The organism is Agaribacterium haliotis (assembly GCF_002312815.1).
GTDB classification, from domain to species: Bacteria; Pseudomonadota; Gammaproteobacteria; order Pseudomonadales; family Cellvibrionaceae; genus Agaribacterium; species Agaribacterium haliotis.
In genome coordinates, this window is sequence record NZ_NKQJ01000014.1 from 1 (window position 1) to 57,671 (window position 57,671).

General features: G+C 50.4%; 45 protein-coding genes and 1 pseudogene (1 of these 46 running past the window's edge). 19 read left to right on the plus strand and 27 right to left on the minus strand.

Going from position 1 to position 57,671, the window contains the following annotated elements; genetic code table 11:
• Positions 1–982: 982 nt before the first annotated feature.
• Entirely contained in the window at positions 983–1,897 is a 915-nt protein-coding gene (gene dmeF / locus CFK45_RS15495; RefSeq protein WP_096087449.1) for a CDF family Co(II)/Ni(II) efflux transporter DmeF, read from the minus strand.
• A 304-nt stretch (positions 1,898–2,201) separates the two neighbouring features.
• Here dmeF and CFK45_RS15500 point away from each other — a divergent pair, with 304 nt between their 5' ends.
• The 4 genes from CFK45_RS15500 (at position 2,202) to CFK45_RS15515 (ending at position 7,033) form a co-directional block, all read left to right on the plus strand.
• Positions 2,202–2,891: a response regulator transcription factor gene (locus CFK45_RS15500; RefSeq protein ID WP_096087360.1), complete on the plus strand. Its 690-nt coding sequence runs from the start codon at positions 2,202–2,204 to the stop codon at positions 2,889–2,891.
• A complete protein-coding gene (locus tag CFK45_RS15505) occupies positions 2,888–4,252 on the plus strand; it encodes a sensor histidine kinase (protein WP_192870769.1) in 1,365 nt (454 codons plus the stop codon). Before CFK45_RS15500 ends, CFK45_RS15505 begins: the two co-directional genes overlap by 4 nt.
• A 126-nt stretch (positions 4,253–4,378) precedes the next feature.
• Complete coding sequence (locus CFK45_RS15510) at positions 4,379–6,403, plus strand: TonB-dependent receptor domain-containing protein (protein ID WP_096087362.1); 2,025 nt, start codon at positions 4,379–4,381, stop codon at positions 6,401–6,403.
• A 63-nt stretch (positions 6,404–6,466) separates the two neighbouring features.
• Positions 6,467–7,033 carry a hypothetical protein gene (locus CFK45_RS15515; RefSeq protein ID WP_096087363.1) on the plus strand — a complete coding sequence of 189 codons (567 nt, stop codon included), beginning with the start codon at positions 6,467–6,469 and terminating at the stop codon, positions 7,031–7,033.
• 164 nt (positions 7,034–7,197) lie between these two features.
• On the opposite strand, the gene CFK45_RS15520 is transcribed toward CFK45_RS15515, so the two are convergent.
• The 7 genes from CFK45_RS15520 to bfr (CFK45_RS15555) all read right to left on the minus strand — a co-directional run bounded on the left by CFK45_RS15520 (position 7,198) and on the right by bfr (CFK45_RS15555) (position 12,969).
• Positions 7,198–7,998 carry an SDR family NAD(P)-dependent oxidoreductase gene (locus CFK45_RS15520; RefSeq protein WP_158224728.1) on the minus strand — a complete coding sequence of 267 codons (801 nt, stop codon included), beginning with the start codon at positions 7,996–7,998 and terminating at the stop codon, positions 7,198–7,200.
• A gap of 62 nt (positions 7,999–8,060) precedes the next feature.
• Entirely contained in the window at positions 8,061–8,954 is an 894-nt protein-coding gene (locus CFK45_RS15525) for a MerR family transcriptional regulator (RefSeq protein ID WP_143247616.1), read from the minus strand.
• 1,118 nt (positions 8,955–10,072) lie between these two features.
• Positions 10,073–10,789, minus strand: coding sequence for a class I SAM-dependent methyltransferase (locus tag CFK45_RS15535; protein ID WP_096087367.1), 717 nt, complete (start codon positions 10,787–10,789; stop codon positions 10,073–10,075).
• A 36-nt stretch (positions 10,790–10,825) separates the two neighbouring features.
• On the minus strand, positions 10,826–11,188 hold the full coding sequence (locus CFK45_RS15540) for a nuclear transport factor 2 family protein (protein WP_096087368.1): 363 nt from the start codon (positions 11,186–11,188) through the stop codon (positions 10,826–10,828).
• 229 nt (positions 11,189–11,417) lie between these two features.
• A complete protein-coding gene (locus CFK45_RS15545) occupies positions 11,418–11,798 on the minus strand; it encodes a GFA family protein (protein ID WP_096087369.1) in 381 nt (126 codons plus the stop codon).
• A 227-nt stretch (positions 11,799–12,025) separates the two neighbouring features.
• Complete coding sequence (gene bfr, locus CFK45_RS15550; RefSeq protein WP_096087370.1) at positions 12,026–12,493, minus strand: bacterioferritin; 468 nt, start codon at positions 12,491–12,493, stop codon at positions 12,026–12,028.
• Positions 12,493–12,969, minus strand: coding sequence for a bacterioferritin (gene bfr, locus CFK45_RS15555; protein ID WP_096087371.1), 477 nt, complete (start codon positions 12,967–12,969; stop codon positions 12,493–12,495). Before bfr (CFK45_RS15555) ends, bfr (CFK45_RS15550) begins: the two co-directional genes overlap by 1 nt.
• Before the next feature lie 419 nt (positions 12,970–13,388).
• Between bfr (CFK45_RS15555) and CFK45_RS15560 the strand changes: the two genes are divergently transcribed.
• Positions 13,389–14,390: a peptidylprolyl isomerase gene (locus CFK45_RS15560; RefSeq protein ID WP_096087372.1), complete on the plus strand. Its 1,002-nt coding sequence runs from the start codon at positions 13,389–13,391 to the stop codon at positions 14,388–14,390.
• Between the two features lie 73 nt (positions 14,391–14,463).
• Here CFK45_RS15560 and CFK45_RS15565 read toward each other — a convergent pair whose 3' ends face one another.
• The gene (locus CFK45_RS15565) at positions 14,464–14,997 is read right to left on the minus strand and encodes a HugZ family pyridoxamine 5'-phosphate oxidase (RefSeq protein ID WP_096087373.1); all 534 of its coding nucleotides are present in this window, start codon (positions 14,995–14,997) and stop codon (positions 14,464–14,466) included.
• 14 nt (positions 14,998–15,011) lie between these two features.
• Positions 15,012–15,404, minus strand: coding sequence for a heme utilization cystosolic carrier protein HutX (gene hutX, locus CFK45_RS15570; RefSeq protein WP_096087374.1), 393 nt, complete (start codon positions 15,402–15,404; stop codon positions 15,012–15,014).
• A gap of 110 nt (positions 15,405–15,514) precedes the next feature.
• Here hutX and CFK45_RS15575 point away from each other — a divergent pair, with 110 nt between their 5' ends.
• From CFK45_RS15575 to CFK45_RS15625, 11 genes are all read left to right on the plus strand, one after another.
• Complete coding sequence (locus CFK45_RS15575) at positions 15,515–17,491, plus strand: TonB-dependent receptor plug domain-containing protein (RefSeq protein ID WP_096087375.1); 1,977 nt, start codon at positions 15,515–15,517, stop codon at positions 17,489–17,491.
• Positions 17,492–17,501: 10 nt separating this feature from the next.
• Positions 17,502–18,611: an HmuY family protein gene (locus CFK45_RS15580; RefSeq protein ID WP_096087376.1), complete on the plus strand. Its 1,110-nt coding sequence runs from the start codon at positions 17,502–17,504 to the stop codon at positions 18,609–18,611.
• Between the two features lie 80 nt (positions 18,612–18,691).
• A complete protein-coding gene (locus CFK45_RS15585) occupies positions 18,692–19,525 on the plus strand; it encodes a heme/hemin ABC transporter substrate-binding protein (protein WP_096087377.1) in 834 nt (277 codons plus the stop codon).
• A 29-nt stretch (positions 19,526–19,554) separates the two neighbouring features.
• Positions 19,555–20,616: a FecCD family ABC transporter permease gene (locus CFK45_RS15590; protein WP_096087378.1), complete on the plus strand. Its 1,062-nt coding sequence runs from the start codon at positions 19,555–19,557 to the stop codon at positions 20,614–20,616.
• A gap of 36 nt (positions 20,617–20,652) precedes the next feature.
• Positions 20,653–21,426 carry an ATP-binding cassette domain-containing protein gene (locus CFK45_RS15595; protein WP_158224730.1) on the plus strand — a complete coding sequence of 258 codons (774 nt, stop codon included), beginning with the start codon at positions 20,653–20,655 and terminating at the stop codon, positions 21,424–21,426.
• A 231-nt stretch (positions 21,427–21,657) separates the two neighbouring features.
• Positions 21,658–22,575 (plus strand): DegV family protein, encoded by a 918-nt coding sequence (locus CFK45_RS15600; RefSeq protein WP_096087380.1) that lies wholly within the window; start codon positions 21,658–21,660, stop codon positions 22,573–22,575.
• Positions 22,576–22,727: 152 nt separating this feature from the next.
• A complete protein-coding gene (locus CFK45_RS15605; protein ID WP_158224731.1) occupies positions 22,728–23,255 on the plus strand; it encodes a GNAT family N-acetyltransferase in 528 nt (175 codons plus the stop codon).
• Positions 23,256–23,495: 240 nt separating this feature from the next.
• Positions 23,496–25,226 (plus strand): amidohydrolase, encoded by a 1,731-nt coding sequence (locus CFK45_RS15610; RefSeq protein WP_096087382.1) that lies wholly within the window; start codon positions 23,496–23,498, stop codon positions 25,224–25,226.
• Positions 25,227–25,310: 84 nt separating this feature from the next.
• Positions 25,311–25,637, plus strand: a complete 327-nt coding sequence (locus CFK45_RS15615; protein ID WP_096087383.1) for a hypothetical protein — start codon at positions 25,311–25,313, stop codon at positions 25,635–25,637.
• A 166-nt stretch (positions 25,638–25,803) separates the two neighbouring features.
• On the plus strand, positions 25,804–27,180 hold the full coding sequence (rimO, locus tag CFK45_RS15620; protein ID WP_096087450.1) for a 30S ribosomal protein S12 methylthiotransferase RimO: 1,377 nt from the start codon (positions 25,804–25,806) through the stop codon (positions 27,178–27,180).
• Between the two features lie 196 nt (positions 27,181–27,376).
• Positions 27,377–29,185 (plus strand): putative bifunctional diguanylate cyclase/phosphodiesterase, encoded by a 1,809-nt coding sequence (locus CFK45_RS15625; RefSeq protein ID WP_096087384.1) that lies wholly within the window; start codon positions 27,377–27,379, stop codon positions 29,183–29,185.
• 124 nt (positions 29,186–29,309) lie between these two features.
• Here the strand turns inward: CFK45_RS15625 and CFK45_RS18765 are convergent.
• From CFK45_RS18765 to CFK45_RS15660, 7 genes and pseudogenes are all read right to left on the minus strand, one after another.
• Positions 29,310–29,771, minus strand: a pseudogene (locus CFK45_RS18765) (NAD(P)H-dependent oxidoreductase); the annotation flags it as partial.
• Between the two features lie 108 nt (positions 29,772–29,879).
• The gene (locus tag CFK45_RS15635) at positions 29,880–30,374 is read right to left on the minus strand and encodes a GNAT family N-acetyltransferase (protein ID WP_204378494.1); all 495 of its coding nucleotides are present in this window, start codon (positions 30,372–30,374) and stop codon (positions 29,880–29,882) included.
• Between the two features lie 151 nt (positions 30,375–30,525).
• On the minus strand, positions 30,526–31,350 hold the full coding sequence (locus tag CFK45_RS15640; RefSeq protein ID WP_096087387.1) for a LytR/AlgR family response regulator transcription factor: 825 nt from the start codon (positions 31,348–31,350) through the stop codon (positions 30,526–30,528).
• Positions 31,337–32,407 (minus strand): sensor histidine kinase, encoded by a 1,071-nt coding sequence (locus CFK45_RS15645; protein ID WP_096087388.1) that lies wholly within the window; start codon positions 32,405–32,407, stop codon positions 31,337–31,339. Before CFK45_RS15645 ends, CFK45_RS15640 begins: the two co-directional genes overlap by 14 nt.
• 238 nt (positions 32,408–32,645) lie before the next feature.
• Complete coding sequence (locus tag CFK45_RS15650) at positions 32,646–34,517, minus strand: hypothetical protein (RefSeq protein WP_096087389.1); 1,872 nt, start codon at positions 34,515–34,517, stop codon at positions 32,646–32,648.
• Positions 34,518–34,782: 265 nt separating this feature from the next.
• The gene (locus CFK45_RS15655; protein WP_158224732.1) at positions 34,783–36,186 is read right to left on the minus strand and encodes a DUF1552 domain-containing protein; all 1,404 of its coding nucleotides are present in this window, start codon (positions 36,184–36,186) and stop codon (positions 34,783–34,785) included.
• Positions 36,187–36,197: 11 nt separating this feature from the next.
• Positions 36,198–41,033 (minus strand): malectin domain-containing carbohydrate-binding protein, encoded by a 4,836-nt coding sequence (locus CFK45_RS15660; protein ID WP_096087391.1) that lies wholly within the window; start codon positions 41,031–41,033, stop codon positions 36,198–36,200.
• Between the two features lie 572 nt (positions 41,034–41,605).
• On the opposite strand from CFK45_RS15660, the gene CFK45_RS15665 reads away from it, so the two are divergent.
• On the plus strand, positions 41,606–44,551 hold the full coding sequence (locus tag CFK45_RS15665; RefSeq protein ID WP_096087392.1) for a CHASE3 domain-containing protein: 2,946 nt from the start codon (positions 41,606–41,608) through the stop codon (positions 44,549–44,551).
• Between the two features lie 39 nt (positions 44,552–44,590).
• Here the strand turns inward: CFK45_RS15665 and CFK45_RS15670 are convergent, their stop codons facing one another.
• Genes CFK45_RS15670 through leuS form a run of 4 tightly spaced genes read right to left on the minus strand, consistent with a single transcriptional unit; the run spans position 44,591 to position 49,259 of the window.
• Positions 44,591–45,037 carry a GNAT family N-acetyltransferase gene (locus tag CFK45_RS15670; RefSeq protein WP_096087393.1) on the minus strand — a complete coding sequence of 149 codons (447 nt, stop codon included), beginning with the start codon at positions 45,035–45,037 and terminating at the stop codon, positions 44,591–44,593.
• A 42-nt stretch (positions 45,038–45,079) separates the two neighbouring features.
• The gene (gene holA, locus CFK45_RS15675) at positions 45,080–46,129 is read right to left on the minus strand and encodes a DNA polymerase III subunit delta (RefSeq protein WP_096087394.1); all 1,050 of its coding nucleotides are present in this window, start codon (positions 46,127–46,129) and stop codon (positions 45,080–45,082) included.
• Positions 46,129–46,605: an LPS-assembly lipoprotein LptE gene (locus CFK45_RS15680; protein ID WP_158224733.1), complete on the minus strand. Its 477-nt coding sequence runs from the start codon at positions 46,603–46,605 to the stop codon at positions 46,129–46,131. Before CFK45_RS15680 ends, holA begins: the two co-directional genes overlap by 1 nt.
• Positions 46,606–46,652: 47 nt before the next feature.
• Positions 46,653–49,259: a leucine--tRNA ligase gene (leuS, locus tag CFK45_RS15685; protein ID WP_096087396.1), complete on the minus strand. Its 2,607-nt coding sequence runs from the start codon at positions 49,257–49,259 to the stop codon at positions 46,653–46,655.
• A gap of 470 nt (positions 49,260–49,729) precedes the next feature.
• On the opposite strand from leuS, the gene CFK45_RS15695 reads away from it, so the two are divergent.
• Positions 49,730–50,668: a lytic murein transglycosylase gene (locus CFK45_RS15695; protein ID WP_096087398.1), complete on the plus strand. Its 939-nt coding sequence runs from the start codon at positions 49,730–49,732 to the stop codon at positions 50,666–50,668.
• A gap of 58 nt (positions 50,669–50,726) precedes the next feature.
• Here CFK45_RS15695 and CFK45_RS15700 read toward each other — a convergent pair whose 3' ends face one another.
• From CFK45_RS15700 to CFK45_RS15725, 6 genes are read right to left on the minus strand one after another with little or no spacing between them, the layout of a single operon-like run.
• A complete protein-coding gene (locus CFK45_RS15700; RefSeq protein ID WP_096087451.1) occupies positions 50,727–52,346 on the minus strand; it encodes a M14 family metallopeptidase in 1,620 nt (539 codons plus the stop codon).
• Positions 52,347–52,367: 21 nt separating this feature from the next.
• On the minus strand, positions 52,368–53,210 hold the full coding sequence (locus CFK45_RS15705; RefSeq protein ID WP_096087399.1) for a DUF6279 family lipoprotein: 843 nt from the start codon (positions 53,208–53,210) through the stop codon (positions 52,368–52,370).
• Positions 53,200–54,813 carry an apolipoprotein N-acyltransferase gene (gene lnt / locus CFK45_RS15710; protein WP_096087400.1) on the minus strand — a complete coding sequence of 538 codons (1,614 nt, stop codon included), beginning with the start codon at positions 54,811–54,813 and terminating at the stop codon, positions 53,200–53,202. The genes CFK45_RS15705 and lnt overlap by 11 nt, the downstream gene beginning before the upstream one ends.
• 1 nt (position 54,814) lies before the next feature.
• Positions 54,815–55,672: an HlyC/CorC family transporter gene (locus CFK45_RS15715; RefSeq protein ID WP_096087401.1), complete on the minus strand. Its 858-nt coding sequence runs from the start codon at positions 55,670–55,672 to the stop codon at positions 54,815–54,817.
• A 17-nt stretch (positions 55,673–55,689) separates the two neighbouring features.
• Positions 55,690–56,160, minus strand: a complete 471-nt coding sequence (gene ybeY / locus CFK45_RS15720; RefSeq protein WP_096087402.1) for an rRNA maturation RNase YbeY — start codon at positions 56,158–56,160, stop codon at positions 55,690–55,692.
• Positions 56,160–57,167, minus strand: coding sequence for a PhoH family protein (locus CFK45_RS15725; RefSeq protein ID WP_096087403.1), 1,008 nt, complete (start codon positions 57,165–57,167; stop codon positions 56,160–56,162). The genes ybeY and CFK45_RS15725 overlap by 1 nt, the downstream gene beginning before the upstream one ends.
• Before the next feature lie 254 nt (positions 57,168–57,421).
• Here CFK45_RS15725 and CFK45_RS15730 point away from each other — a divergent pair, with 254 nt between their 5' ends.
• Positions 57,422–57,671, plus strand: the start of a protein-coding gene (locus CFK45_RS15730) for a hypothetical protein (RefSeq protein WP_143247617.1). It continues 599 nt past the right edge of the window; the window shows 250 of its 849 coding nt (coding positions 1–250); the start codon lies at positions 57,422–57,424; its stop codon lies beyond the right edge, outside the window.

The following is a 57,671-nucleotide window of genomic DNA, read 5'->3' on the forward strand; positions in this document are numbered from 1 at the left end:
TGCTCCTGCATACGCACTACTGTACACATCCATGTGTAAATGCATTAACTGCATTTTTGTCATCCCTTGCGGTTGTTACGATCTGAAAGTTGTACCTGGTCGCAAAACTGTGAACAATGTCTGTATATACAACGGCAAATTGTCGCCTTAGTTAACAAAAAATATTTTTTTGAAAAAAATTAAATTTCTTTTGAACTATTTGCGCGCAGCTTCGTCTTATTAAGTAAGACATCTTGCTTCCCCAAAGCATTGTTCTTCCCCCAAAGTAAGCACTTAGCCCGCGACAAGCTCGCGGGCTTTTTTTTGCCTACAGGATGTAGGTATGCCGCGGTAGCATGGATGCTAATGAGCGGCGGCTTTAGGATGAACGGCATTAATTGCTCCTCGACGTTTTGCTCCTGCATACGCACTACTGTACACATCCATGTGTAAATGCATTAACTGCATTCCCGCCATCCCTGGCGGTCGTATGCCGCGGTAGCATGGATGCTAATGAGCGGCGGCTTTAGGGTGAACGGCAGTTAATGGCTCTATGATTACGCCTGCTCTCGCCTTTTGAGGTGCCTGAATGATCTAAAGGCTAGCGACAAAATTATTTATCCAAATCCTGAATTTGCGTGGCGCTGTCACCTATTGCCTTTGTTTTTCCTCAGTCTGAGATAAAACGCACAAAAACTGGCGCCTGACTAATCTTGAATAAAAAAATTAAAATTATTTGAACTTATTCGTTGTAGAGTACTCTTAACAAGTAAGACATCATGTTTCTCCCAAACATTGTTCTTCCCCCCAAAGTAAGCACTTAGCCCGCGACCAACCTCGCGGGCTTTTTTTATGTTCAGGATGAACGGTATAGCGCGGGTTCAAGGATGAACAGGAGCGCATATGTTCAGGATGAACGGTATAGCGCGGGTTCATCGGCACACAGATGTGGCTTATTAGAACAACACTGGGTCAGTTGTCGATACTTGCTTATAAACAGCGACTAATCCATGTCACTGATATTGATTTCAACGGTAATGTGCTTAAGCTGCTCTATGTTGGCAAGCTGCTGTTTGTAGAAGCCTGCGGTTTTTTCAGGCTTATTGCTTGTGATTGCAATAATGGCGGCGTAATCACTGCCGCTTATACGCCAGAGGTGGAGATCGCTAATATAGCTATCCGGCGCTAGTTCTAAGCGCTTGACGATGCTGTTTTTGATGTTTTTATTGTCAGTGGCATCTAATAAAATCGGCGCGCTTTGCAGCATAAGTTTATATGCCCAGCGGCTGATGATAAGCGCGCCGACTATGCCTACGACAGGATCTAGCCAGAGCCAGCCGGCCAGTTTGGCGGCAACTAAAGCTGCAATCGCAAACAGTGATGTCAGTGCATCTGCGAGTACGTGCATATACGCTGCGTGACGGTTGTGGTCGTGCTCGTGCTCGTGGTGATGCTCATCTTTTAATAAAACGGCGCTTATAAGGTTGATCAGCAGGCCGAGCACGGCGACGGCGATGGCTTCGCTAAAGTGAATGTCGTGTGGCACAAACAGCCTTTGAATAGATTCCATGCCCATCATCAGCGCGACAACAGCCAGGGCTACGGCACTGGCAAATCCCCCCAGCACATTCACTTTACCTGTGCCAAAGCTATAGCGCGGGTTGTCTTGATTTAAGCGCGCGTAGCGGTAGGCAAAAAGAGTAATGGCAAAAGCGGCGACATGCGTGGCCATGTGCCAGCCGTCGGCGAGCAGGGCCATCGACCCTGTGATTTGGCCCGCAGCAATTTCTACGATCATCGTAACCGCGGTTAGCAGCAAGACATATAAAGTGCGGCGCTCGCCTTGTTGGCTTTGATGATTAAAGTGGTGGCTGTGAGTTTCTGAGTGTTGCTGTGTGTGTGGCTGCTTGGATTCCATGGCGCGCTGCTGTTGGTTAAGGTCGGGCCTTGATGCCCGGCTGAGATTGCTTGTGCAGGCTTGCAATCATTTTTTGCCTTACCTGCTCAGCTTAATATAACTGAGGCTCAATTCCATGATGTAAGTCAAAGTTATTGCTAATGAGATTGATTCGTGTTTTTGTTGTCGTATAGAATGTGGCTCAGGCCTTATCGCGTATTGCACGCTTTTGAGGTGAGATCAGGTTTTTGCCTCGCTGGTGTTTTCTTATGTGCGCGTGCTGTGAATTCTGGTGTAGAAATGAGTTTTCTTCAGAGCTTATGTTATGGCCTTAGCCCCAGGGAATATTCTTGTAGTCGAGGACGACGCTGAGTTAAATCAGCAAATATCCCAGCTTGTCAGTGCGGCTGGTTATCGTGCAGACGCTTGTTTTGATGGGCAAAGTGCGCTGCTTTTGGCCGCTAAAAACAACTACGATCTGGTTCTGCTTGATTTAATGCTGCCCGAGTTAGACGGCCTAACATTACTGAGCATGCTGCGTACCAGTAGTCAGGTACCGGTGATGGTTGTCAGTGCCAAAGGCGCTGAACAAGAGCGCATTATTGGCCTGCGCCAGGGCGCCGATGACTATATAAGTAAACCTTTTAATGCTACAGAACTATTACTGCGCGTCGAAGCCATACTTCGCCGAAGTCAAACTCAGCAAAGCATCGGCCTTATGCGCCAGAGTATTTGCGGTTTGAATTTACAGCTTGATACAAAAAAAGTTTTTTTTGAGCAGCTTGAGCTTAATTTTACGCCTATTCAGTTTAAGCTTTTGTGGGAGCTGGCCTTGCATCGCGGCAAGGTACTTAGCAAGGCTTATTTGTATCAACAGGTATTAAGCCGCAGCCTTGAAGCTCACGATAGAAGCCTGGATATGCACTTTAGCCGCATTCGGCGCAAGTTAAAGCAAGCTGGCTGGCGCGATGATCAGTTGCAGACGGTGCACGGCAAAGGCTATTGCCTGAAATGAGCCGCAAGCTTTTCTGGAAGCTGTGCTTGTTATTTGCAGCGGGCATTGTTGCGCTTTTTTATTGTATTCATCAGCTCGCTATTGATACGGAAGAGGGCATGAGTTTATTGGCCGAGGCGCACCGGCAAGAACTTTTGCAGTGGGGGCGCCAAGCCGAAACTTTTTATCGCGCATCTGAGTTTGATCAACTGAAAACTTGGCTGCAGGCTTTGCAAATACATGAACAAAGCGAGGCGGCTGTTGTAGAGCATAAAATTCGCTTGGTTCAGGGGCGGCAGCTCGATCCAGATCGATATACGGGGTTTAATCTGGGTAGAAGCATTGACTGGAAAATACACCTGTATTTTGATCGCAATCCGGTGATGGAGCTGCCGTTTCAGGGGGGCGGTGCGAGTTTGCTGATCGTTTTACCCGATAGAATGCGCCCGGGCAGGCACTGGCAAACAACGCGTATTTTTTTGTTAATTATTTTACCAATGCTGATGTTGGCAGTCTTGGCGATACGTTTATATTGCTACATTATGCAACCGCTGCGGCAATTGCAGCAGGCAACTCGAGCCTTCGCTCGCGGTGATTATTCTGTGCGGATTTCACCCGAGCTTAGTCGGCGCAAAGATGAGTTTTCTGAGCTCAGTAAGACTTTTGATCAAATGGCCGAACGTATCGGCAAACAGCTTGTTGCCCAGCGGCAGTTAATTGCTGATTTGAGCCACGAACTGCGTACACCGCTGACTCGCTTAGATATTGCCCTTGAATTTGTAAAAAAAGAAAACGAAAGGGCGCTGCAGCCTTGCGATACAACAATAATTTTGCGGGTAGAGCGCGAATCAAAAAATATTCGCCGCCTGGTTGATGATGCGCTGAGTTTGGCTTGGCTTGAAAATGAAAACCCGGTGAGTCGCGACGAGCAGATCGACTTGGTTGATCTGTGTGATGTTATTGTTGAGGATGCGCGCTTTGAATTCACCGGCAAGCAGGTTCTCTGTAGACTTCCCGCAAATGCACCGCTTAAAAACAGCAATCACCGCGCTGTTGGTCAGGCGCTGGAAAATATTTTGCGCAACGCCCTTCGTTATACCGCAAAAGGCGGCTCGGTCGAACTTGATTTAAGCCTCAATAAACAACAGGCAGTTTATATATTAAAGGTGAAAGACCGCGGCCCGGGTGTCGATGCTGCGCTTTTAGAAACAATATTTCAGCCTTTTTTTCGTATCGATAAGTCGCGCTCGAGCCAGAACGATAGTTTTGGTTTGGGCCTGGCCCTGGCTAGGCGCCAGCTGGCAGTGGTGGGAGCGTCAGTTTACGCTGAAAACCGCGACGGCGGAGGTTTATCTATGACGCTGGTTTTGCCGGTGTCGTAAGCGGGTAAGGGCTATTTGCCGTTGTTACGCCTGTTACGTTTGTAACAAATGCAACAGAGGTTTACGTGCCACCCTTATATGGGAATAATTCTTATTTGAGTTTGTTTCCTATATAAAGAGTCTCTGATGTCTAAGTCACTTGCTTTAAAAGCACTTGCACCGTTGAGCGCGGCTATTTCTGCGTCAATTTATGCAGCGCCTGCGCTTGCCAATGAAGATAGCGAAGTTGAACAAGTTGTTGTTGTCGGCCGTTTGACTAATACCGAAGTAAGCCCCGAAGAGCTTGAAAAACAGCAAGCTGCGGACCTATCTGATGTATTTCGCTACATCCCCTCGGTTTCTGTGGGTGGCTCTATTGGTGTTGCGCAAAAGATTTATGTGCGCGGTATGGAAGATACCTATTTGAATGTAACCGTTGATGGTGCGCCGCAAACCGGAACACTCTTTCACCATATCGGCCGAGTAAATATCGAACCTGAATTACTGCAACAGGTTGAAGTGCAAGCCGGTGCCGGTGAAGCGACCAGCGGCGCAGGTGCTATTGGTGGTGCAATTCGTTTTCGCACTAAAAGTGCGTCGGATTTGCTCGCCGACAAAAATTATGGCGGTACCGTTAAGGCTAGCTATTTTGACAACAACAGCGCCAAAAAAGGTGTTGTTTCAGGTTATGGTCGCATAGGTGACAGCTGGGGAGTGCTCGCTTCGTATGTATCTGTCGATAGTGACGTTATGGTCGACGGTGATGGCGATGACATAGTCGGTACTGGCGCCGAGCAAAAGCTTGGTTTCGTCAAAGCTGATGGCGCTTTAGGTGAGAGCCAGCACCTAAGTGTGAGTTATGAAAATCGCGATGAAAGTGGTGAATTTCCTCGCCGCCCAAACTGGGCGGGTGCTGACCCTGAACAGCAAGACTACTTTCAAACAGAAGTTGCGCGTGAAACGACCGTCGCAAATTACAAGCTGAATCCCAATGAGCTTATTAACCTGGAAGGTACCCTGTATTACACCGAGCAAAGCCTGGATCAGGATACCGGGCCGAACAATTGGGGCCTATATACCGCTGAAGTTCAGTCCATTGGTACGGACATACGCAATACATCAAATTTTGCCGGGCACAGCCTTATCTACGGCGTTGATTACCGCCAAGATAAGGTAACAGCTTATGGCGACGGCTCTATTTACCCTGTAAACAAGGTGAGTGAAGAGGGCACGGTGCTCGGAGTTTATATTCAGGATCACTGGCGTTTTGCTGACGTGTTTTTACTGAGTGCGGGTTTGCGTTACGACAATTACGCGCTTGAAAAGGGTTTTGATCAAGAAGAGCTTGCCGGCTTTGAAACCGAGCCTGAAACATCCAGTGATGGCCTTAGCCCCAATATCGGTTTGAGTTATGAGGCCAGTGAATACGTAACCATGAATATTGGTTATGCCGAGGCGATGCGTGGCAAGGAAGTTGGCGACGGTTTTACACTTGAATCGACCTACATTGAAAAAGACTTGCAGCCAGAAAAGGTAAACAATACGGAATTTGGGATTGAGTATGCAGACGAAAGCTTATTTTTAAGCGCAGCTTTTTACCAAAGCAAAATTACCGACGTGATTATGGATCGGATTGGCCGCCCAGCCCTTTACCAAAATATCGGTGAGTTTAAGACTAAAGGTTTGGAGCTAGGCGCTGCATATCAGTGGAACGCACTGCGTTTGAGCCTAAATTACAGCAAAGAAGAGCCCGAGCTTAACGGTCGTGATGTTGAAGGTTATGAAGAAATTGGTCTGGCCAACGCTAGAGGAGATACCTGGAACTTCGCTGCGTCTTATATTTTCTCTGATGCATTTGAGCTTGAATACAACTATACAGCGGTAAATGGGCTCGACGTGAATACGCTCTATTGGGCCAAAGAACTGGGTTGGGTAGATCAGACTTATGTTTTAGAAAAACCAGGCTATGAAGTGCATGATGTTTTTCTTCGCTGGAAACCGATGAAAAACGATACGCTCAGTGTCGACCTGGCGGTACTAAATGCATTTAATGAGTTGTACCGAGATCACAGCAGTGTTGGAGATTACAGTGCGGTTCCTGACTGGGAGATTGTCTCCGGTGCGTACGAGCCGGGTCGCGATGTTCGAGCGACGCTTACCTATAATTTTTAATAGCTTGTAGTTTACCCTTGATGGAGGCGCGGTGCTGTTTAATGGCATCGTGCATTTTTATATATGAAATCTAAAACACGTATTTTGTGGATGCAGTTACACAGTTATGTTGCCTGCTTTTTTTTCCCGCTGGCTTTGCTGTACTTGTTGACGGGCTTGGTTTATATGCTCGGTTATGAAGGGGAGGAGACCGAACTTCTGCACGAGCCTTTTGTTTTAGACTCAAAGGATTGGCCTAGCTCGGAAGCTGAGCTAAAAAAATTGCTTGAACCTTTGATTGCCGAGCGCGGGCTTGGGCCATTTCCTCCTGACTTTTACAATGAAGAAGGAAAGTGGTTGAGCTGGTATGGTTACAAAAGAGCAATTACGCTACTGCCAACAGAAAACGCTGGAGAGTATGAATTAGAAGTAATTAAACACAGCTTCTGGAAGCAGCTATTGTTGATTCACAAAAGTTATGCCGGGCCTTTATTTTGGGTGTTCAGTTTTTCCTTTGGTCTAAGTTTGTTGTTCAGCCATGTTAGTGGCTTGGTGATTGCGCTCAGTAGCAATAAATTTAGGCGCTCGTCTCTTATTTCTTTAGGGGCGGGAGCACTGTTGTTTGCCTTACTCTTTATATTTGCTAGCTAAGTATTGGCAGGTGTGATAGACATACCTGCCCAAGCTGGCTTTTCCCGTCTCTCTTTCCTCTTAGGTGGGGCATGCGCCTAAGAGTAGGCGTGAAATAATGAATATTCCTCTCGAAAATGTAAGCATTTTTGTATTCCATTGAAGTTTTTATTTTATCGTTGCTTCTATAGAATTGAGTTAGGCATCGCTGGTTTCATCATCGAACCAAACATTTTCTGCGCAAATGATCTCGGCATTATCTTTGCCATCATAAACTTCATTATCTTATTAATTAGGCCCGGTACCGTTACAGGTTTTTTCCCCAGGTTTTTTATTGCAAGCTTTGCAACGTCTTCAGCTTTCATCCAATGCATTGGGATTTTACTGAAATCAATATTGTCTATGCCAAACATGCCCGTTTTGGTTGGCCCCGGCGCTAGTACTAGTACATCAGAACCTTCTTCTTTTAGTTCATGGTACAAGGATACTCCGAAATTGAGTGTCCACGCTTTACACGCCGAGTAATTAGCCAGATAAGGTGACCCCATGTAAGCTGCAATACTCGACAAAAATATTAGCCCCTTTCTTTCACTGTTATTGTCAATAAACCATTTTGTCAGTGTCAACGGGGTATTGATATTAAGTTGTGTTTCTCTCAGGCAATTATCTAGAGTATGCTTTTTAAATACCCCAGGTTGCCCCCAGCCTGCGTTATTCACAAGCAAAGCAATATTCAACTGTGTAAACACATGCTCTAATGGGCTCAGCGCCTTAGCATCAGACAAATCAACCCCAATGACCTTGGTATCAACCTTATACTTGCCCATTAATTCACTAGCTTCTTTCTCCATTTTCTCAACCGACCGAGCTACCATGACAAGGTTGTAGCCTTTCTCTGCAAGCTGCTTACAAAATGCTAGACCAATGCCGGATGAAGCACCCGTTACCATTGCCCAGTTACCGTATTTCTCATTTTTTTTAGACATGCGTGTACCTTCCATTAAATTTATTTCTGAAATAGGGATTGAAAAAATTTGAAATTATAAGTTTAGGGTTTAGCTTTGGGTCGCAAAGGATATTGCAGTTCTATAGCCGTTTCTGTTAGTTTTCCTGGCGTAGGCAGTGATAAAAATACTTCGCGACTAGAACCAAGGAATTCGTATTCACTTTGCTCCACCCACGAAGCAATGGCGCTCCTCGATACAAATGTTTCCCCAGGCGGGCCGATGTGCACAAGTGTAGCGGCGAGGTTTACCGGGGGCAGTTCTGCCAACCTAAGATCCAAGTCAGCTAAGCGGGGTAAAGTTTTCATATTGACCCCTTCGACGGTATAACCTAAACGGAGCTCAAGGTCTTCATGTTCGTAGCAATCCTGCATAAGTATTGCCGTCAAACGCCCCAAATTTTTAGCAGCGATACTCTGAGACAGACAAATTGTTAACCGCTCGATTAAGGACTGAGCTTCATTAAAGTTTTTAACTGTAGCGTCCAAACAAAGATAGTCTGCTCTTGGTAGTGACCTAATTTCCATATTATCTGGAGGGCTTGAACTTTCAATGTCTATGTGCGCCAAACGAGCCGCTACCAGCTGTAAACGCATTTCATCCAATTTGATTTTCTGCTCCAGTTCAGCTTGTTTGAGCAACAACATGCCCCGAAAAGCTTCTTCATCAAGCTGTTGGTCTAATATGTGGCGAATTTGATCAAGCTGCAAACCGAGCTCTTTTAGCGCTACGATTCTGTTTATAAGCGGAATTTGACTGGTTCGGTAGTAGCGATAGCCACTTTCGCTATCAGTATGTAAGGGCTTAAAAAGACCGATATCATCGTAATAGCGCAAAGCTGACGCTGGCACTTGTATTAACTTAGAAAACTCACCAATTTTAAACATTTGTTTACCTATGACTGCGAGAGTTGCCGTTTCATTAGGGCCTGTTAACACAAATTAAATGCACTCTGTTGCGCCCCTCATTCCGCTATCAAGGCGTTTGGAGCGCAGTTTGGTTGCTCCAAATAAGCGACAAACAACACAGAGAGCGGGATGAGGGGCGCAACCCGAAGGGCTGGGCCTGAATATCCGCCCCGATGCGTTACTTATCGCTTATTTAGCTTGCTAAACTGCGCTCAAAGTGCCTTTCTGGTCGAATACTCAGGCCCAGCAGAGCGTATTTAATTTGTGTTAACAGGCCCTAGAACGACACCAAGATAAAGCTTCAAGTAGCTTGAAGGTCAAGCATTTATATATTTTTTTTCATAGCGCTCGACAACAGTAAACTTTCGCATAGATATCATGACCCCAGCACCAAACGAAGATTAGCGCCAACGACAATGACGACAATGTTATTATTTAGTGGCCCTAGCAAGCACCTGCACTAAAGCGCCTGACAAGCCCCCCAGTTTACGCCATGGGGATTCGCCACTGCCAACTCTATTCCGTCATTTATACATCGGTAGAAAAATACCGACTGTTCTAAATATTTAGATGGATTAAAAGAACTAAGAGCAACTTATTCTCTTGGAAATTGTTTGTTTGCATGAAAGTCGGGGTTTGATGTTTCTAAACAAGCTGAGCTTCAAAGCTTTAAACTGTGGTGGGGAAAGACATTGCAGGTCTTGTCGCTCCATCACTTTGATGTTTTTTGTGTTATTGCCAAATACAAGGCGAGTTTGTAGTGTTTATATAACTCGCTATTTATTTTCCTGAGTGTTTGAGCACTGGCTTGATTGAGTATTGCTTAAAGTAAAAAGCATAAAGAAAAATACGAGACCTAAGCTCAGTGCGTTAAATACGATGTTGGGCTGGTTGCTCTCTTGTTGCATATACGCATTGCATAGCTGTAAGAGGCCTAAGACCGCGAACAATAAACTAAAAATAAAGCTTTTCATATATCCCTAATTCCTGTGGGGTGATACGCCGTGTGACGATCTTTGTGTTGATATGTCACTTGATCAATACCGTGCGAGGTCATTTCGCTTTAATGCTTCAAGTCCAGGCGATTTAGCTGGTGCTGCCGATGCGGTCATCCATTTGCATAGCTATGTAAGTGATAATGATTTACATTACTGTTTGGTGTTTTTACTGTCAAGGCCCGGCGCGCTGTTATGTGAACAGCTTTTTTTTATAAACGTGCTCACAAAGCGCCCGAGTTTGCCAAAAGCGGGCGCACTGCTGTCATCGTTTTCTATCTGTTGGGAGCTTAAACTCAGGCCGTTTTTTTCAAATGCCTGGACGTGCCCCGGTGTTAATAACCACGGTGGGCCCTTATCAAAGTGGCGCGCTTCATCGCAAACTTCTGCAATAACCAAAAGCTGACCGCCGGGTTTTACAAAACTGGCAATGCTGCTGATCAGTTGTTGCTCATATTTAGGCGGTAGCGCTTGAATTGTGTAAATCTCCAAAACAAAATCAAATTGTTCACGCCACTGCGCTTGCGCTTTAAGCAAGTCCGCTTGTAAAAATTGCACAGAGCTTTGAGCAAAGCGCTGTTTGCAGTAGTCGATGGCAGTTTGAGAAATATCAAAAGCAGTGACGTCAAAGCCGCGCGCCTCAAGCTCTATGGCATCGTCGCCCATGCCACAACCGACAACCAGGGCCCGTTCTACATTGTTGGCTGAAAGTGGCTGTTGTTTTAGCCAGCGCTTAAAGCTCGGGTGGGTGTCCATCTCGGCCCAGGGCACACCTGCGCCGTCGCTGTTGGCTTCGGCGTACAGTTTTTCAAACCAGTCCGATGGTCTGTGTTCGTCGATACCGAATTGCTCTTTTATATCCTTGCTCATGCTGGCCTTTACCTGAGTTATTATTAACAGTAAGTATCAGCTGTTGTGAAGCTTGGATGTGTCGACATAAATAAGGTACTTATAAATTAGCTCGCCTTTTAGGATGAGCACGTTGGCAAAAGGAACTTCAAGTGTTGTGTCGTCGTGGCGTAAATACTTTACGTGGCCGTTGCATATAACGTCGCCGCCGCCATCCCAGATTTGGTCTATCTGGTGTTCGATGGCTTTGATGCTGGAGAAAAATCCGGCAACGGCGCTTTTGATATTGGCTTTGCCATTGACGGCTTCGGCATTGCCAAAAATAAAGCTGGCGTCGTCGGCCAAAAACTCTGCAAAACTGTCTGCATTCATTTGATCAACGCTGGCAAAAAGCGCCTGTGTCCACTGCTCGAGGTCCAAGTTCGGCTCCTTTTATCTGAAAGTAAATGTAGTTACAGCGATCAATAGCAACGCTGTAAACTTATCTGTACCATCTTATCGCTAAATGCGCCCGGCTTGTTGTTTTGAGGCAAATAAGTGGAATCGTGCGAACGATGTATTCCCGCTAAGCAATAGACGTCGTTTTTACAGCTTAAATATATGTGGCTCTAAGCTAGTGCTTACTCTTATTGCTGGGGACTTGTATTTATTAGAGCTTGTTTTTTCCGTCAAACAGGCTCGGTTTTAGTGAATAGAAATCGATGCCTTCAAGGCAAGCGGCATTAACAATAACCGCCTCGGCGCCTTGTCGGGTGATTTCAGTAAAACACTGTATGCCGCAGTTGTTACAGAAATAATGCCGCGAAAAGCCGCTGTTACCGTAGGCACTAAGTTTGTTTTTATCCGATTGAAGCTCAAAACCTTCAGGGTCAAGTTTTAACAGTGTAGTGGCGCGGCGTACACAAAAGCTGCAATTGCAGGTAAAAGCGCCACTTAGGTCGGTTTGGGCTTTGAATGTCACGTTTTTACAGTGGCACGATGCCGGGTACCATCTGGCTGTTTGCTTTTGTTGTGATTTCATTTCTGGCATAAGCTTTTTTGCTTTTAGGTAGATGAATAATTATCTATAGCTTGTGTGAAAACTGTTTGCATAAAACAGGCAGTACACAACAAAAACGATTCAGTACCAAGCATACAGTTCAAGCCAAGCAACATTATGTACAAAAAAGCCCTCGCTGCAGCTTGCTTCTAAAGCATTCGGCATTGAGGGCTTTAGGCGATATATACAGGCCGTAATGAAGCGCCTGTACATTAACCTTACATTTGGCTTTGAATATAGTTTTCCAGGCCAACTTTTTGAATCAAGCCCAGCTGCTGGCGCAGCCACCACTCGTGATCGACTTCGGTGTCATCCAGCAGGCTAACCAGCATGTCACGCGTAACATAATCTTTTTCTGTTTCACAGATGGCGATGGCTTCGCGCAGGGCCTGGCCGACGGCAATTTCAACGTCCAGATCACTCTGCAGCATGGCCGGCACGTCTTTGCCGATGTTAATCGGGTGGCGCGTTACCATGTCTGGTGTGCCTTCGAGAAACAGCATGCGCGCAATAAGTTTTTGCGCGTGGCCTTTTTCGTCGTCAAATTCGTGGCCGATACGAGCGGCAAGTTTACTTAAGCCCCAGTCGGCATACATTTCAGAGTGAATAAAATACTGATCCATTGCCGCCAGTTCATAGCTCAATAAGCGGTTGAGCTCGTTAACTACTTTGTCGCTGCTGTGCATTAGTCGTGCTCCTCAATCTGAGCCTGTAAATAATTGGCAAGGCCCATATTTTCAATTTGATATTGTTGTGTCTCGACCCAATCGACGATGTCTTCTTCGTACTCGAGTATCTCAGTTAGCATGTCGCGGCTGACGTAGTCCTGCTCTTGTTCACACAGGGCAATTGCCGCTTTTAATTCGCTCACTTGAGCAAGCTGAAATTTGAGATCGCAGGCGATCATTTCTTCGCTGTGCTCACCGATAAGCAAAGGGTTGAGTTTTTGCAGATTCGGCAAACCTTCAAGGAAGAGGATACGCTCGATAAGCTTGTCGCTTTGTTTCATATCCTTTATAGACTTTTTGTAAGCAACTTCATTTAATCGCTCGAAACCCCAATTTTTATACATGCGTGCATGTAAAAAGAAGCGGTTAATGGAAGTCAGCTCGGTAGTCAGCACCTGATTCAGGCTGGCGATGACTTTGGCACTGGATTTCATTTGAGTCTCCTTGTCGGCTTAATCGGCCCGATGAACTATGCCAGCTAGTTTAGCGATTTCTTGTCTTAAATCAATAAAAATATAATGAAATCAATAGCTTACAAATGTTAATCATTCATGTTTAGCATCCGTTTTGCATTTGCACGGCGGCGCTAAGTTAAGGAAAACATTGAAGTTATCCCGGCGGCGCGATTGCCTAATTTAGGTGGCCACAATTTTTGCCTATTTACATTTAATACTGTTTTTTCCTGAGCCCTAGTCGCTTAGCTCCCTGAGGCCATAAGCCCAGCTCTAACATGCTTTTGTTACGTTTTTGTAGGGAAAAGAACTTTTATGCGCCACTTGTGTCAGAATGTTTTCCGGCTTTCTCACTGCCGTATTGCTGTGAGAGTCTTGTTGGTTATTGAAAGAGAGCAATAATGAAAAAATCCCTACTTGGCCTAGCGGCCCTTGTTCCAGTGCTTGTCGGCCCCATGTTTGCAAATGCTACCATCGTAAGGTTTGAAACAAATCTCGGCAGCTTTGATATCAACTTGTACGACGAAGCGACGCCTCTGACTGTTGCCAATTTCCTGGCCTATGTTGAGTCCGAAGCCTATGACAACACGATTGTGCACCGCCTGGAAGAGGGTTTTGTTGTTCAGGGTGGTGGTTATGTCTACGGTGGTAAAAATGATAGCGGCTACCCATCTTTTGATGCTATTGATACTGAAGATGCGGTAACCAACGAGCCTGAGTTTTCGAATGTCAAAGCGACCATTGCTATGGCGCGTGTCGGCGACAGCCCGGACAGTGCCACCGCGCAGTGGTTTATTAATTTAGAAGACAATAGCGACAAGCTGGATATCGACCGCGGGCAGCGAGATTATTACCCCGGCTACACAGTGTTTGGAGAAGTTGTTGTTGAAGAGACAAACGATGGTATGAGTACCATCGCGACGATCGGCGAACTGCCGGTGGCGCGAGACTACAGCGCAGCAAGTATCTGGACCTACGGCTCGCTTCCGCTTGTTGATTTAGCTGACGATGCCACTAATTTTGATGACAGTAATTTATTGATTGTTGAAAGTGTGCGAGTGATTGATGCGGCCATTGATACTGCGGCTAATTTAGATCCGGCGGTCAATGTTCTCAAAAACGATCTCGACCAAGACGGCGTTGACAATGAGCTTGATCAGTGTAAATGGACAAGCAGCCAAAAAGAGGCCGATGAAGAGGGTTGTGCGCTTTACCAGAAAGACAGCGACCTCGATGGTGTCAACGATGAAGTGGATCAGTGCCCCGGCACCGTTGATGGAACATCCGTTGGCCGCGATGGTTGCGAGCGCAGTGACGATGACAGTGACGGCGGTGGTGCTGGCTCTTGGTTATTATTGGGCTTGCTGGCGCTGCCGCTATTTAGGCGCCGAAAGCTCGCGTGATATAAATTAGCGTACTGGCTTTTATCAAAACCGCCCCGAGAGGCGGTTTTTTACATTAAGCCTTACGGGTTATTTAAGCGCTTGCTTGCGCCTCGCGTTTTTGATGACCATCGCGCATATGGTTCAGGTCGCTGCCGGCCAGCTCTGGGCCTTTTAATGCGTAAGCTTTGCCAAAACCCTTAACATAGCGGCCGGTATTTACCGTCAAGCTGAACAGCTTAAAGTCTGACAGTGTGCTCAAGTGGCGTGACGTTGGGCCAAGCCGATCGGCAAGTGTATCGATGCCCTGTTGCCAGCCGTCACTTTCGTGCGCAATGTGTTTTGCTTCAACACTGTAGTTCACGCGCTTGCGGGCAAACAACTGCTCAGCGCTGTCTTCATCTTCAATAATCAATATCGAAGCTTTGGGGTTGGCTTTTAGGTTGATTGCATGCACGGCGATGTCGCTTAGCAAAACGTAGATGCAGTTGTCGCCAAGCGCAAACGGCGCGTAGCTGGCGTAAGCCTCTTGGTTTTTGCTTAAGCTGGCTAATTGCAGGCTTTTTCGACTGTGGATAAATTCCAGGATCTCTTCGCTTAAGCGATCTTGTAAGGCTTCGTTTTTCACGTTTTCACTCCAGTTTATCGTGCTGTTTGTTTCAATTGTTCAAAAGCTTGCACTTGGCTCGCAATTAACTCGCGATGCTCGTCCCGCCCGACAAAGACTTTAAAAATACACTCGCCATTTTTGTCTTCAAAAACAAAACTCAAGCTGCGTGCGCCTCGGTGAAGCTTGTCTACCAGAGCGATCGAGGCAACGGCGTCTAGCTTGAGGTGGCCCTCAAAACCGGCGTTGGCGTTGTCCCCGGCGCCTTTGAGGTTGTAATAACCGTGGGCGACAGCGCCCTTAGGAAACGGGCCCTTAAACTCAAATACGGAGCCTGAGCTAAATACGATGGTGGTCATTGGGCCCCAATCGCTAAAGCTTTCGAGCAGTGTTTGGGCGTGCTTTCCTGAAAGGTGAACATTAGACATAGGAAGTACCTGGCGACAAAACAATAATGATAATGGTTATCAACTGCCTTTACAAATGATTGTATTTCTATATGATAATAAATCTCATTTGTGGTTCTGTTTAGTAGTTTATGTCGTTTCCTATTCGCACTAGCTTGATTGTATTGCTGCTTGCCTCGGCCAGAGTTTTGGCTGATGAAAGTAGCGCCAGCTATATATCTCAAAAGCTTGAGGAGCTTGTTGTCAGTGGCACGCTCACTGAGCTCGCGCAGATGGACAGCCCAGTTCGAGTTGAAGTGATCAGTTCCGCTGAAATAGAGCAGCTACACGCACTGCAGCTGGATGAGGCTGTCAAACAGTTACCCGGTGTTAGTTTGCGCCCGGTGCGAGGCAAGGAGGGCCAAGAGGCGTGGATGCAGGGCATCAGTGCCAACCGTGTATTAGTCCTGGTTGACGGCGAAGAAGTTTCCGCAAGCACGGGTTCGGCAGTTGATCTAACCCAGATTGCGACAACCAGTGTTGCCCGTATTGAAGTTGTCAAAGGCGCAACATCGGTACTCTACGGTTCAGACGCAATGGGGGGCGTGATCAATGTGATACCCGCAGTACCGGACCCCGGTTTTAGTGCGCGCTTGAGTGCGGATGCAGGTTCGTGGGGCGAGCAGAATGAAAATCCGAATCAGCCCTTAGCTCGCCGGCGCGCGCAGGCGAATATGAGTTTGAACAGTGAGCACTGGCTGTTTGATTCCGATCTCAATGCGCGCTTTTCCGATGGTTGGGCGGTTGATCCGGCCGCCTGGAATCAGCAGGGCGCCGATGGTCACAAAATTAATTTTCGTTTAGGTGGCCGCTATAAAATTGATTCGCGCAACTTTGTTCAGCTGCGTCACGAAATCTACGATCAGAAGCAGCACACGCGCTTAACTGAGTACAAAGCAAATAATGCCTTTGAGCACGACAAGCACGATGACGCAACGCGCGAGCATACGAGTTTGCGTATAAACCTGCAAACATCAGCCCAGCAGCTATCGCTAGTTGGTTTTCATGAAGACTACGAAAATATTAGTGCGCCGAATAATATCATTGAGCGCAAAGCTTATATGGACAGCGATAAATTATCGCTGAAATGGCACTACTTTGATTTTTATGCACACAGCTTAACTGTTGGGCTCGATTATTTTGGCGAAAGTTTACAGCAAACTAAACAAGAGCAAGCTAAGTCTGTTGAACATGAGTTGCAGGGCGATAGCAAGCAATATCGCGATGCCATTGATGCTTTTATTCAAGATGAATTTGATGTTGGCGGTTGGGCACTCGTTCCCGGTTTGCGTACTCAGTATGACAGCGACTTTGGCCAACATACGGTGGCGAAGATTAATTTTCGCAAAGATTTACTCGAAACTAATTCTCTAAGGTTTTTTACCCGTGGTGGCGTAGGCAGCGGCTACAGGGTGCCAAACCTAAAAGAACGGTATTACATTTTTGATCACAGTGCGCTCGGTTACATGGTTCTAGGCAATAGCGAGTTAGAGCCGGAATCTTCACTAAGTTATCAGCTCGGCTTTGTCTTGACAGATTCCAGGCTTTTTCAGTTTGACGTGAATTTTTACCTAAACCAACTTGATGGCCTTATCGATACCCAGTTCAAGCACCAAGAAGGCTTTGTGGATATCTATGGTTATACCAATGTCAGCGAAGCTGAGACCAGTGGCGTTGAATTGAATTTGAGCTGGTCTCCTCTTAATAGTCTTCAGTTTCAAGGGGGCTGGGTGTATTTACAAGCTGTCGATAAAAAAACTAATCAGCGTCTAGTAGATAGACCGCGGAACCAGATTAAATTTAACGCGAATTATCTTAGCCCGTGGGGAACTCAACTTAGTTTGCTCGGCCAGTGGCAAGACGAAGAATACGATGCCGTTCGGGATTTAGAATCACCGAGTTGGGCCAGCTTTGATGCCAAGTTAAATCACGCATTTAACAGTATGTTTAGCCTTTACGGTGGTGTTGACAATATAACGGCCACTCAACGCGATTTTTATGCAGGTTATGACCAAAGACCCCAAGAGGGGCGAATGATTTATTTAGGATTTAAATTACAAACACCTTAAGGGGGCGTATATGAAAAAGTATTTTTTTTTACCACTACTAGTTTGTTCTGCTTTGCTGTTAGGGGCATGCGCAGGTGGCGATAGCGAGGACAGTGACGATGGTGCTAACGCTGGCGGCGATACTGGTGTTTATCAGACAACACTTAAAAGCAAAACTTTGGATGCTAGTGAAGGCGCGGCATATCTCAACTTGAACTCCGGTGAACAAGTAAGTGCTGATGAAACGTGGCACCTAAAAATTGATCGCTTTAATATTGAACTCGGCAGTGGTGTTGTTGCCGCCTTGGGCGATGCGCAAGACGATTATTACAATGGCGAAGATGCAGATGCGGTAGTGTTTCAGCAAGCCGATGCCGATCAAGAGCTCGAGAGTTTGTGGGCGGTCATGCCCAGCTCCGATATGGCCTATGTTGCCGATTCTTATCAGCCTGCAATTTTAGGTAACGGCGGTTGGTACGACTACGCCAACGGATCGGTAACGGTTAATGATGACACTTATTGGATTGTCAGTTCTTCTTCTGGTGAAAGTTATGCGCAATTGCGCGTTTCAGCGCTTGAGGCTAAAAGCCGGGATGATATTAGCGCAACGTTTGAGTTTAAAGCTCAGGCTGCTGGCGAGTCTGCGTTTTCTACAGAGCTCAGCTCAATCTTTACTACGGGCACCGTTGCGGCCGCTGAGGCAGGCGGCCGAGTTTGTTTTGATTTTGATTCAGGCGCAGAGCTTGCGTGTGATAACGCCGATTGGGATATAGGCCTTGAGGGGTTTGACATAGTGCTCAATGGTGGCGCTGGCGGCAGTGGCAGCGCGGCGGCCTTTGGCCCTATCGCGGCGATGGACATCGCAGACTACAGCAGCGCATCAGCCGCGCCAGCTCGCGCTTTTGCTCGCGACAGTATTGGTGGTTTGATTTCCGAACAGAGCTGGTATGCCTATGCGGTAACCGGTGAGCCAAATGATCACGGTTTGTACCCGAATTATAGAGTGTACGTTATTGATACTGACAGCAGCGCTGAGGCAGATACCAAATTTAAATTGCAAGTTGTGAATTATTACAGTGAGTCTGGTGCGTCTGGGCACGTAACCGTGCGTTGGGCTGAGCTTGATGATGCAGGCCAATAAAATTCGCTGTTTTACCTAAGGTGGAGCAATTGCTCCGCCATTTTTTATTCTTGTTTTAGCTCGACTTCCTGGTTCCTACTATGCTTTTAAGGTTTATTTCTTTTTCACTGTTGCTGTTTGGCTATTGTACAAGTGTTTTTGCTGGCGCAGGGGCGCGTGTTGTGGTTGCCGACGGTAGTCTTACCGAAATTGTTTATGCTCTTGGTGCAGAGCAGGATTTAGTCGCGGTTGACAGCACCAGTGTCTATCCCAGTGAGGCGACAAAATTACCCAATGTTGGCTATTTAAGAGCACTGAGTTCAGAGGGTATTTTATCCGTTCAGCCCGATATCTTCTTGACCACGCAAAGTGCGGGCCCCAAAAAAACGCTTGATGATATTCAAGCGGCCGGTGTCAAATTAAAGCAGATTAACAGCGCTTACAGTTTGGCTGGCGTGTTGGATAAAATTGATCAAGTGGCTTTGACCTTCAACAAAACATCAGCCGCTGCGCCCATTAAAAAGCGCTTTGAAAAACAGATGAACGAGCAAGTTCAAGCTCTAAAAGCGGCATTTACACAGAGCCCTAGAGTTTTAATGTTTTTAAATATGCAAGGTAATCAGTTGATGGCCGCAGGCCAGGATACTCAGGCTCAGGCTTTGCTTGATATGCTCGGTTGGAGCAACGCGGCAGAGGGCTTTCGCTCTTATAAGCCAATGAGTAGTGAAGCTATGCTGGCGGCCGATGCGGATCTGATAGTGGTTTTACAGCACGGCCCGACTAGCGCTGAGCTAAATAAAATGCTGCTGATGAGCCGGGCAGCCGAACAGGGCAGATTGTTGGCCATTGATAGCTCTGCGCTGCTTGGTTTTGGTATTCGTTTACCGTCGGCTTTGGCTGAAATAAGGCAAAAGCTGAGTGCGGCACAGCCGTGAACTAGTGTACTTGGAATAGGCGTAGCTACGTGAACATTAAACTAGGTATCAATCATCGGCATCGACAGTTGGCATTTGCGCTTGCAGCCTTGCTCACATGCTGCTGTTTTTTTGCTTTGGCTAACGGCCCCTTGCAAATTAATTTTCAACAGTTATTTGACGTTGTCAGTTCGGGTTTTTCTCAGCCGCAAGCTGAGCTGCGTATGCAGCACTATGTGGTTTGGGATATTCGGCTACCGCGGTTGATATGTTCGCTTGCTGTTGGTGCAGGTCTGGCGTTGGCGGGTTGTTGCATGCAGGCGCTGTTTCGCAATCCGCTTGCCGATCCTGCGCTTATTGGGGTTAGCAGTGGCGCAGCTTTTGGCGCTGTATTTGTTATTGTTTTTTCTGCAAGCTTCGCCTCAAGTTTGTCTGTCGCGAGCCACTTCTTGTTGCCGCTTGCAGCGTTTTTAAGTGGAGCCATAACCGCCATGTGTGTGGTTGCCATTGCAACTTACCGCGGCCAGAGCAACGCTGCATTAATGTTGTTAGCCGGGGTGGCAATGAATGCAATTGCCGCCGCCGGTATTGCGCTGCTGACTTACGCTGCAGATGATAATCAGCTAAGGGATCTTAGTTTTTGGTCTATGGGCTCGGTAGCAAAAGCGACGTGGCCTGAACTGGCGGTAGCTGTTCCATTAATTGTTGCAAGTAGCGTAATGTTGTTGCGTCATCGTTCGGCCCTAAATGCGCTGTTGCTCGGCGAACAAGTCGCTTTGCATATCGGCCACGATGTAAAGAAAATAAAGCGCTCTATTGTTGTTCATGCAACGATTATTGTTGGTTCAGCAGTGGCTATCTCGGGCGTAATTATGTTTATTGGCTTAGTTGTGCCTCACCTTATACGTTTAATTTGCGGCCCGGACCACAAAAAATTATTGCCTTTATCGATGTTGCTCGGAGCGAGTTTACTAACCCTGGCCGACTTAGCCGCGCGCCAGCTCATCGCTCCGGCCGAGCTGCCTATCGGGGTGTTAATGTCTGTTGTCGGTGGCCCATTTTTTATTGTCTTATTGCTGCGTCAACGCAAGCAGTTATTGTTTCAATCGTAGTGCACTAAAACTGTAGTTTAAATGCCGGGTGGTTTAATGAGTTTGCATGTCCAGCAGTTATCGGTCAGCGTTTCCGGGGCCGAGCTGCTAAAAAATATTAACTTTACCTGTGAAGCAGGGCAGTTGCTCGCGCTGTGCGGTGCCAATGGCGCGGGTAAGTCAACGCTGTTAAAAACCTTAGCCGGGGAGCGAGATTACAGTGGCAGCATACGCCTTGGTGGAGTTGAACTCGCCTATCTAGATGCCGCTGAACAGGCGCGGCTGCGCGCGGTTATGCCACAGCAGTGCGATTTAAATTTTGCCTTCTCAAATTTAGAAGTCATTGAATTGGGTTTGCTGTTTTGCCGAACTCAGCAAGAAAAAAACAAGGTGCTCACTAAGCTTTGCGAGCTATTTCAATTAGATGAATTGCTAGATAAAAACTACATGCTCTGCAGCGGCGGGCAAAAACAGCGTGTTCAGTTGGCTCGTGTTGTCGCTCAAATCTTTCAATGTGGCGGCCCAGAGGGCAAGTTGTTATTACTTGATGAAGCCAGTTCGGCAATGGATTTGGCGATTACCCAAAAAGCTTATCGGGGCTTGCGCAAGTTGTGCTCGCTCGGCGTCGGCATTGTTTCTGTTGTGCACGATCTGAACGTTGCCGCACTTTACGCCGATACGGTCGCGCTGCTGAGCAATGGCAGCTTAAGCCACTTTGGCGAGCCGGCGAAGATCTTGACTAAACAAAATGTTGAACAGGTGTTTTGCGCTGAAGTGCAGGTACTCTGTGCGCCGGAATCTGGTCGCCCACAAATTTACAGTGCGTTTTAGCGCGACTCTCTTGCCTGTTTCTCTTGCCTCTTTTGTTGTTGAACTCAATTAGGCTGCTGTTTGTTCTTGCAGCTTTATAATGGCTAGCCACTGTCTGTTATTACAATTTGGTTATAGAATACAAGTAATAAAATAACTGCGGCTTGTTAATAGGTGCTTAAAGCGCTGTGCTTGAGCATCCAGAGCGGCTAACAAATCTAATTCTAATAATAGTAATTGAGCCACAATGCCATGAAAACTGCGATCTTAGTTGATTCTGCCTGCCATCTGCCGAAAGCGTTTTGTGAAAAATACAATGTAGGTTTGGTTCCACTGACTTATAGCATCGATGGTAGGGAGCGCAGTGACAGCTGTATCGACTACGATGCTCTGGCACTGTTTAAAAGTGGTGAACTGGCGCGCAAGCACGAGGTAAGCACCCGCGCCCCGAGTGCCGAGCGCTTCGAAGCGGCTATTTTAGCTAAAGCAAAACAGGGCTTTGAGCGCATTATTGTGCAAACAGTCAATCGCACCCAGGGGGAAACCTATAACAACGCGACGGCGGGTGTTGCCCTGGCAGAAGCAAAGCTTAAAGAAAAGAATATTACCCTGCGGGTGATGGACAGTCGCACCGCGTTTGCAGGGCAAGCGTTGATGGCGGCGGAAACGATACGCCGCATGCTAAAAAGTGAAGACGAAGCGGCCGTTCGGCGCAGCATGGATAAAATCAGCGAGAAAATTCATAGCTATATTCTGCCTAAAGAGCCGCTAGTTGCGTGGGAGCGCGCTAAGCAGCGCAACGAGAATAGTGTCAGTCGCGGCCAGGTGCTACTGGCCAATGCACTTGGTATTTACCCGATTATTTGCAATGTCAACGATGCCTCGAGTTCGGTGGCAAAGATTCCGGGGTTTAAAAAAGCGGCAAAAAAACTGTTTCAAAATGTTGCCCGCTGTATTGAGAATCAGCCTCTGTGCCCGATTGTAACAATCAACTACTGCGGATCGCTCGAACAGTTAAAAGCCCTGCCGGGTTACGCAGAACTTGCAGCTGTGGCGAAGAACAACAAAATTATGTTGATTTCGTCAGTCGCCAGTGTTGCCAGTGGTATTTATGCAAGCCCCGGTTCGCTATCGGTAGCCGTGGCGACCGACGAGCCAGACTGGCGCTAAGCCAACGCATTTAAACTATCCTGCTTTTTGGCGCCAGATTTGTCTTTGGATTGTTTTGTGCCATCTTTGTTGCATATTTGTTATGGCGCTGGAACCACTGTGCCAACAGGATTAATATGATGCCTAAATAATCAACTGCGCAGGAGGGAATCGTGAGCAGTGCTAGCTGTATTGATGTCTCTTTGCGTATTTGCAATCTCGCCGATCACAAAGAGCACCTGCCTACCTTGGCTTTTTGGCACCATGAAGAGTGGTTGAACGGCCGACCTTATGTTCCTGAACGCGATAAATATTACGGTTTTAAACGGCGCCTGCAGGTATTGAGATCTCATTTTGTTGAGCAGGCGCTGCCGCGAAGTTTTGTCGCCTTGTACAACGGTGAGCCCGTTGCTTCAGTCAGCTTGGTGTATTTTGTTTTTACCGAGCGGCAGAAAAAAAGCCTTTGGTTAACCAACCTCTACGTGCCTCCACAGCTGCGACGCCAGGGGCTCGGTGAGTTAATGCTGGACTATGCTCTGGACTACGCGCTTAGCAATGAAAAAGAACAGGAAAAACTACTTCTTTATACTCGCGACAAAGAAATTTTTTACAAAAAAAGAGGCTGGCAGGCCCAGGGCAGCGGGCGTGTGCAGGGGCAGAATGTTTGCATCCTCAGTTACCCCTTAGCGAGCTCGCTATAAGCAGTATTTATTGGCGTTTATTAACACGCTTGAGCCTATCTGCACGATAGTGCTTTTGTCATACTTCCTTCGCTAAAACTTAATCTAAAGTTTCCCGGCCCTCGATAAATCGATCTTCGGGCCTGTTAACAGGGCGCAGTACTACAAGCTTTAGTACGACAAGGTTTAGTACCACAGGTTTAGTACGACAAGTTAGTACCACTGCGCTTAGCATTACAGCGTTTACTCAAGGAAAGAAGTATGAGATTTGTAACCGTTTTCAGTTTGTTTTTTCTACTTATTGTTAGCAAGTTGGCCGCAGCCGAAACAGCGGACATTACCGTCTATGTGGCAAAAGAAATTGTCACAATGGATAAAACGCGGCCTACGGCGAAGGCGGTTGCAGTGCGAGATGGGCGCATACTTTCTGTCGGCAGCATGGAGCAATTAGAGCCCTGGTTAAAAGGGCAAAAATATCGTGTTGATCGGCAGTTTGAAAAGAGCGTTATATTTCCCGGCCTTATTGATGCGCACCTGCATCCTTTGCTTGGAGCGTTGCAGTTAGCGACAACCTGGATAACCCCCGAGAGTTGGACGGTTGACGGTGTTGAGGTTCCGGCAACGAGGAGCCCGGAGGCTTATTGGTCCGCATTAAAGCAGGCGCTTTTACAGGATAAAAACAGCGACAGCCCGATATTTATTACCTGGGGTTGGTCTGAGCCCGAGCATGGGCCAATGACACGATCCATGCTCGACAAATTAAATAGCGATAAACCGATTATGGTTTGGCAGCGCTCAACCCACGAAGCCGTTTTTAACAGCGCTGCACTGGCGTGGATGAAGCTGCACGAAAAAGATATTAAGAAGGAGCTGCTCGGCGCGGTTGATTATCAACAGGGCCGTTTCTGGGAGGCGGGTTTTTTTGAGGTCGCAGTGCCCAAGCTTGGCCCCTATTTGCTTTCACCGACTTTTATTGACTCGAGCTTTGCTAAGTTAAATCGCTACTTGCAAAACAACGGTATAACGACCGTTGCTGATATGGCCTTTGGTACCGTTAATTGGGATTTAGAGGCGGCGAATTACCAGCGCAACTTGGTCGATGCGAAGGTGAACTACCGCACGGTACTCGTTCCCGACGTATATAAAATTTCTTTATACAAGGGCGGTTTTGACAAGAGCTTTAAGTTTGTCGACGATTTTATGAGCCAGCCAAGTGAGGTTGCTCAGCTGGTGCACGGCAAACGGGCAAAGTTCTTTAGCGACGGTGCGATGTTTTCTCAGGCTATGCAGATGCACGAGCCGGGTTATATCGACGGCCATCACGGCGAGTGGATTACGCCCCCCGATGAGTTTTTGCTGTTAATGCGCAAGTATTGGAATGCGGGTTATCGCATTCATGTGCACTCTAACGGCGATGCCGGCATCGACAATACGCTCGACGCTATGCAGACCTTGCAGTTTGAAACACCGCGCCAGCGTCACCCGCTTGTTGTTGAACACTACGGTTATGCCAACGAGCGTATCAACCGCCGTGTCGCCGAGCTCGGAGCGGCGGTGTCGGCGAACCCCTATTATTTGCATTTGCTCGCCGATTCCTACAGCCACGTCGGGCTCGGTGCCGATAGGGCTGCCCGTCTTGTGCCCCTGTCTTTGTTAGTTGATCGAGATGTACCGGTGTCGCTGCACAGCGATTTTGGTATGGCTCCCGCTGCGCCTTTGAGCCTAGCCTGGGCGGCGGCGACAAGAACCAGCCTCAGCGGTGAGAAAAAAGTTCCTCCACGGGCCTTAAGCGTTGACGAGGCGCTGCGAGCAGTGACCGTGGATGCGGCTTATATACTCGGCCTCGAGCAGGATATTGGCAGTATTGAAGCCGGCAAAAAAGCCGACTTTGTTATCCTGGATAAAAGCCCGTATCGCGCGGGCGCAAAAGCACTAAAAGACTTGCGTATTGTTACGACGGTGTTTGAAGGGCAGGTCAGGCCGTATCAATAAACGTCTAGAAAATTAGCTCACGCTCGCCGGGGCTTGGACTAAAATAAGCAATGTGCTGGAGCCTGTCTACAGAGGGGAAAAACTATGGCAGTTTTGTGTATTGGTGCTCTGCTTGTCGCTATAGCTGTGTTAGCGATGAGTTTTCATGAACTCTGTGATCGCCTCAAGGATCACGATGTTTACAACTGGCACATGCTCGGTGAGCCTCAGGGTTATTCGTTTGTTGACTTAGGAAAAACCTGCGCCGTGTATTCGTGGATCTTGAGCCGGGCCTATTTGAGCTCAGACAGTGAGCTGGTTAAGCAAGAGGGCGAGCGTGCGTTGGGGCGGGCGCTGTTTGTTCGCACATCGCTGTTGTCTGGCGCCATCTTACTCAACGTTGGATTTGTTCTTGCGCTGATGGGTTATTAAGTACTTAGCTGGTTTTAAGCTATAAAACGGGGCGCTTTGCTTTGGCTGGGCGCCCCGTTTTTATTTGGGGGCTTAGCCCAGCTCTTGCCTTGCAGCGCATATATTTTAGGCAGTCTTGCCTGTCTTGGTTATAATTCGCGGCCCCTTCATCAATGCAGTAAAAAATATGAGCTCTGAGACCCCAGAAACAGTATCTGACGATAGTGCCGGCCAGAAAGTAGGTTTTGTAAGCCTCGGGTGCCCTAAGGCTTTGGTTGATAGTGAGCGAATACTTACGCAACTGCGTTTAGACGGCTACGACGTTGTACCGAGCTACGATGACGCCGATGTGGTGGTGGTTAATACCTGTGGTTTTATCGACAGCGCCAAGCAAGAGAGTCTCGATGCCATCGGTGAGGCGATGAAAGAAAATGGCAAAGTCATTGTTACCGGCTGCATGGGCAAAGGCAGTGACGCCGAAGTGATCAAGCAGAATTATCCACAGGTGCTGAGTGTAACCGGGCCCGCCGCGTATGAAGAGGTGATGGGAGCCGTACACGAGTACATCCCCGTTCAGCAGCAACACGACCCGCTGGTTGACTTGGTGCCGCCGCAGGGGGTGAAGCTTACTCCGCGCCACTACGCTTATTTGAAGATCAGCGAAGGCTGCAATCACCGCTGCAGTTTCTGCATCATTCCGGCGATGCGCGGTGATCTGGTTAGCCGCCCAATCGGTGAAGTGCTCGACGAAGCTGAGCGCTTGGTCAAGGCCGGAACTCGTGAGCTACTGGTCATCTCGCAAGACACCAGCGCCTACGGCGTCGATATGAAATACCGCACCGGTTTTTGGCAGGGCATGCCGGTTAAAACCAAAATGCTCGATATGTGCGAGGCCCTTGGCAAGATGGGTGTTTGGACGCGCCTACACTACGTCTACCCCTACCCTCACGTCGACGATGTCATTCCATTGATGGCCGAGGGTAAGATCCTTCCTTACCTCGATATTCCATTCCAGCACGCGAGCCCACGTATTCTGAAATTGATGAAGCGCCCGGCTCACCAGGAAAAGACTCTCGAGCGCATCAAGCGCTGGCGCGAGACCTGCCCCGAGCTTGTAATCCGCTCGACCTTTATTGTCGGTTTCCCCGGTGAAACTGAAGAAGATTTTGAACTCTTGCTCGACTGGCTCAAAGAAGCGCAGTTGGACCGCGTAGGCTGCTTTAAGTACAGCCCGGTTGACGGTGCCCCGGCAAATGAGCTGCCGGATCCGGTACCCGAAACGGTCAAAGAGCAGCGCTGGCAGCGCTTTATGGCCGTGCAACAGAGTATTAGTGCCGCCAAATTACAGCAGCGCATAGGCTGGGAAATGCAGGTGCTGGTGGATGAAGTACACGAAGATGGCTCGGCGACGGCTCGCTCCTACGCCGACGCGCCAGAGATCGATGGTTTGGTTCATGTCGAGGCGGTGCTGCCCAGCGTTCAAGCTGGCGACTTTATAGATGTTGAGATAACGGCCGCAGACGAATACGACCTGTTTGCCGCTCAGTTGGTAGAGCAAGAATGAAAAGTTAGAACAAGATGTTATAGCTGCCGCGCCAGCCCACCCCGGCGCCTATAACATCCTGTTATTTTACGCGCCTTCATTTGCAGATTTATCGCTAGATTATTCCTACAAAGCCTAAGTGGGTTTTAACTTAGTCCTGCTCGTCCTGATTGCTCGCCTATAGTTAGGTTAAGGCCCAATCGCAGTATGAGGGAGCATGGCGACACAACTCCGCGCAGAAAATGCCGTACGGCTCGGAAGAAAGATCACGGATCTGCTCTCATCCGGCCCTAAACCTGCAAACTACCTTGCGGGTTTGCTTAATTCTGTACCCGCACTTATATCAGCTGTTGATGAAAACGGCCTGGTATTGTTTGCCAGCCCTGAGCATTTAGAACTTAAAGACGTCGCTGAGAGTCTCGACGATGTGCATTTTGTTCACCACCTGTTCCCTGCCTTTGTCAGCAAGCGTTTTAAGCCTTCGCTGGTAAAAGCTGTGCTCGAAGGTGGCCTCGAGCACTGGGAGATGAGCGCTTATAACAAGCAGGGGCGACCGGTACTCTATAGCATTAGCCACAAAGTCGTGCGTGATGAACACAGTGGCCAGCAGTTGATTTTTACCGTTGGGGTACAGAGCAAGGCGGCCGATCTTGCCACTGCCACCGTGCTCAAAGAACAGCAGGACAAACTCAGCTACCTCAGTTACCACGACGAGTTGACGGGCCTGGCCAATCGCAGCTTGTTTTACGACCGTGTGCATAAAAGCCTTATCCGGGCCAAACAGACCAATGGCAACTTTGCGCTTTTGTTATTTGACCTCGATCGCTTTCGCAATATTAACGACAGCTTAAGTCACGAAGCGGGCGACCAGCTGTTAAAGGCTGTAGCCCGGCGCCTGCAAGAAGAGCTTCGCGATACGGACACCGTTGCGCGCTTGGGGGCCGATGAGTTTGTGGTCATACTTGAAAACATTGAGCGCCCGCGCGATATCGAGAATATTGCCGATAAATTATCCCGACGCGTCTCTGAGCCTGTGGAGCTAGAGGGCCATGAGCTGCGCTGTACAGCGAGCATAGGCATCAGCCTATATCCAAAAGACGGCGACAGCATTGATCAGTTGCTTAAATACGCTGATCTGGCGATGAACAGGGCCAAGCTTAAAGGTAAAAACCGCACTCAGTTTTACGTTAAAGCGATGGCCGATAACGCTGTTAATTATTTACTGCTCGAAAATGATCTGCGCAGGGCCATTAATGACGAAGAGCTGTGTTTGCAATATCAGCCTCAGATCGATTTAAGCAGCGGGAGAATTTGTGGGCTCGAAGCGCTGGTGCGCTGGCAGCACAAAAAACGGGGCATGGTCAGCCCAGGCGAATTTATACCTCTGGCCGAAGAAACGGGGCTGATTGAGCCTCTGGGGGCCTGGGTATTGTACCGCGCCTGCAGCCAGTTCCAGAGCTGGTTGATGCAGGGTATTAACTTTGGCAAAGTGGCGGTGAATTTGAGCCCGCTGCAGTTTCGCCAGGATCACATTGAGCAGCACATTGTGAAAACACTGCTCGAGACACGCTTATCACCTGAGTATCTCGAGCTTGAACTAACCGAGAGCTGCGCCATGGAAAATGCAGCCGAAACCATACAGGTGCTGAACTGTTTAGCTGAGATGGGCCTGGGCCTTGCCATCGATGACTTCGGTACCGGCTACTCCTCACTGGCTTACCTTAAGCGCTTTCCCATTAATAAACTTAAGATCGATAGAAGTTTTGTAAAAGATATCGATGTCAACGAGTCCGACGCGTCGATCGCCAAATCGGTAATTGATTTAGCCCACAACATGAACCTGCGTGTGGTGGCAGAAGGCGTGGAGCGGGCTAGTCAGTGTCAGTGGCTCAGTGAGTGGGGCTGCGATCAGGTTCAGGGTTTTTATTTCGCGAAACCCATGAACCAAGAGGCGCTGCTAGCGCTGACCAACGACACACAGAAGTGCGAAAAGAATGAGGCTGGTGTTCGCCTGCTGCTGCCGTAATGGTTTCTCCGTGTAAGGCGCTTGCATGAGCGCTTGGAATATTCCCCGGTGCGGTGAAATAATCGCTGAGGTGGCGCTTATAGGCGTGTTCAACCCAGCTCGTCGATGCAAACAAGATATCGTCGGCGTGAAAAGTCTGCAGCTGTTTGTTGATGCCAGCGTAGCGGCTGCTCAAGATTAGCGGCTGCAGTAGTTGATCAATATGGTCAATCCCGTCGATTAGTTCACCGTTGCCCAGGCGCTCCTTTTTAAGGTTTGAAGCCGTGACAATCATAAAGTGTTTATTGTTATCCTCACTGCAGGCCTGATCGTTGCCGTATAGGTCTTGCAATAAAACGAGGTCGAGCCAGCTAAGCATTGGTGCGGGCACGTTAAACCAAAAAAGCGGGGTGATGTAAATCAAGGTATCGGCCCACGCAACTTTTTGCTTCTCTTTTTCAGTTTGCCAGTGATGGTTGACGTCGCTAATTTGAGTTTCGTGGCCGGCAGCCACAAGGCTCGCTTCGCTTGTTGTCAGTAACTTCTGATTAAGCTTAGTTTTGCTGTCGTAGAACGGGTGCCCAGCGGCAACAAGTAAAACTTTCACATCATGCCTCCATGTATAGGCCTTGTTAGTACAGTTATTATTGTGACTGTACTGTGACAGGAAAGTTCACGTGTTATTTATTTGGTGGGCCTGCTGCCATGGAGGTGCTTAAGATCGGGGCTGTTTCCAGTTGTTATTGATAAGTGCCCAGCGGTGATGATCTTTCCAGCCGCGACCGCCGATGTTTAGGTAGGCTTTAGAGCAGCCTTCGAACTCAAAGCCTGCACTTTGTACCAGCGCGAGTGAGGCTGCGTTATCCGGTTGGATATTGGCCTCGATGCGATGTAAAGTAAGCTCTTCAAAGGCGTAGTTGATAAACAACGCTAAACCCTGGCGCATATAGCCTTTGCCTTGCCACGGGTGAAAGGCTTCATAGCCCAAGTACGCCGAATGGAAATAACCGCGCATTAAACCCGATAAATTAAATGTGCCAACAATACTGTTGTCGTTTTGTAGGCACAATAAGCGCCGGTAGCTGTCTTGCAGAAAATACTCGATGTGTTTAGGGGCAAAGCTCCAGGGTTCGTGGAAATAACGGCTGTCTTTGTAAAGCTGCTGAAGCTTATCGAGATCTGAAACTGAAACTTTTCTTAAAGTAAGCACAATGAATATTATTGTCAGTAGTTGTTGTGGCCTGATTGTAATAGGCGTGCTTAGTTTAGCGTTTGCCCGGTGATGACGATAGTGTATAGCAGCAGAGCCGCTTAGAGATATGCGCTGCGCTCGAACGTCAAGGCCGGCGCGAACAAGGTTTTTATAGCTGTTTTAACTGGCGCCGGACTTGGTCGCGATAGCTTCGGCTTACTTTTAAGCTGCGCCCGCTCACTAGCTGCAAGTGAAGTTCGCCGCTGCTGTCATTGTTCCACGAGCTGACCTTTTCTAAATTGACAACGGTGGAGCGATGTATGCGCAAGAAGTTCAAACCGTCGAGCTGTTTTAATAGCGCTTTCATGGTTGAGCGAACAACGTGAGTCTGCTCGTGTTGATGTACACACATATAGTCGCCGGCGGCTTCGACCAGGTCAATTTCGCTGGTATTGACCCGTTTGGTGACGTGGCCGTCTTTGATGCTGATGCTTTTTTCCTGTGTACTGTTTTTGGATTTAAGCGCAGAAATGGACTCAAGCGTCGAGTCAAATGAACTTAAGTTAAGCTGTTGAATGTTTTTTGCAAAATCTGAATTTTCAAAAAGCAATTTTTGCTTGGCAATATCTAAACGCAGTTTGTTAATGCACTGCTCAAGTCTTTGTTCATTTACCGGTTTAAGTAAATAATCCAGAGCGTTTGCCTCGAAGGCTTCGATCGCGTAATCGTTGTAAGCCGTTACGAAAACAATAGCTGGTAATTGTTGCTGTTTTAGTAGCTGTTGTACAAGTTGCATGCCGTTCATACCCGGCATGGCAATATCGAGGAACACCAAGTCGGGTTGGTGCTTGTTGATTTCTTCAAGCGCACTGCGGCCACTACCTGCCTCGGCGATAACAACTAAATCTTGGTACTGTTGCAGGCGAACTCTCATGCCGCGCCGCGCCAGCGGTTCATCGTCAACAATGATGCAGCGTATTTTACTTGTGTTCATTAAGGTTGAACTCCAGTGGCAGGCTGATGATGGCTTCAAAGCCAGAGTTCTTTCCATGCAAATTTTGCATGTAGAACTCAAAGCGCTCGGGGTAAAGTGTTTGCAGGCGCTCGCGAATATTCTTAAGGCCAACACCACTTCCACTACTGATCTGACCCTGGCTTAAATCTGCACCCGGGCCGTCGTCGTAAACACAAAGCTCTAGTTGATTGAGTTTTTTTCTCGCCCGAATGCCTATTAAGCTGGCATCTTCATCAATAGCAATGGCGTGTTTGATGGCGTTTTCTATCAGCGGCTGAAGAATTAAGCTTGGAACTAAAGCCTGTTCGCAATTTTTGTCGATCTGCCACTCAACTTCGAGGCGATCACAGAAGCGTACCTGCTCAATCTGCAAGTACAGTTGCAGCATGTGAACTTCCTGCTGAAGTTCGACCAGCTGAAGCGGGTCACTGTCGAGCGAGCAGCGCAAAAACTCACTGAGCTTGACGGTCATGTCGTTGGCGTTTTTTCTCTCGTCAATTAAAATCAAACTGGAAATCGCGTTGAGCGTATTGAATAGGAAGTGCGGGTTAAGCTGATAGCGAAGCATCTTTAGCTGGGCTTGATGTGCGACACTACTCAGGTGTAAAGCTCGATGTTTTTGCATTTGCAGCTGCTGATTAAAAATCACGACAAAATAAATAAGGCTCCAGCACAGCATAATAAAAAAGCCCCACAGCAAGTGCTGGGCGTAGCTCAACCACTCTTTGCTGGCAAAGCTGCCAAAATACAAGTACTCGCCAAACAGGTTTTTACTGAAAATAAACACCGCAGCGCCGATATAACACGCCTCAAGTACAACAATAATCTGTACCCAGATTGCTTTATTACTTAAGTATTGATAGAGCGGCCTGAGTGCGCTGCTAATCAAAAAACCGAGCAAACCAACAAAGGCGACATTGAGGCTGGCCTTCAGCTGTAAACCGTCAGTAATGGCATAGCCGGTGATATGAACGAGCGTAAATAAACACCAGCCTAGAATCTGGCAAACAATAAAACGGTATTTCTGGCGGAGCATCGATTTTTGCTGGCCCTGAAGGTATTAATTTTGTTGCTCAGCCCGGCTCTTAAGCTCGCTGCCTGAGCGCTGCCCGCGGCTGAGCTCAGTAGGCGCCCAGCGCAGGTCTGGCAACTATATCACTGCTCGGGGCCTATCCCCACGTTATTAGTCGTGGCGAAGCTGTCGTTTAACGCAGGGCCAATGTTGGCCCTGCGTTTGCCACCGAATTATCTTGCTCTCATTCGGCACACAGCGATCAGCGGTGGGCGATTTCGACTAAACCCCAGACCGCCAAGCCGTCAAAGGCCAGCAAATAATCGCCGCTGTCATCCTGTTTGAGTTCGAGCTCTTGTGAGCTGCCGTCGGGCAGGTGCAGCTTGGCGCCTTTAAGTTTTTTGGCAAAGAAGTTTTTGCTAATGCGCAGTTCAACGTCATCCAGCTGGGGCGTGATGCCCTGGCTTTCATCGAAGGGGCGATTTAGCAAGTGAATAACATAGGGTGCTTTGTGAGAGCTGGATGTTCGCGGCAAGGCGGAGACGAGGTGGTCGGCCGGAGCGCCGGCAACGGTCGCTGAAATTTTATTTTTTACCAGAGACGCGAGCTTGTCGGAATCCGAGCTGTCGACCACTTTTTCCGAATAAAGATCGAGCAGTGCCTGATGCTCTTCGCTTAAGAAGCTCGCGTCGGCGTCGGTAACCAGCGCGTCAAAACGTGAAAGCTCTTTTAAGCTTGGCGCAAAGCTGTTACCGGCGTCGCCGAACATCAGAAAGTCAAAACTGTAGTTGCCGAGCATCAAATTCGTTACCGAGCCAAAAGTGCTGATCGTGCCTTCGGTTGATGAGCTGTCGACATAGGCCTGCATCGGCGCAATATAGGCGACATTTGAATAAGCTTTATAACCGTCGAATAGTTGCTTGTGTCTATCGACAAACTGGTACAAGTCGCGATAGTTGTCGGCGCCGGGCTCCCAGACATTAATATCTTCGCCGCCTATCCACACTCGCGCAGGAATCGAAAACACCGCTCCCATTGCGTAGGCTTGGGCAATCCATCCGCGTGCCTGGCGCGGGACGTTGCGCTGCTGCAGGTTGGCAAACTCAAATGGATAGGGGAAATACACCATGGTTTTGTCGATGGATTCCGCCGCTTTCATATGTGGAATAGTGGCCATGGTAATTTGGTCCGGGAAAAAGTCAGGGAACATAAATGCTTCCCCGGCCCAGTATGTTAACTCATCAGAGTTTAGGTAACCGCGCACATCAATCATCGATGTGGTTGCGCCAATATCGATGTCGCTGTCTTTGCTGCGAATATAGGCAAAAACCTCATTCATCTTTTCATTGAGCACATCGCGGTTAAAGTAGGTGTAGTCTTCTATCAGTGGAATGGCGGTGACGCCACCGCCAAAAGCCGAGGCCTGGGCCTGAAAACTTTCATTGGTATAGCCCGCGTCACGCAGGTAGTCGCCGTAATCAAAACTGTCGATATTTTCTATGCCCATCGCATAGAGTTCCATCATCGTATATTTGTCGGCCATATAGTTTCTAAAGGCTTTTATGGCGGGTTCGGAAAAATCACCGCCGGCGCCGAGCAGTTGAGTTGAGCGCACCGATGAGGTCTGTGAATCAAACATAATATGGCTGATATCGGCTTCAAACATGCGGTCGACCTGAAGCTTGTAGTAGTCGACAAACAGCGGGCTGTGGTTGCTCAGCCAGCCGTTTGGATAGCCGTTGTAACTTAAATCACCCATAAAAAAATATGTGACTATGTCGCCGTCGAGGTTGCGTACATAGTGCTGGTCGGGTTGTTCGGCGTAGTCGATAAACCACTGAAAACCCCAGTCAAATTCGCCGCGGGCATTAAAATCTAAACCCTGGTCACGATAATAGGCGACCTCGGCCACCCACTCGCCAAGTACTGCGTCGTCGTGCAGTTGTTGCTGGGGCATATGGCCCCAAAATATACCGGTGGCAGCAAAATCCTGAAATTCTTCGAGCTCTGAATTTATGCCGTAGGTATACCAAATAGTTGATTTGGGCAGGCTTGTTTGGGTATCGCCACCACAGGCGGCGAGGGCCAATGCAGATACGGCCAGCAGGGCCTTGTAGCTGGTATTTATTAACATAGTGCTCTCCATAGTAATCGTCCAATCAGCGTTCGCAGCTGTTGAATCCCAATGCCTGGACTCAAGCTGCCACAGCAAAATAAGAAAAATAGAGAGCTCTAAAAAGTGGCTTGCGCTGAATGCACTTTAACTTGCGGTGAGCGCAAACGCGTTGCGTTTTTGAGACGGAAAATTCTAAAACCGGTAGGCGAAAAAAGAAAAAGCCCGCAGCTCAATAAGAGTGCGGGCTAAAGCGGGAGCTTAAACTAGAAAAATAAAAAAGTGCTTATGCCAGTACACCAGGCAGAGGGCCTTTACAGAAATCGGGAATACCAAAATGGTCGATGTCGGTAAAGCCCATCGCGTGTGCGGCCGTTACATAAACGTCGCCGTGAGTGCGGCGATCATTACTAAAGTCAAAGAACTGACCGGTATTGATCGCACCACCGGCGCGGCCGGCACTGACATAAGGGATGTTGGTGCGGTTGTGCTCAACGTTGTTTTCATTTGAGTGTTCACTGGTCCAGATAACGTAAGTGTTATCAAGCATAGTGCCGTCACCCTCAGGAATGCTCTTCATCTTCTCAAGCAGATAAGCAAAACGCTCGGCATACCATTCAACAACGAGGTTGCGGCCGCGAACTTTATCGGCGCCGCCGATAGCACCATGGGTCAGCGCGTGGTGGGCAATGACCAGGCCTTTGGTGGTGAACACGGTGTTATCCGCTGCGCCCGACCACATAAGGGTACCAACACGCGAGCGGTCACAGGAAAGTCCCTGAACAATCAGGTCCATCATGTTTTCACCGTCAATGCGATAGCGCTCGTCGTACACACCAACTTCATCTTTGAGTGTTGGTACAGAACAAGAGAGGCTGCCGGCACTTTCCTGGAAAGCCAGTTGGCGCTCAAGCTCGCGCACGGCGTCGAGGTGAGCTTCCATCTTGTGCAGGTCTTCCGTGGCGATAACGGTTTTGATTGCATCGATTTCTGCTTTGGCATGATCAATCACACTGCGGCGCTCAGCCAGGCGGCGAGCAAAGGCTTCGTCGCCGCCGGGGCCGCCAGTATCGGCCGCGTTAAAGATATCGCTGTGCAGGGTCTGCGCGTCGACCTGGGGGTAAATCGAGGCGCCTGGTGTGCCGTAAACCTGGTGGTAAAAAGCGTTCTCTGGGGTTTTGACCCCTGCAAAGATGTATTTAAGCCCGGTTTGTGTCTCTGGGTTCTCCTGAAGGCGCTGACTGATGTATTGGTCAATTGACAGGCCTTCGGAGTGATAAACCGCTTCCTGGTCGCCGTCGTTGGCACCGCCATCGGCCTTTTTGGTAAAGGCTGCGGTCAACAAGTGCGGAGCGAGAGCCGGGTGACTGTTGGTCACATTGTAGGTGCGACCGTCGCCCAGGATTTTTAAATAGGCACCAAAGTCGATGCCGCGGTAGATATTGATATCACTTTTTAGGTGATCGAGCACCTTAAAGGATTCACCGTTGACATAATCGGGGCCGGGGTTAGACGGAATGTAGCCGTCGCCGTGACCACTGGGGGTGGTCATGACGATAAAGCGCTTAGGTGCATTGCCGTCGGCAGCTTCGGCATTAAAGACCGGGATAAAGGGCGCCGCAGCGCCCAGGCCCATGGCCTTAATGACCGTGCGACGTGAATAGTTCTTAAATATTTCGCGTTTTTTCATTGTCATCATCCTCACTGGGCGTTGGCGCGACGGTGGCGGAAGGCGTCACTGAGTACGATGGAGCGAATCACATCCTGAATCGAACCGCCTTGGCTATACGCTGCGTCGTTGGCCTGGCCAAGTGAGCAGGTGTCGTTAGTGTTAGGTGTGCGGCCAACAGCAAACTGGAACCACTGATAGGTGTAGCACTCTTGAACATCGGTACTGGCAGCAAGTTTAGATTGCAGGCCCTGCGCACCTTTGAACTCACCGTCGACGTCGGTCTTAAGGAAATAACCGCTGTCGTCAACCGGGAAGCCAGCTCCGTACATATCTTGCCAGTGACCACTGTCGTCAAAGTTATCAAGCGGGAAGCCGAGCGGATCCATCAGCGTGTGACAACCGCCACAGCCCGGGTCTTCGGTGTGCAGCTTAAACAACTCGCGCGGGTTCAGGCCGGGGATGCTTTGATCTGGCTCACCAATAGTTGGTGGGGCCGGTGGAATCACACCACAGAGCACTTGCTCACGCAGGAACAGGCCGCGCGTCGTTGGCGAGTGGTTGCTGCGCAAGAACGGCGCTCGCGTCAACAGGCCTGCGCGAATGTCGGCGTTGACACGATATTTGTCAAAACCGTCGCTGCCGCTGGCAATTGGGCTGCCGCTAGCCTCGTAAAAGGCTTTGGTGGCGTCGTTCAAATAACCGTAGTCTACGGTAAACAACTCGCGGTACGTCGCGTTGTCGGCAAAGACCAACGAGTTCAGGGTGCGGCGGAAGTCTTCAAGGGCCGCATATTGCTCGTCGTAGTCGTTGGTACCTTCAGATGGCTCTGTAACGTGCATCCACTGCTCGTGGAACAGCTGCACCACTTCGTGAGCTCGGGCGTCATTTAACATGCGCTCGGCTTGCTGAGTCAGAACCATGTCGTCACTGAGCTGACCGTTGGCGGCAAGATCAAGCAAAACATCGTCGGGCACACTGCGCCACAGGAACAGAGCCAGGCGACCGGCGAGTTCGTAGTCGGTCAAGGCGCGAACGGCACTTTGGCCTTCGCCTTGTTCGACGTAGTAGAGGAACTGCGGCGAGGCGAGGATGGCTTGCAGCATTGTCGACAGGCCGCGATCAAAATCCTCGGCCGTTTGCGCAGCCCGGAAAACCGTCAGCAGGCGCTCTTGTTCAGCGGCAGAGACAGGGCGGCGGAAGGCGCGGCGGCCGATGCTGTCGATAACCGCTACCGCGCAGTTTTCGTCATTGGCGGCGCAGCTTGGCATCCACTCGTTTTTGGTCAACAGCGCAGCATCGGCAACCTTGGTCGCAGCTTCAAAGTACTGTTTGACCTGGTTGAACTCCGGTGCGCGGGAACTGTTGATAAAGAAGTTGCCAACCAGCTGGTCGGCACTAAAGCCGCGGGTGAAGTCACCTTCAACTTTAAACAGATCGGAAACCATGCGTGCGTAGTCCACACCGGCGACACGGCGCAGGGTGTTAAAGCCGGTATCCGGAGTACCACAGGCACCTAAATCACCACCTTTATCGAGGAAGTCTGACAGCTCAACATCTGGGCGGCCTTGGTAACCGGCAAAGTTATCGAGAATGTAGTCAGCCATATCGGTTGCACAGTCGCCAACACAGGCGTGAGCAAACTGGAAAGGCATCTGTCTCTCGATAAAGTTGACCAAGCTGTCGCGGCTGCCGCAGGTTGTACAACGGCTTGCAGTCAGCGCATCACCGAGTTCAGAGCGACCTTTGCCATCCGGGCCACCGTGACAGTTTGAACACATACGGGCGTATTTGTCTTCGGTGTTTTCGGCGCGCTTGATATTGATGTAGCTCAGCGTTGGGTTAAAGGTCACCGACTTCATTTCAATAGTGATTTTACCATCGGCAACCCAGATATCTTTGGCCTCTTTAATCAAGGCGCTGTGATAACTGCCGGTCTCGCCGACCGGGTCAACATTGCTGAGTTTTTGCTCACCTTCAATATCGACATTAAATACACGCGCACCGGCAGAGGTGTGGGTTTGAACCAGTTCAACAAAACCTAGCTCGACATTGTAGAAACCGGCTGGTACGTCAAATTCGTAGGTGCTTTCGCCATAGCGCTCGGTAAAGAACAGGCCGTCGTTTTCGGTATTGGGTACCGATACGATAATACCTTCCTGGTTTGAGGTGCCGCCGCCGCTAAAGCCGTAATCGGCCTTAAACTCGGTGCCGTGGATGCCGGTGTAATCTCCGCCGCCGACATTGACGGCAAGGAAACTTACATAGCGAGTTTCTTCAGGCTCCGGTGGGGTAGTTGGGCTAGGTGATGGGGTTGGTGTTGGGGTTGAGCCATTTAAATCGTGCTCATGCTCTAACCAAGCGCGAATTGATGCGGCGCAGTTTGCGTCGCAGGCTGCGGCATTGCCCAGTGGCATGCGCTCCACGGTATCAGAGTCAAAATGGCTGTTGCGTATAGCATCAATGATTTCTCCCCACTCCCCGCCTAAGCCAGTGTCACCGTGACAAGCTGTGCCACATACGCTGAGGTAGGTGTCTTTACCTGCTTGTAATTCCGGGGTTAGATCTGGGTCGGGAGCGCTAGACGGGCTAGGCTGAGGCGCTGGGCTTGGGCTAACAACAGGGCTCGGGCTAACTTGAGGCTGAGAGCTCGGGCTCGGCACTGGTGCCGAAGACGGGCTTTGCTGCGGTTGAGAACTTGGGCTCGGTGCAGGGCTCGGCTGGGTGCTGCCGCCGCTAACGCGCTGAACTTTGATCCAGCTAACGGTTGGGTTGTGTGTTACTTTTTCGAAGCTCAGGTTGAGCTTGCCGTCGCTGACGCTGATATTGTCGACGACTTTGTTTAAGGCTGTGCGCACAGCACCGCTTTCACCCGCAGGGTCAACATTTTGCAAGCGCACTTGGTTTTCAACACGAACGTTAAATACTCGCGAGCCTGCGCTGTGTGTAGTGACCAGCTCAACAAAGCCGAGTTCTACACGATAGTTGCCGTTGTCGACATCAAATTCGTAAGTACTTTCACCCCAGCGCTCGGTGTAGAACAGCGTGTCGTTGGTGGTGTTGAGAATATCGGCATTGCTGGCGCTCTGGTCAGAGGTGCTGCCACCGCTAAAGCCTGAATCGGCGCTAAAGCGCGTGCCGTCGGCTGCAGTAAAGGCCGCACCGGCGACGTTAATGGCAACAACCGTTTCATACTGAGGAGGTTGCGGGCTTGGGCTCGGCTGAGGGTTAACACTCGGCTCGGGCGTCGGTGTATCAACCCAGGTTTTGATATACGCCGCAACTTCTGTTGCACAGCTGCCAACACAGTTACCTGGAACCGCGGGCATCCATTTTACAATGTAGTCTTCCAGGCTGAGCTGTACGCCGGCTTCTTTGCTGTGTGCAAAGCTAGTTTTGCTGGCATCAAGCGCAAAAATAGCTGCTGTGCCGTCGGCATTTTTGCTGCCATCTACACCATGACAAGCTAAACACTGAGCTTCGTACTGAGTCTTGCCCGCTTCAACAATGGGGTCTGTAGGGTTTGAACTCGGCGACGGCTGGGGCGCAGAGCTCGGCTGAGTTGAAGGCTGAGGGTTGGCGCTAGGCTGAGTCGACGGCTGTGGGTTACTGCTCGGCGCCGTCGAAGGCTGAGGCGCTGAAGATGGTGCGGCAGAAGGCGCAGGGCTCGGCACAACCACGGTATTCCAGCTGCGTATATAAGCTGCGGTGTCGGCGGCACAGGTGCCTACACAGGTTGTCGGTGGGTTGGTGCCAATAGGCATTGCTTCGATAATGTAGGTCACAATATCGGTATTGTGCGCGCCGTAGGTAGGTTTGCTTGAATCAAGCTTGTTTAGACCTTCGCCTTTGGCGCCGTGACAGCTGCTGCACTGGTTGTCATAGGCGGTTTTCCCGGCGACGGCATCACCTAAGCTAACACCCGTAGCTTCTACCACTTCTGAAGCGGTATTTTCATACTGGTTGTCGCTCACTTGCAGTTGAATGCTGTAGCTAACATTGCTCTGGCGAATAATTTGAATCGAGCTGTTACTGCCGTAGTCTTGACTGTTTACCGTCCAGCGATACGTCAGGGCGTCGCCATTCGGGTCGTAACTCTTGCTGCCATCAACGGTAATCATCTGATTGTTGGGCTCAATGTTTACGTCTATAACCGCAACAGGAGGCTGGTTTTGACCGGGGACAATTGGGCTTGGTGTTGGCGACGGTGACGGTGACGGCGCAAGGCTTGGCTTGGGCGCCGGCAAGTCAATCAAGTCGTTCCAGCTGCGCACATAGGCGGCGACGTCTTTTGCGCACTGGCCAGAGCAGAGGCTGGGCGCAAGCGGCATCTCCAAGTCAAAATAGCTAACGATATCGCGATTATTGCGGCCGAAGCTTAACTTGGTTTCGTCAATAATAGGATTCGTTGTGGCCTTGCCATCAACGCCGTGACAGCCAAGACATTGATCAATGTAAAGCTCTTTACCGCGCTCGGCGTCACCGAGTTCAACATGGGCGGCATCAAATACTTTGTGAGCATCGCCTTCGTTGGCGTTGTCACTGACTATCAGTTGGATGCTGTAGCCAAGTGCCGGGTCACGCGGCACGGTGGCTGACATGCCCGTCGTGTAATCGGCGCCGTTTACGCGCCACTGGTAAGATACGATGGTGTCGTTGTCAGGGTCGTAACTCTTTGATGCATCAAGCTGGATTTCACTATCAGTTAAAGAGGTTACGCTGATAACAGCGATAGGCTTTCCAGCCTGGGGGTCGGATGGATTGGAGGGCGGAGCAGCACTGTCGACGTCGACAGCTCCGCCACAGGCAGACAAAACTAACGCCAACGCCGGCAGAGCCAGGCGGCGAATACTAGGTAGTGAGCGCACGGTTTATCTCTTATGTAAGTTAGAAGAGGGATGTGTAAAGTTTAAGATTTGAACAAATTATCGGGTGTGACCCAGGTCTCAGGGGGCATTGGGCTTGAGCTTGATTCAGCTCAATGTATGAATTGTGCATTACAAATAAGCTATAGGGCTGCCACTATAGTATGGTTTTGTTTGGCGCGCAAAACATCTTTTATTGCTTTCCCGCCTGGCCTTTTCCCGTTCTTTGGCTTTAGCTGTAATGACAAAAAGCTCAGAAAATTAAGTAAACGTTTTCGACTCTTTTGTGTTTTATCTATCTCTCTTGTCCGGCAATAGCAAGCTAACTCTTAAAAGTGTCAGTGCTGTGTGTTTTGCGCCGGCTGTGAACCGTTGCAGGCGCCTGCTGCGGCTGAAGCCCTTTATCTACGGCGGCTGAAGCTCTTTATCTACGGCGGCTGAAGCTCTTTGTCTACACTACACATAGAGTTCAGGTGCTTACCTGACTCAATGTTCCTTTCGCCCAAGCGCTCGTTGCGCAACTGATGCCTGGGACATAGCCACAAACACATCGCGAGTTGGATCGCCCAGGGCTCATGGCAAACTTGTTAACGTTTAGCATTCGTCAAAAGATACTCGCAGGTTTTGCTTTCCCGCTTGCGTTGATAGCACTGTTTTCAGTGCTTATCTATCAGGCGATTCAAAGCTCACTGGCGACGGCTAACTGGGTGCGCCACACCCAGGAAGTGATTGCAACGGCCTACCGCCTAGAAAAGCTGATGGTCGATATGGAGACCGGCGAGCGCGGCTTTTTGATTACCGGTAACGAGTTATTTCTCGAGCCCTATATCAACTCCCGACAGGCCTGGAGCCAGGAGATGCTCAGCTTAAAGACTTTGGTGAGCGACAACCCGCCGCAGGTTGAACTGGCCGAAGAGATTGAGCAGTTGTGCCTGGAGTGGATGCACTCGGTTGCGGCGCCCGAGATTGAGCTGAGACGCGGCCTCCGCCAGCAGGGCAAAGGTTTGGTCGAGCTAACCAAGGTAATTGAGGCAGACACTGGGCGCTTTTTGATGGATGATCTGCGCGAGCAGCTGCGTGTGTTTGTCGATGTTGAACACGAGCTGATGCAAGAGCGCACGGTCAATGCCGAGCGCGCGGCGCAGTTTACCCTGCTTATTTCCTCGATTGGCCTGCCGCTGTTGGCCTTATTAGGCTGCATCGTTGCGGTCGCTATTTTGTTTCGCACCATTTTTATTCCGTTAAAGCAGCTGCTTGGCGCAACCCGGGATATCGCCGCAGGGGATCTGTCTATAAAACTGCAGGCTCATGCCGAGGATGAGTTCGGCGAGTTGGCGGCTTCTTTTAATACAATGACTCAATCGCTCAGAGACGGCCGCGAGCAAATAGAGGCGGGCAACTTGCGCCTGCGCCACGCGCATCAAGCGCTTGAGAAAAAAGCCGCAGAACTTGAGCTGAGCAGCCAGCACAAGTCTCAGTTCCTTGCCAATATGAGTCATGAAGTCAGAACCCCGCTAAATGGCATTTTGGGTATGTTGGCTTTGATTCAACGCTCCGAGCTGAGCCCCAAAGTCGCTCGCTACAGCCACCTCGCGCGCGACAGTGCGCAATCGCTGCTGGTGGTGATTAATGACATTCTCGATTTTTCTAAAATTGATGCCGGTAAGTTGCAAATAGAGCGGGCTGATTTTGACTTGCTGAATTTTTTTAGCGATTTCTCTCAGGCGATGGCCTATCGAGCGCAAGAGAAAGGCCTGAATCTTGTTCTGGATGTGAACCAGCTCAGCTTCAGGCATGTTTGCGGCGATGTGGCGCGCCTGCGGCAAATACTGAACAACCTTGTGAACAACGCCATTAAATTTACCGAGCACGGCCAGGTTGTGATTAGAGCGGCGGTCGAGCAAGTCGACAGTGGCCACATAAAACTTCAGTGCAGTGTCAAAGATAGCGGCATTGGCATTGCGCCTGAGAATATTGCCAACTTGTTTGATGAATTTACTCAGGAAGATGCCTCGACAACACGCAAGTTCGGTGGCACAGGTTTGGGGCTGGCGATAGCGAAAAAACTTTGCAAACTTATGCACGGCGATATTTGGGTTGGCAGCCTAAAGGGCCAGGGCAGCGAATTTAGTTTTTATTTGCAGCTTGAGCTAAGTGAAAAACAAGGCGCCCTGCCTTTTTATAGTTTGCAGCGCAAAAGCGTTTATCTGCTCGACGCCTGCGTGTTTAGCCGCGAGGTACTCAGTAACCTGCTGTTGCGCTGGGGAGCAAGCCTAACGAGCTTTGATTCGCTGTCGAGCCTTCGTAGCGAGCTTAATTCAGAGGCGCAGCCAGAGCTTGTATTGATGGATGTGGATACGATCACTCAGAGCCCAAACGAAGCGTGTGTTGATGTCATTGCCGGGCAGCTCAAGCTGCTAGCGAAGAGTCAGATAATACTGTTATCGGGTATTGACGGTTTTATTCACTCCGACGAGCCCCTGGCAGAGGCAGCAGATGCGGTGCTGCAAAAGCCGCTGAACCCAAGCGAGCTGCTAGAGCTTTTCAGTCAGTTGGAGCACTCAGAGTCCAAAATCAATAATTTATACAAAAAAGAATTGCAGCAAGCTAGCTTGCGCGGCGCAGGCCAAAAAAAGCGGCTTCAAAAAATTTTATTGGTTGAAGACAATATTTTTAACCAGCAGGTTGCGATGGGTTTTTTTGAAGATTTTGATGTGCACGTTGAGCTTGCCGAGAACGGTTTGCAGGCTTTAGATAGCATTAGGGGCTCTAAAGAAGGCGACGAGTTTTTGTTGCTCTTTATGGACTGTCAAATGCCGGAGTTAGACGGCTACGAGACCAGTAAGCGAATTCGCGCGGGTGAAGCTGGCGGCCGCTACCGGCAAGTTCCAATTGTGGCGATGACGGCCAACGCGATGGCCGGCGATAAAGAAAAGTGTTTAGCGGCGGGCATGAGCGATTATTTAAGTAAGCCGGTTGACTATGAAAAGCTCAAGCAAAAAATTGAGCAGTACTTGCAAGATAAAAATGTAGTTACTGAAACGGTAGCCGCCCAAACGCGCAGCGGTAAAACAAAAGACGCGCTTGCAGCTGAAAGCGGCAATAGCCAAAGCAACAGCAAAAACAGTAGCCAAAACAACAGTAAAAACGAGCAAGACAGTACGCAGCAGCATGCCCAGGCTCTATGGCAACTCGATAGTTTTATGCGCAGAATGAAGGGGCGCAAAGATAGAGCTCAGCGCCTTGCTGGCGTTTTTCTCGGTGATTTTCAAAGCACACTGCTTGAACTTGAGCGAGCCCAAGTTGCTGGAGATCGCGGCGCGTGTCGGGAAATTGGCCATAAATTAAAAGGAGCGCTGGCAAACTTAGATGCCCCGGCGCTCGAACAACAAAGCCGCGAAATCGAGCTTAAATCTGAGCAACTTGAAACAGCTCAGCTGCAGTTGCTTGTGCAGGCGTTTTTAAAGCAGGCGGCACTACTTGAGAGGGAAATAAAAAACTGGTTAGAGCAACAAGCGTAGAGCTTTGGGCTGTCAGTTTAGGGCTTTCAGTTTAAGGATTTAAGTTCCGGCAGCTTTGACCATGGTTTCGGCAAGTACCGCCACGCCGTTGTAGTCAGTCCAAAATGTTTCTTTTGTTCGAAACCCGTGCTGTTCGTAAAGCGTGCGCGCCGGCAAGTTGGAGTGAGCGATATTTAGGCTTATCTCGGCCTTAGATCGCGTCAGTACATATCGCAGTAGCGTTTTGCCCAAACCCTGGCCCCGGTACTTAGGTTTGACGTAGAGCGCTCGAATGTCACTGTCGGTGTGGGCAATAAAAGCTTGTAGCTCTATATCTGCATATACAAAAATCTGCGCCTGCATAATGCTGCTGTGGCGCCTGTTGTCGTCCGGTAGGGCAAGCAAAGTAAACTTGCTTTGCTCAAAGCGCAGCTCATCGAGTTTGCTCTGCGCGTAAATGTCGACAAGCTGTTGGTAGTCTGAGCTTTGATACGCGCGAATAGTCATAGTGTGTTTGGGCTTTACTCCTCGCGCCTGGCGCCACTAAATTTAAATAGTTAACAGCTGCTTTTGGGTGCGTTTGTTTAAGGCCTGTACACCGCAAAGATCGAGGCTGATATCGAGCAGTACGCTCCATATATCCCCGCTGGCAAGGCCTTTAATAACTTTATCCGCATGGGCGCATTTGCGCAGCAGCCACTGCAGTTCACCGGCTCTTTTGCGCTCTAGTGCCTTGCGAGTCAAAGCTTGTTTGTTTTGCCATATGCGCAGCTGTTTGCAGCTGGCCTCAAAGCTGCGCCCGGCGTCGCAGCTCTCTTTTAGCTGCGCCAGTGTGCGCACCTGATTTGCCAGCGCCCACAGCACCATAGGCGGTGCATTGCCTTCGGCTTTGAGGCCGTTCAGGCAGCTGGTGCAGCCCTGGGCATCGCCGCCGAGGGCTTTGTCGACAAGGTCAAAAATACTGTAGCGAGCGCTGTCCATTACCGCTTCGGCCATAGTTGCCGTATCGATTAAGCTTTTGTCGCTGAGCAGCTTGAGCTTTTCAATTTCCTGTACCGCAGCAAGTAGGTTGCCTTCAATCTTTGCGCAGAGCAAAGCCAGGGCTTCGGGTTCGGCGCTCAAGCCCGCTTGGTGCAAGCGTTGTTCTATCCAGCGCGGCAGCTGCTGGGCTCCGACAGGCCAAATAGTGACAACATCGGCGCTGCCGGCCAAGGCTTTAAACCAGGCGCTGTTTTCGCTGCGCTTGTCTATTTTGGGAAGTACAACCAGCAGTAGGGTGTCGTCGGGAATATGTTCACAATAGGCGCGCAGGGCTTTGCCTCCGGCATCGCCCGGTTTGCCGTTTTTAATTCGCAGCTCGAGTATTTTTTTCTCGGCAAACAGCGACATAGCGTTGGCGCTCATCAGCAGGTTGTCCCAGCTGAACCCGGCGTCGGCGTGGTGAACTTCGTGTTGGCTATAACCCTGTTGCTTGGCTGCGCGGCGGATGGCTGCACACGCTTCGTGCACCAGCAAGGTTTCATCACCGCAAACAACATAAATAGGGCGCAGGGCTCTGCTTAAGGCCGCCTGTAATTGCTCACTTTTGAGTTTGGCCATTACAGCGCTCGCTGAATGCTGCTTAAAATTTGCTCAACCAGCTGCTGGCGCATTTCTGTGATCAGCTCCTGTTGCTCGCGGTCTTTGGCGATGATTTGTTCTGGGTCGAAGTCGTAGTTGCGCCTGGCGGTGATTTCGCGTTGCTCAATCAAGGTGGTCGCGTTTTGGTTGACCTGATACTGCATGCGCATGGTGATTTGATATTGCGCAGCAGCGCCACTGCTGGCGTAACTCAGCGGTTTTCGGTCGAGCCGTTCCCGGCCGAGTTGCACGTAGAGCCCGGAATCGGAGCCTAAACGAATGCCTCGCTGTGTCATCGTTGTTAAGAAACTTCGATAAAACGCGCTGTTGCGGCTATCGCTAGAGAGTTCGAGTGCATCGAGCTCTGGCAAGGCGCTAGCCGCAAAGACACCGGTGCCCGGCGCTGCGCCGCGCACTTGCCAGCCGCAGCTGCTAAGCAGTAAGGCAAGCGCCACAAGAGCTGCAGAGGGCAGCAAGGTTCTCGCTCGGCGGGCGCTTATCATTAGTTGGCAACCACGTTGACGAGTTTACCCGGCACCACAATAACCTTGCGGATCATTTTGCCGTCGATGAACTTTTGCACGTTGTCATCGGCCAGGGCCAGGTGCTCAAGCTTTTCTTTGTCGGCATCGGCCGGTACATCAATTTTCGCACGCAACTTGCCGTTCACTTGCACAATCAAAGTGATGGAGCTGCGCGTCAGCGCGCTTTCGTCAACCTTGGGCCAGCTGGCATCAATCACCGCACCTTCGTGACCCAAAGCGCTCCAAAGTTCGTGAGCGATGTGCGGCACGATGGGGGCAAGCACCAATACCGCAGCGTCGAGTGCTTCGCGCTCGACGGCGAGGCCGAGTTCACTATTGCGGTCGGCGTGGCGGGTGACTTCGTTGAGCAATTCCATCACTGCGGCAACGGCGGTGTTGAAGGTTTGGCGGCGGCCGTAATCGTCGCTAACTTTCTTGATGGTTTCGTGAGTCTTGCGGCGCAGGTCTTTCTGTTTGTCGTCTAACGCGTCGGCATTGAGCGTGCCTGGCGTGCCGGCCTCAAGGTGAGAGCCAACAGTGCGCCACAGCTTTTTCAGGAAGCGGAAGGCGCCTTCTACGCCGCTGTCACTCCACTCAAGGCTCTGCTCTGGCGGTGCGGCAAACATTGAGAACAGGCGCACGGTATCGGCACCGTAATTTTCAACGAGATCGGCCGGGTCAACGGTGTTGAGCTTGGACTTGGACATCTTGGTGACGCCAGCATATTCCAAAGGCTCGCCGGTTTGTTTGTGTTTGGCACTGACAAATGCGCCTTTGTCATTGCGCTTTATTTCAACATCATCAAGGGCGATCCAGTCTTTGGCGCCGCTTTCGGTATTGCGATAAAAGGCATCGGCCAGAACCATGCCCTGACACAAAAGGCGCTCAAAAGGTTCATCACACTCGACCAGGCCTTCGTCACGCATCAGCTTGTGGAAGAAGCGGGCGTAGAGCAAGTGCAAAATCGCATGTTCGATACCACCAACGTACTGGTCGACCGGCAGCCAGTAGTTGGCAGCGTCGGCGTCGAGCATCTTGTCGGCATTGGCGCTGGTATAACGCGCGTAATACCACGAGCTTTCCATAAAGGTGTCGAAGGTATCGGTTTCGTGCTCAACCGCCTGGCCGTTGTGCTCGGTTTTACGCCACTCGGCATCGGCCTTAATCGGCGAGTGCACGCCGTCCATGACAACATCTTCCGGCAGCAATACCGGCAGGCGGTCGGCCGGAACGGGAATCTCACCGCCGTCTGGCAAGTTGAAGATGGGGATTGGAGCACCCCAGTAACGCTGACGGCTGACACCCCAGTCGCGCAGGCGGTAGTTGGTAGTCACCCGGCCTTTATCGGCGGCTTTTAGGGTCTCGGAGATGGCTTCAAAGGCGGCATCAAAGTTGAGACCGTCGTATTCGCCGCTGTTGACCAGCACACCTTTCTCGACAAAGGCTTCTTTGTCGAGGTTGACCTCTTCACCGTTTGACTTACTTGGATCAGGGGCAATGACCTGATTTATGGCCAGGCCGTATTTGTTGGCAAATTCCCAGTCGCGCTGATCGTGAGCCGGTACGGCCATGACTGCGCCAGAGCCGTAATCCATCAACACATAGTTGCCGACCCAAACACTGACTTCTTCGCGGGTAATCGGGTGCAGGGCTTTGAGGCCGGTATCGATGCCCTTTTTGTCCATCGAGGCCATATCGGCTTCGGCGACACTCTGGTTTTTGCACTCTTCAATGAAACTGGCGAGTTCAGGCCTGTCTTTGGCAAGCTCAAGCGCAATAGGGTGCTCGGCCGCGATGCTGACATAGGTCACGCCCATCAGCGTGTCCGGGCGAGTGGTATAGACCTCAAAGCTTGTGTGTTCAGCAACGGCGTCGGCGAGGTCAAAGACCATTTCAACGCCCTTGCTCTTGCCGATCCAGTTACGTTGCATCGTCACAACCTGCTCTGGCCAGTTGGGCAGTTTGTCTAGATCGCTTAACAGCTCTTCCGCGTAGTCGGTGATTTTGATAAACCACTGGGGAATTTCTTTGCGCTCGACCGGCACACCGGAGCGCCAGCCGCAGCCGTCGACCACCTGTTCATTGGCCAATACCGTTTGGTCGACCGGATCCCAGTTAACGGTGGCCATCTTTTTGTAGGCCAGGCCTTTTTCGTACAGGCGGGTAAAGAACCACTGCTCCCAGCGGTAGTAGTCGCTTTTACAGGTCGTTACTTCGCGCGACCAGTCAAAACCAAAGCCGAGCTCTTTGAGCTGCTGGCGCATGTAGTCGGTGTTGCTGTAGGTCCAGGCAGCCGGTGCGGTGTTGTTTTTGATCGCTGCGTTTTCAGCCGGAAGGCCGAAGGCATCCCAACCCATCGGGTGCAGCACGTTTTTGCCCTGCATGCGCTGGAAGCGCGCAATCACATCGGTGATGGTGTAGTTGCGCACGTGGCCCATGTGCAGGCGGCCGCTGGGGTAGGGGAACATCGCTAAGCAGTAGAACTTTTCTTTGCTGCGATCTTCGGTGACTTCAAAGCTTTTTTCCTGCTGCCAATACGCTTGTACGGCAGGTTCGATAGCACTCGGCTGATATTGATCTTTCATCGCGGTTGGAAAGGGGTCCAAAAAGAGGGATTCAAAAGTCCGCCATTATAGAGCCTGGCGGCATGGCTTGATAGGGCCTCAGCATTGCAACCGAATGAAACTGTGGCGCAGAGTGAGTGTGCGCCGTTCTATTTTGGTGCAAGCTTGCTGTATTGAGAGGCATGCCTTGTGTATGATTTTTGTTCTGTGGCAGTATCGCTGCTGGAAACTGGGGCGCAGGGCCGAAGCTGTATATACTGAGCGGCTTGGCGTAGATCTTGCGCTAACTAAGTCGGCACTTAGATTTACTAACAGCGAAGCTAATCAGAGCGAGTTGGTACTCGGCGAGCGTTTGTTAGCCGCACATGTCATTTTTTTTGTGCGAGCGCGAGTAGATTTTAGTTTGACCCGATTTTAATTCGACAAGATTAGTCAGCCTATTTTGATCATTGCCGGTTAATTTAGCTCCATAAGTTTTTTATTTTGAACACATGAACCAAGCAATAGAGGCCTGCCCTGCTCAGGCTGTTGATTTTGATAAATTCAGCGAGCGTTTTTTAGCGCGCGAAGATGCGATGATTTTAATCGGCCAGCTCAATCAGCTGGTCAAGGCGGTGCAGCGCCACCGAGGTATTAGCATGGGCATGTTGGCCGGCAATACCGACTTTAAAAACGAGTTCACCAAATTGCAGTCTCAGGTTGAGCGCCGCCTGGCCACGCTTGAAGCTTTTGCCCGTCACAATCAAATGCTCAATCAACGCGATAAAGAAAACCTGAGTCTGGCCTGGGCGACAATTCACTCAAACTGGGAGGGCGATCGCCTCGTCGACAACTTTGAGCTGCACTCCCACTTTATTGAGCAGTTGCTGGTAATGATTGCGAGCCTGGCGCGCAAGCTGGAATTGCCGCTGATGATGCACGCTGATGAACTCAGCAGCTCGCTCGGCATCAGCTCCTTCAGTCAGGCCCGCGCATTGCAGCAGAGCGACATTTTAAATTTTGTCGGCAAGCTGTTGCCCGAAACAATAGAGCAGGTCGCGCGTATTCGGGGTACCGCTGCCTACGCCGCCGCAGTGACGAGCATGGATGGTCTCGACGAGCGCAAGCTGCGCTTTTGGGTCAGCTCGCTGCGCAAGCACGCCGAAAATATTCGCGAGCAGAGCGAAGAGCTTGATCAGGAGCTCGGTGGTGTGGTGAGCAAACTGCGTTTAATGAAACAAAATGAGCTGCAGTTGCTGCAGTTTTTAAACACGGTTGAGTCGGCAGTATTTATGGGCAAAGGCGGGCGCGATGAAGCCCACCGCCTATTTAATATGGCTACCGATGTTATCGAGGTCTACTGGGAAATTGTTATGGAAGGGCTTGCCGTGGTGCAAACCTGGCAGCGCGAAGACCTTGAAGCCTGGATGAGTTTGAGCCCTGACGCCTAAGTGCCAGGGCATCTTTGCTTGATACCAGCGGCCGAGTTCCGCGGCCTTTTTTTATTTTTCAATCGTAGTCGATGGCATTTTCTTCGTGTTCATCTTGCGGCTCTTGCGTCTGTGGCGGCAGCTGTTCGACTTCATCTGCGGCGGCCTGCATGCCGATATGGTAGGCGGCAAACCCCGGCTGCACGACTTGATTGAGCGCCATGCCCAAAATGCGGCCATCGATTGGGCTGAGAATGTCCTGGTGGATATTGGTGATTGGGTCGGTGACTCTGCCGAGCAGCTGGCCCTCTTTGACCTTGGCGCCGAGCTTTATTTCGCTAAACAGAATACCGCCTTGATCGGCTCTGACCCAAAGCGATCCGTAATAGGTTGGCTGCGGCGCCCCCCAAAAACTCAAGGTATCGAGCATGTCGCGCCGGTCGAGTAAGGTATTAATAGCTTTGACGCCTTTGGCGACGTCACTTTCGTTTAGCTCCATCGGGCCGCCGGCTTCCAGGGTCACAGCGGGGATGCCGATATCAACGGCCGCGCGCCTTAAGGTGCCGGGCCCGCCTTCACTGTGCAGCACAGCGATATCATCAAAGCTCGAGCTGAGTTCGAGTACTTTTTTGTCTTTTATATTGGCGCGCAACTGCGGCAAATTTGTGCGGTAAAACGAGCCTGTATGCAGGTCAACCAGCATGTCGCAGTGGCGAATAACCTGGCTGAAAAAACTGTGGGCGATGCGCGCGGCACTGGAGCCCTGAGGGTTGCCGGGAAAAAAGCGGTTTAGATCGCGCCGGTCGGTGAGGTAGCGCGAGCTGCGCACAAAACCCTGCAAGTTGACGATGGGTACACCGATAACGGTGCCTCTGAGAGCGCTGGCGTCGATGCTGTACATCAGCCGTCGAACAATCTCTATGCCGTTGAGTTCGTCGCCGTGTACGGCGGCGGTCAAGCAGAGCTTGGGGCCGGGGCTGGCGCCGTGGGCGACAAGTACGGGGGTTGGGGTGGCGATGCCTTCAAAACCCTGGTCGGCCGCCCAGCTCAGGCGGGTTGTTGTGGCCGGTGGAATTAGGGTGTTTAAAAATAGCCAGTCCTGTTGAGCTTTTTCGCTGCTTTCTTCTTGCTCGGAAGCTGGCTGTGCCGCTTGTTGCTTGTTCGCTGCTTCGCCTGCCTCGCTGGGTTTTTTGGCAGCGGCGGCGCCGCTTTTAGTTTGCTGTACTTCGCCGCTTGCCCCGGCTTCAGTGTTTTGTTCTAGCTCTTGTTGGATACTCACAGCAGTGCTTGACCGAGGGCTCGGCAGCGCTGAAGCGAGGGGTTCTGCCTGTGGGTTTGTCTGCGCATCGCTGCCCGTGCCGACAGGCTTGGTGTTGACAGGGGCGGTGTTAGAAACGCTGTTGGAAGCTTTAGTGTCGAGCGGCTCGGGGCTTGAGCTGGCGATAACCGGTTGACTGAGATCGATGTTTTCAGCCGCTTTGACCGACGCTGCCGCAGGGCCGGGCTCGGCGTTTTTTGCCTGGCCTTGATTCAGGCTGGGCTCGGGCAGGGGCTCGTCTATCACTTCTTCAGCGTGAGCCCGGCCGCCGAGGCTCAGCTGGGCGATGACAACAGCTGCGCCAAGCGCTGAAACAAGGGCCGGAAATGTTCTTAGCTTCAGCAGTGAGCTGCGATCAATAGCGTGCGGGAGTTTGTACATGTGAGCCATGTTTTTGCCCTGTTATTTGTCGGCGGCGAGTTCACGCAAGTCTTTGGCGTATTGATCAAATTTTCTTGCCAGGCGCTGACGCTGTTTTTCACTGCGGGAGTTAAACAGTTTAGCCAGCATTTCGAAGGTCATCTCCTGGTTGTAGTCGAGCCGGCGCTGCAGTTCTGCATCCCAGTTATCGGTGCGATAGAGCATTAACTGCTTGAGTGAAGCTTGCAGTGCGTCGCGGTCCGAGCGCAAGCTCATGGCCTGCAAAAACGCTTTTTGCCAGTTCAGTTGCTGCACCAGCATATAACTTTCGTAGGGCTCTAGCTCGGCTTCCCAGTCGGCAAACAACTGTTTTTGCTCTTTGCTAAAGCGGCCAAAAAACGGCTCAAAATAGCGTTTTAAGTCTCGCAGGCGGCGCTTGCTGATGTCTTCCGGGCTGTCGTCGACATAGTCTTCTTTATACTCCTTGCGCTCTTTAGTCAGTTTCTCTACAACCTCGTTCACCTGCTCATCACTGAGGCCCATGGCGACATCGGTGAGACCCGGCAGAAGCCTGAGCATCGACGCATCGAGCATATCCTGCATAACATCGCTCTCTTTGTGCAGGTAGGCCGCAGTAACTTGCTGGTCGTTGAGGCCGTGTTTTAGCTGCTCGAGATAGTCGGCGTACAGCGGCAGCTGGGTCTGGCGATGCCAGCTGTGGAACTCATCGATAAAGGCTTTGGCCTGTTTGTTTTGCTGGCTGTTTAAATCGACGTAGCGGCCGAGCTGCCAGCCGAGGGCCTCGTCAAGAAACTGGTAACTGAGTTTTACCGAGCAGCTGCTCAAAAACAGGCACAGGGCCAGCAGTGTGAACTTAAGGCGCATTGTCTGGGCTCTCGTGGGTTTTGCTCGCTTGAGCGTTTGTCGAGCGCTGATTGCTCAGCAGCTGCCTGAGGGCCGCGCTGATTAGTAAGCTCAGGCAGAGCATCATAACCGGCCAGGAAGAGAAACGGGCGAACGGCGTTGTTCCGCTGCGAAGCTCGGCGACACCAACAACACTGGTTTCGCTAAACTGGCGAGCCTGCTCAGTAATTTGGCCGCGTTCGCCGATGATTGCAGTGATGCCGGTATTGGTTGAGCGCAGCATGTATTTTTGGTTTTCGAGCGCGCGCATGCGCGCCATTTCAAAGTGCTGAAGTGGGCCGATGGATTTGCCAAACCAGGCGTCGTTGCTAATGGTTAACATCATGCTGCTGTTCTGGGCGCTGTTGGCGACAAAGTCTGGGTAGACCACCTCGTAACAAATAAATGCCGAGATCAAGTGCTGCTTGCCATCGCGGCTGACAAAACTCAGTGCATCCGGCTGATAGGGGCCGCGTTCAATAATGGAGTTGGGCAAATCAAAAAATGCGATGAGCCCGCGCAGCTGCTTTTCAAACGGCACGTATTCGCCAAAGGGCACCAGCTTTTGTTTAAAGTAATTGCCCTTGGCTTTGCCAAAGGCGACGATGCCGTTGTAGACGTCGCCGCTGTCGGTATCCCAAAGCACACCGCTAAAGACATTGCTGTTGTGCTGCAGGGCGTCGCCGTGCATCTCGTCGATAAAATCCAGGGCGTCGGAACGCAGGCCCGGGATGGCCGCTTCCGGCCACACTTGAATATCGGCTTGCCACCAGGGTTTGGCGAGTTTTTCCAGGTCACTTTTGATATAGCTGTGATAAAACGGGTTCCACTTTAGCGGCAGGGCAACATTTGGTTGCAGCAGGGCAACGACTTGTTTTTCGCCATAACTTTGTGTCCATTCAATCGAGCGCAAAAACTGGCCCGAACTGATAAGCAGCAAGATCAAGCTCAGCGCCAGTGCATTCAGGCCAAAATTTAGCCTGTGAGTTTGGCGCGCTTTACCTGAGAAGCTGTAAAGGCAGATATAGACAAGCGCGCCGAGCAGGGCGCTAAAAAAGCTCAGCCCAAAGACGCCGATAATCGGGGCCCAGCCTGCGAGCGGGCTGTCTATATGGGCATAACCTGCAAAGAGCCACGGAAAGCCGGTAAACAGCCACGAGCGAAGGTGTTCTCCAAAGACAAACAGCGCCGGGAACAACAGCAGGCTTTGACTGACTAGCGGGCTTTGTTTAAAAAACTTGAACAGCAGCCACGGCAGGCTGCTAATACAGGCGAGCAGCAATACAAATAGCGATGTCAGAACAACGGCGAGCCAGGCGGCAGTAAAACCGAAGTCGTGAATGCTGACATAGACCCACGAGGCGCCAAAACTAAACAGGCCGAGATTAAAAGCAAAGGCGCGGCTGTATGCGCTGCGCCACGACAGGCCTCGCTCAACCAGGGCCCAGCAAAAAATAGCCGGGCTGATAATGGCGATGGGCCAATACGCGTAGGGTGCAAAGGCGAGCGTTAGCAGGGCGCCGGCGATAAAACTAGCACTTAAGCGGGACAGCGGTGAACGGCAGGCGGAACTTAGCTTGGGCATCTTACTGTTCTGTGTCTAAACGACTGACGCGCAGCAGGTGGATCTTTCTGTCATCGGCGTAGAGCACACGAAATGAAAAACCGCCGATATGGGTGGTTTCATTGCGCTTGGGCACGTGGCCAAAAGCCTGGGTTGCTAAACCGCCGATGGTATCAAAATCGCTGGTATCGAGCTTGGCTTTAAAGTGGCGATTAAAATCGTCAATTGGCGTCAGTGCTTTGAGGATGTAGTCGTTGTCGGCGACTTGGCGAATAAAGTCTTCGTTGTCATCGTCGGTTTCATCTTCAATTTCACCGACAATTTCTTCGAGTATGTCTTCGATGGTGATCAAACCACTAATGCCGCCGTATTCGTCGATGACCATGGCCATGTGGTAGCGATTTTCGCGGAATTCTTTTAACAGAATATTAAGGCGCTTGCTTTCCGGAATGACGTTGGCCGGGCGCAGATGTTTTTCGAGGTCGAAGTTTTCGACGCCCTTTAACAGTAGAGGCAACAGGTCTTTGGCCAGCAAGATGCCTTTGACATCATCGCCGCTCTCGCCGACAACCGGAAAACGGCTGTGGCCACTTTCGATGACCTTTGGCAAAAACTGCTCGGGTGTTTCATCGATTTGAATACAGACCATCTGCGCCTTGGCAATCATGATCTCGCGAACCTGCTGGTGGGCAACATCGATGGCGCCCTCGATAATATGCAGCACCTCTTCGTCGAGCAATTCCGAGCTTGCGGCGTGCTTGATAACGCTGAGCAGTTCCTGGCGGTTGCGGGGGATGTGGCCGCGCCCTGAAAACAGGCGGCTGAGCCACGGCCGACTGTCACTGTCCTCGCTCTGACTCGGAGCGGCTTCGTCGTTCATCTCTTTTTCCGGTTGGACTACAAGGTCTCGTAGGGATTGGCAAAATTAAGGTCGGCCAGAATCTGCACTTCCAGTGCTTCCATCTGTTCGGCCTCGTTGTCGTCAATGTGATCGTAACCACACAGGTGCAGGCAACCGTGCACCAGCATATGTGCCCAGTGGGCGTTGAGATTCTTTTGCTGGGCCCGGGCTTCGTCGGCAACAACCGCCGCGCAGATAACTATGTCGCCGAGCTCACTGAGCTCAAGTTTAAGCTCATCGGGAATATGCTCGGGCAGCTCAAACGGGAAGCTCAGCACGTTGGTGCTTTTGTCTTTGTTGCGAAAGTCCCGGTTGAGTTGCCTGATTTCGTCTGGCTCACAGATGCGCACAGCCAGGGCGCCATCGCGGCCTATTTTGTCGAGTGCAGCGCTGCAGCAGCGCTCGACAAAGGCCGCATCCGGCAAGGCCGGGGCCTCGCAGGCAATTTGTAGATCGATGTCGGCCATCAGTCGCGTTTAAGGGCTTCGGCGGCCTGCTCTATTTGATCGGCTTTATCGTAGGCTTCGACGATGCGCTGCACGATATTGTGACGCACCACGTCGCGCGAACTAAAGAAGCTAAAGCTGATGCCCTCGACATCATCGAGCACATCGATAGCGTGGTTGAGGCCACTTTTCTGGCCGCGGGGCAAATCAATCTGGCTCGGGTCACCGGTGATAACCGCAGTTGAACCAAAGCCGATGCGCGTTAGAAACATCTTCATCTGCTCGCGCGTGGTGTTTTGGCTCTCGTCGAGAATGATAAAACTGTTGTTTAAGGTGCGGCCGCGCATATAGGCCAGCGGCGCAATTTCGATGACACTGCGCTCAATCAGCTTGCCGACAGTTTCAAAACCGAGCATTTCGTAGAGCGCGTCATAGAGCGGGCGCAAATAGGGGTCGACTTTCTGGCTTAAATCACCGGGCAAGAAACCCAGCTTCTCGCCGGCTTCGACGGCCGGTCTGACCAGCAGTATGCGCTCGACGTCGTCGCGCATCAGGGCTTCAACGGCGCAGGCAACGGCGAGGTAGGTCTTGCCTGTACCGGCGGGGCCGATGCCAAAGTTAATATCGTGGCGGCGCACGGCACTGACATAATCGGTTTGTTTGCCACCGCGCGGTTTGATGGTGGCTTTTTTGGTGTGAATAACACTGGCATCCTTGACGGCTTTGTCGACAGCGGATTCGCTTGTGGCTTCCATGGCACTTTCCTGTATGGCGAGGTGGACCTCGTCGGGGCTGATATCGTCGCTGTTCTCGGTGTGCTTATAAATAGAGCTGAGCACCTGCCTGGCAGCTTGAATAGCAGGGGCTTCACCGAGCACATGAAATAAATTGCCCCGGTGGCGAATTTCTACCGCCAGGCGCTTTTCAATTTGCTTGATATGGGAATTGAGTTGACCACAGAGCGCGGCAATGCGCCGTGGGTCGTTGGGCTCCAGCGTAAACGAGGAGTCGGGGCTTGAGCTGTCCAAAAAGCTGCTTACCTACTTACCTTGATAGCTTGTTAGCCTACCTGATTCAAAGGGCTCGGAAAAGGGCTTTGCTTCACGACTTTGCTGTTGATTGTTTTGCTGTGGCTGATTTTGTATCGCTTGATTTAGAACTAGGCCATTTTTTGTTCAGCAGGCATAATACTTAGCGTAAACACCACACCCTTTAATAAAAATTTAAAATAATTATGTGCAGTGTCGGTCGTCGTTTTGCCTTTTTGTTGGCAGTTTTTGTTGTGTGTTTTATTAGTTCTCGCGCAGTTATCGCTGCGAGCGAGCCACTGCGCGTCAAGGTTGCCAGCTCCATTGATAATATGCAGTGGTGGGCGGCGTGGATGGAGCAGCGCGGCTGCGACGCTATGCCCGATCTCGAGCGCACCTTGCGCCGCAATGAACTCGAGCTGTTACTGCTGTGCCGCGCCCTGCGCGAAGCCGACCCCGGAGTTGAACTGGAGCTTGTTCACTCGGCCAACTATTCAAGAAACC

Excerpts from the sequence above, each read along its gene's own strand:
- dmeF (WP_096087449.1), bottom strand. The coding sequence starts at position 1,897 with ATGGAATCCAAGCAGCCACACACACAGCAACACTCAGAAACTCACAGC.
- CFK45_RS15500 (WP_096087360.1), top strand. The coding sequence starts at position 2,202 with ATGGCCTTAGCCCCAGGGAATATTCTTGTAGTCGAGGACGACGCTGAG.
- CFK45_RS15505 (WP_192870769.1), top strand. The coding sequence starts at position 2,888 with ATGAGCCGCAAGCTTTTCTGGAAGCTGTGCTTGTTATTTGCAGCGGGC.
- CFK45_RS15510 (WP_096087362.1), top strand. The coding sequence starts at position 4,379 with ATGTCTAAGTCACTTGCTTTAAAAGCACTTGCACCGTTGAGCGCGGCT.
- CFK45_RS15515 (WP_096087363.1), top strand. The coding sequence starts at position 6,467 with ATGAAATCTAAAACACGTATTTTGTGGATGCAGTTACACAGTTATGTT.
- CFK45_RS15520 (WP_158224728.1), bottom strand. The coding sequence starts at position 7,998 with ATGTCTAAAAAAAATGAGAAATACGGTAACTGGGCAATGGTAACGGGT.
- CFK45_RS15535 (WP_096087367.1), bottom strand. The coding sequence starts at position 10,789 with ATGAGCAAGGATATAAAAGAGCAATTCGGTATCGACGAACACAGACCA.
- CFK45_RS15545 (WP_096087369.1), bottom strand. The coding sequence starts at position 11,798 with ATGCCAGAAATGAAATCACAACAAAAGCAAACAGCCAGATGGTACCCG.
- bfr (WP_096087370.1), bottom strand. The coding sequence starts at position 12,493 with ATGCACAGCAGCGACAAAGTAGTTAACGAGCTCAACCGCTTATTGAGC.
- bfr (WP_096087371.1), bottom strand. The coding sequence starts at position 12,969 with ATGAAATCCAGTGCCAAAGTCATCGCCAGCCTGAATCAGGTGCTGACT.
- CFK45_RS15560 (WP_096087372.1), top strand. The coding sequence starts at position 13,389 with ATGAAAAAATCCCTACTTGGCCTAGCGGCCCTTGTTCCAGTGCTTGTC.
- hutX (WP_096087374.1), bottom strand. The coding sequence starts at position 15,404 with ATGTCTAATGTTCACCTTTCAGGAAAGCACGCCCAAACACTGCTCGAA.
- CFK45_RS15575 (WP_096087375.1), top strand. The coding sequence starts at position 15,515 with ATGTCGTTTCCTATTCGCACTAGCTTGATTGTATTGCTGCTTGCCTCG.
- CFK45_RS15580 (WP_096087376.1), top strand. The coding sequence starts at position 17,502 with ATGAAAAAGTATTTTTTTTTACCACTACTAGTTTGTTCTGCTTTGCTG.
- CFK45_RS15585 (WP_096087377.1), top strand. The coding sequence starts at position 18,692 with ATGCTTTTAAGGTTTATTTCTTTTTCACTGTTGCTGTTTGGCTATTGT.
- CFK45_RS15595 (WP_158224730.1), top strand. The coding sequence starts at position 20,653 with ATGAGTTTGCATGTCCAGCAGTTATCGGTCAGCGTTTCCGGGGCCGAG.
- CFK45_RS15600 (WP_096087380.1), top strand. The coding sequence starts at position 21,658 with ATGAAAACTGCGATCTTAGTTGATTCTGCCTGCCATCTGCCGAAAGCG.
- CFK45_RS15610 (WP_096087382.1), top strand. The coding sequence starts at position 23,496 with ATGAGATTTGTAACCGTTTTCAGTTTGTTTTTTCTACTTATTGTTAGC.
- CFK45_RS15615 (WP_096087383.1), top strand. The coding sequence starts at position 25,311 with ATGGCAGTTTTGTGTATTGGTGCTCTGCTTGTCGCTATAGCTGTGTTA.
- rimO (WP_096087450.1), top strand. The coding sequence starts at position 25,804 with ATGAGCTCTGAGACCCCAGAAACAGTATCTGACGATAGTGCCGGCCAG.
- CFK45_RS15625 (WP_096087384.1), top strand. The coding sequence starts at position 27,377 with ATGGCGACACAACTCCGCGCAGAAAATGCCGTACGGCTCGGAAGAAAG.
- CFK45_RS15640 (WP_096087387.1), bottom strand. The coding sequence starts at position 31,350 with ATGAACACAAGTAAAATACGCTGCATCATTGTTGACGATGAACCGCTG.
- CFK45_RS15645 (WP_096087388.1), bottom strand. The coding sequence starts at position 32,407 with ATGCTCCGCCAGAAATACCGTTTTATTGTTTGCCAGATTCTAGGCTGG.
- CFK45_RS15650 (WP_096087389.1), bottom strand. The coding sequence starts at position 34,517 with ATGTTAATAAATACCAGCTACAAGGCCCTGCTGGCCGTATCTGCATTG.
- CFK45_RS15655 (WP_158224732.1), bottom strand. The coding sequence starts at position 36,186 with ATGAAAAAACGCGAAATATTTAAGAACTATTCACGTCGCACGGTCATT.
- CFK45_RS15665 (WP_096087392.1), top strand. The coding sequence starts at position 41,606 with ATGGCAAACTTGTTAACGTTTAGCATTCGTCAAAAGATACTCGCAGGT.
- CFK45_RS15670 (WP_096087393.1), bottom strand. The coding sequence starts at position 45,037 with ATGACTATTCGCGCGTATCAAAGCTCAGACTACCAACAGCTTGTCGAC.
- holA (WP_096087394.1), bottom strand. The coding sequence starts at position 46,129 with ATGGCCAAACTCAAAAGTGAGCAATTACAGGCGGCCTTAAGCAGAGCC.
- leuS (WP_096087396.1), bottom strand. The coding sequence starts at position 49,259 with ATGAAAGATCAATATCAGCCGAGTGCTATCGAACCTGCCGTACAAGCG.
- CFK45_RS15695 (WP_096087398.1), top strand. The coding sequence starts at position 49,730 with ATGAACCAAGCAATAGAGGCCTGCCCTGCTCAGGCTGTTGATTTTGAT.
- CFK45_RS15700 (WP_096087451.1), bottom strand. The coding sequence starts at position 52,346 with ATGTACAAACTCCCGCACGCTATTGATCGCAGCTCACTGCTGAAGCTA.
- CFK45_RS15705 (WP_096087399.1), bottom strand. The coding sequence starts at position 53,210 with ATGCGCCTTAAGTTCACACTGCTGGCCCTGTGCCTGTTTTTGAGCAGC.
- lnt (WP_096087400.1), bottom strand. The coding sequence starts at position 54,813 with ATGCCCAAGCTAAGTTCCGCCTGCCGTTCACCGCTGTCCCGCTTAAGT.
- CFK45_RS15715 (WP_096087401.1), bottom strand. The coding sequence starts at position 55,672 with ATGAACGACGAAGCCGCTCCGAGTCAGAGCGAGGACAGTGACAGTCGG.
- ybeY (WP_096087402.1), bottom strand. The coding sequence starts at position 56,160 with ATGGCCGACATCGATCTACAAATTGCCTGCGAGGCCCCGGCCTTGCCG.